At 68.3% G+C, this 45386-nt stretch carries 54 protein-coding genes; 26 read left to right on the top strand and 28 right to left on the bottom strand.

Translation table 11 applies throughout. The features are described from left to right. The first annotated feature begins 145 nt into the window (after positions 1-145). Positions 146-292, top strand: a complete 147-nt coding sequence (locus ACTMTI_RS52650; protein ID WP_441128523.1) for a hypothetical protein — start codon at positions 146-148, stop codon at positions 290-292. A gap of 253 nt (positions 293-545) precedes the next feature. Here ACTMTI_RS52650 and ACTMTI_RS52645 read toward each other — a convergent pair whose 3' ends face one another. Beyond that, positions 546-1412, bottom strand: coding sequence for a hypothetical protein (locus tag ACTMTI_RS52645; protein ID WP_441128522.1), 867 nt, complete (start codon positions 1410-1412; stop codon positions 546-548). A 369-nt stretch (positions 1413-1781) separates the two neighbouring features. Continuing rightward, entirely contained in the window at positions 1782-2624 is an 843-nt protein-coding gene (gene nadE, locus ACTMTI_RS52640) for an ammonia-dependent NAD(+) synthetase (RefSeq protein ID WP_441128520.1), read from the bottom strand. 618 nt (positions 2625-3242) lie between these two features. Between nadE and ACTMTI_RS52635 the strand changes: the two genes are divergently transcribed. Next, positions 3243-4040 (top strand): thymidylate synthase, encoded by a 798-nt coding sequence (locus tag ACTMTI_RS52635; protein WP_441128518.1) that lies wholly within the window; start codon positions 3243-3245, stop codon positions 4038-4040. Beyond that, the gene (locus ACTMTI_RS52630) at positions 4037-4540 is read left to right on the top strand and encodes a dihydrofolate reductase (protein WP_441128517.1); all 504 of its coding nucleotides are present in this window, start codon (positions 4037-4039) and stop codon (positions 4538-4540) included. Before ACTMTI_RS52635 ends, ACTMTI_RS52630 begins: the two co-directional genes overlap by 4 nt. Before the next feature lie 348 nt (positions 4541-4888). On the opposite strand, the gene ACTMTI_RS52625 is transcribed toward ACTMTI_RS52630, so the two are convergent. Genes ACTMTI_RS52625 through ACTMTI_RS52615 form a run of 3 tightly spaced genes read right to left on the bottom strand, consistent with a single transcriptional unit; the run spans position 4889 to position 6358 of the window. Continuing rightward, positions 4889-5776, bottom strand: a complete 888-nt coding sequence (locus ACTMTI_RS52625) for an NAD(P)-dependent oxidoreductase (RefSeq protein ID WP_441128515.1) — start codon at positions 5774-5776, stop codon at positions 4889-4891. 17 nt (positions 5777-5793) lie between these two features. Next, positions 5794-5982, bottom strand: a complete 189-nt coding sequence (locus tag ACTMTI_RS52620) for a hypothetical protein (protein ID WP_441128514.1) — start codon at positions 5980-5982, stop codon at positions 5794-5796. 43 nt (positions 5983-6025) lie between these two features. Next, on the bottom strand, positions 6026-6358 hold the full coding sequence (locus tag ACTMTI_RS52615) for a nuclear transport factor 2 family protein (protein ID WP_441128512.1): 333 nt from the start codon (positions 6356-6358) through the stop codon (positions 6026-6028). A 334-nt stretch (positions 6359-6692) separates the two neighbouring features. Between ACTMTI_RS52615 and ACTMTI_RS52610 the strand changes: the two genes are divergently transcribed. Both ACTMTI_RS52610 and ACTMTI_RS52605 read left to right on the top strand, forming a co-directional pair. After that, entirely contained in the window at positions 6693-7403 is a 711-nt protein-coding gene (locus ACTMTI_RS52610; RefSeq protein ID WP_441128511.1) for a TetR/AcrR family transcriptional regulator, read from the top strand. A 289-nt stretch (positions 7404-7692) separates the two neighbouring features. Further along, positions 7693-8712 (top strand): LacI family DNA-binding transcriptional regulator, encoded by a 1020-nt coding sequence (locus tag ACTMTI_RS52605; RefSeq protein ID WP_441128509.1) that lies wholly within the window; start codon positions 7693-7695, stop codon positions 8710-8712. Here the strand turns inward: ACTMTI_RS52605 and ACTMTI_RS52600 are convergent. Next, positions 8709-10301 (bottom strand): glycoside hydrolase family 43 protein, encoded by a 1593-nt coding sequence (locus ACTMTI_RS52600; protein ID WP_441128507.1) that lies wholly within the window; start codon positions 10299-10301, stop codon positions 8709-8711. The genes ACTMTI_RS52605 and ACTMTI_RS52600 overlap by 4 nt on opposite strands. Positions 10302-10439: 138 nt before the next feature. Between ACTMTI_RS52600 and ACTMTI_RS52595 the strand changes: the two genes are divergently transcribed. The 4 genes from ACTMTI_RS52595 to ACTMTI_RS52580 all read left to right on the top strand — a co-directional run bounded on the left by ACTMTI_RS52595 (position 10440) and on the right by ACTMTI_RS52580 (position 13901). Further along, complete coding sequence (locus tag ACTMTI_RS52595; RefSeq protein WP_441128505.1) at positions 10440-11795, top strand: ABC transporter substrate-binding protein; 1356 nt, start codon at positions 10440-10442, stop codon at positions 11793-11795. A 66-nt stretch (positions 11796-11861) separates the two neighbouring features. Beyond that, positions 11862-12797: a carbohydrate ABC transporter permease gene (locus tag ACTMTI_RS52590; protein ID WP_441128503.1), complete on the top strand. Its 936-nt coding sequence runs from the start codon at positions 11862-11864 to the stop codon at positions 12795-12797. Continuing rightward, positions 12794-13690: a carbohydrate ABC transporter permease gene (locus tag ACTMTI_RS52585; RefSeq protein WP_441128501.1), complete on the top strand. Its 897-nt coding sequence runs from the start codon at positions 12794-12796 to the stop codon at positions 13688-13690. Before ACTMTI_RS52590 ends, ACTMTI_RS52585 begins: the two co-directional genes overlap by 4 nt. An 88-nt stretch (positions 13691-13778) precedes the next feature. Then, positions 13779-13901 (top strand): hypothetical protein, encoded by a 123-nt coding sequence (locus ACTMTI_RS52580; RefSeq protein ID WP_441128499.1) that lies wholly within the window; start codon positions 13779-13781, stop codon positions 13899-13901. Positions 13902-14021: 120 nt separating this feature from the next. On the opposite strand, the gene ACTMTI_RS52575 is transcribed toward ACTMTI_RS52580, so the two are convergent. After that, entirely contained in the window at positions 14022-14753 is a 732-nt protein-coding gene (locus ACTMTI_RS52575) for a VOC family protein (RefSeq protein ID WP_441128497.1), read from the bottom strand. 83 nt (positions 14754-14836) lie between these two features. After that, positions 14837-15424: a PadR family transcriptional regulator gene (locus ACTMTI_RS52570; RefSeq protein ID WP_441128495.1), complete on the bottom strand. Its 588-nt coding sequence runs from the start codon at positions 15422-15424 to the stop codon at positions 14837-14839. 228 nt (positions 15425-15652) lie between these two features. Here ACTMTI_RS52570 and ACTMTI_RS52565 point away from each other — a divergent pair, with 228 nt between their 5' ends. Then, the gene (locus ACTMTI_RS52565) at positions 15653-16558 is read left to right on the top strand and encodes a helix-turn-helix transcriptional regulator (RefSeq protein WP_441128493.1); all 906 of its coding nucleotides are present in this window, start codon (positions 15653-15655) and stop codon (positions 16556-16558) included. Between the two features lie 343 nt (positions 16559-16901). On the opposite strand, the gene ACTMTI_RS52560 is transcribed toward ACTMTI_RS52565, so the two are convergent. Both ACTMTI_RS52560 and ACTMTI_RS52555 read right to left on the bottom strand, forming a co-directional pair. Further along, positions 16902-17192, bottom strand: coding sequence for a hypothetical protein (locus ACTMTI_RS52560; protein WP_441128492.1), 291 nt, complete (start codon positions 17190-17192; stop codon positions 16902-16904). Between the two features lie 34 nt (positions 17193-17226). After that, positions 17227-17679, bottom strand: coding sequence for a carboxymuconolactone decarboxylase family protein (locus ACTMTI_RS52555; RefSeq protein ID WP_441128491.1), 453 nt, complete (start codon positions 17677-17679; stop codon positions 17227-17229). A gap of 95 nt (positions 17680-17774) precedes the next feature. On the opposite strand from ACTMTI_RS52555, the gene ACTMTI_RS52550 reads away from it, so the two are divergent. Together ACTMTI_RS52550 and ACTMTI_RS52545 are read left to right on the top strand one after the other, a co-directional pair. Continuing rightward, positions 17775-20576, top strand: a complete 2802-nt coding sequence (locus ACTMTI_RS52550) for a BTAD domain-containing putative transcriptional regulator (RefSeq protein ID WP_441128490.1) — start codon at positions 17775-17777, stop codon at positions 20574-20576. A 79-nt stretch (positions 20577-20655) separates the two neighbouring features. Then, on the top strand, positions 20656-20823 hold the full coding sequence (locus ACTMTI_RS52545; protein WP_441128488.1) for a hypothetical protein: 168 nt from the start codon (positions 20656-20658) through the stop codon (positions 20821-20823). A 127-nt stretch (positions 20824-20950) separates the two neighbouring features. On the opposite strand, the gene ACTMTI_RS52540 is transcribed toward ACTMTI_RS52545, so the two are convergent. Continuing rightward, a complete protein-coding gene (locus ACTMTI_RS52540; protein WP_441128486.1) occupies positions 20951-21316 on the bottom strand; it encodes a DoxX family protein in 366 nt (121 codons plus the stop codon). Positions 21317-21447: 131 nt separating this feature from the next. On the opposite strand from ACTMTI_RS52540, the gene ACTMTI_RS52535 reads away from it, so the two are divergent. The 5 genes from ACTMTI_RS52535 to ACTMTI_RS52515 all read left to right on the top strand — a co-directional run bounded on the left by ACTMTI_RS52535 (position 21448) and on the right by ACTMTI_RS52515 (position 25740). Beyond that, positions 21448-21825, top strand: a complete 378-nt coding sequence (locus tag ACTMTI_RS52535) for a winged helix-turn-helix transcriptional regulator (RefSeq protein WP_441128485.1) — start codon at positions 21448-21450, stop codon at positions 21823-21825. Between the two features lie 305 nt (positions 21826-22130). Continuing rightward, positions 22131-22613: a MarR family winged helix-turn-helix transcriptional regulator gene (locus tag ACTMTI_RS52530; protein ID WP_441128483.1), complete on the top strand. Its 483-nt coding sequence runs from the start codon at positions 22131-22133 to the stop codon at positions 22611-22613. 86 nt (positions 22614-22699) lie between these two features. Beyond that, on the top strand, positions 22700-23791 hold the full coding sequence (locus tag ACTMTI_RS52525) for an NAD(P)/FAD-dependent oxidoreductase (RefSeq protein ID WP_441128482.1): 1092 nt from the start codon (positions 22700-22702) through the stop codon (positions 23789-23791). A 12-nt stretch (positions 23792-23803) separates the two neighbouring features. Beyond that, the gene (locus ACTMTI_RS52520; protein WP_441128481.1) at positions 23804-24796 is read left to right on the top strand and encodes an aldo/keto reductase; all 993 of its coding nucleotides are present in this window, start codon (positions 23804-23806) and stop codon (positions 24794-24796) included. A 29-nt stretch (positions 24797-24825) separates the two neighbouring features. Further along, positions 24826-25740, top strand: a complete 915-nt coding sequence (locus ACTMTI_RS52515) for an LLM class flavin-dependent oxidoreductase (protein ID WP_441128479.1) — start codon at positions 24826-24828, stop codon at positions 25738-25740. Positions 25741-25836: 96 nt separating this feature from the next. Here ACTMTI_RS52515 and ACTMTI_RS52510 read toward each other — a convergent pair whose 3' ends face one another. Together ACTMTI_RS52510 and ACTMTI_RS52505 are read right to left on the bottom strand one after the other, a co-directional pair. After that, the gene (locus tag ACTMTI_RS52510) at positions 25837-26493 is read right to left on the bottom strand and encodes a maleylpyruvate isomerase N-terminal domain-containing protein (RefSeq protein ID WP_441128477.1); all 657 of its coding nucleotides are present in this window, start codon (positions 26491-26493) and stop codon (positions 25837-25839) included. 227 nt (positions 26494-26720) lie between these two features. Next, a complete protein-coding gene (locus ACTMTI_RS52505; protein ID WP_441128528.1) occupies positions 26721-27038 on the bottom strand; it encodes a CGNR zinc finger domain-containing protein in 318 nt (105 codons plus the stop codon). 44 nt (positions 27039-27082) lie between these two features. Here ACTMTI_RS52505 and ACTMTI_RS52500 point away from each other — a divergent pair, with 44 nt between their 5' ends. Beyond that, on the top strand, positions 27083-27832 hold the full coding sequence (locus ACTMTI_RS52500) for a metallophosphoesterase (protein ID WP_441128475.1): 750 nt from the start codon (positions 27083-27085) through the stop codon (positions 27830-27832). 126 nt (positions 27833-27958) lie between these two features. Continuing rightward, entirely contained in the window at positions 27959-28390 is a 432-nt protein-coding gene (locus ACTMTI_RS52495) for a LysE family translocator (protein WP_441128526.1), read from the top strand. On the opposite strand, the gene ACTMTI_RS52490 is transcribed toward ACTMTI_RS52495, so the two are convergent. Together ACTMTI_RS52490 and ACTMTI_RS52485 are read right to left on the bottom strand one after the other, a co-directional pair. Continuing rightward, the gene (locus ACTMTI_RS52490) at positions 28368-29165 is read right to left on the bottom strand and encodes a class I SAM-dependent methyltransferase (protein ID WP_441128473.1); all 798 of its coding nucleotides are present in this window, start codon (positions 29163-29165) and stop codon (positions 28368-28370) included. The genes ACTMTI_RS52495 and ACTMTI_RS52490 overlap by 23 nt on opposite strands. A 202-nt stretch (positions 29166-29367) precedes the next feature. Then, positions 29368-29940 (bottom strand): TetR/AcrR family transcriptional regulator, encoded by a 573-nt coding sequence (locus ACTMTI_RS52485; RefSeq protein WP_441128471.1) that lies wholly within the window; start codon positions 29938-29940, stop codon positions 29368-29370. A gap of 49 nt (positions 29941-29989) precedes the next feature. Between ACTMTI_RS52485 and ACTMTI_RS52480 the strand changes: the two genes are divergently transcribed. After that, a complete protein-coding gene (locus tag ACTMTI_RS52480) occupies positions 29990-30886 on the top strand; it encodes an alpha/beta fold hydrolase (protein WP_441128469.1) in 897 nt (298 codons plus the stop codon). 32 nt (positions 30887-30918) lie between these two features. Here ACTMTI_RS52480 and ACTMTI_RS52475 read toward each other — a convergent pair whose 3' ends face one another. Next, positions 30919-31311 carry a hypothetical protein gene (locus tag ACTMTI_RS52475; RefSeq protein WP_441128468.1) on the bottom strand — a complete coding sequence of 131 codons (393 nt, stop codon included), beginning with the start codon at positions 31309-31311 and terminating at the stop codon, positions 30919-30921. Positions 31312-31600: 289 nt separating this feature from the next. Here ACTMTI_RS52475 and ACTMTI_RS52470 point away from each other — a divergent pair, with 289 nt between their 5' ends. Beyond that, entirely contained in the window at positions 31601-32203 is a 603-nt protein-coding gene (locus ACTMTI_RS52470; RefSeq protein ID WP_441128467.1) for a helix-turn-helix domain-containing protein, read from the top strand. A 41-nt stretch (positions 32204-32244) separates the two neighbouring features. On the opposite strand, the gene ACTMTI_RS52465 is transcribed toward ACTMTI_RS52470, so the two are convergent. Continuing rightward, positions 32245-32616: a DUF4345 family protein gene (locus ACTMTI_RS52465; protein ID WP_441128465.1), complete on the bottom strand. Its 372-nt coding sequence runs from the start codon at positions 32614-32616 to the stop codon at positions 32245-32247. A 265-nt stretch (positions 32617-32881) separates the two neighbouring features. Between ACTMTI_RS52465 and ACTMTI_RS52460 the strand changes: the two genes are divergently transcribed. Together ACTMTI_RS52460 and ACTMTI_RS52455 are read left to right on the top strand one after the other, a co-directional pair. Then, positions 32882-33184 carry an ArsR/SmtB family transcription factor gene (locus ACTMTI_RS52460; protein ID WP_441128463.1) on the top strand — a complete coding sequence of 101 codons (303 nt, stop codon included), beginning with the start codon at positions 32882-32884 and terminating at the stop codon, positions 33182-33184. After that, positions 33181-33699 (top strand): SRPBCC domain-containing protein, encoded by a 519-nt coding sequence (locus ACTMTI_RS52455; RefSeq protein ID WP_441128461.1) that lies wholly within the window; start codon positions 33181-33183, stop codon positions 33697-33699. Before ACTMTI_RS52460 ends, ACTMTI_RS52455 begins: the two co-directional genes overlap by 4 nt. Before the next feature lie 123 nt (positions 33700-33822). On the opposite strand, the gene ACTMTI_RS52450 is transcribed toward ACTMTI_RS52455, so the two are convergent. The 5 genes from ACTMTI_RS52450 to ACTMTI_RS52430 form a co-directional block, all read right to left on the bottom strand. After that, the gene (locus tag ACTMTI_RS52450) at positions 33823-34671 is read right to left on the bottom strand and encodes a phosphotransferase (protein ID WP_441128459.1); all 849 of its coding nucleotides are present in this window, start codon (positions 34669-34671) and stop codon (positions 33823-33825) included. Between the two features lie 489 nt (positions 34672-35160). Further along, entirely contained in the window at positions 35161-35673 is a 513-nt protein-coding gene (locus tag ACTMTI_RS52445) for a DinB family protein (RefSeq protein WP_441128457.1), read from the bottom strand. A gap of 277 nt (positions 35674-35950) precedes the next feature. Further along, positions 35951-37063 (bottom strand): serine hydrolase domain-containing protein, encoded by a 1113-nt coding sequence (locus tag ACTMTI_RS52440; protein WP_441128455.1) that lies wholly within the window; start codon positions 37061-37063, stop codon positions 35951-35953. Between the two features lie 349 nt (positions 37064-37412). Next, positions 37413-37571, bottom strand: a complete 159-nt coding sequence (locus tag ACTMTI_RS52435) for a hypothetical protein (RefSeq protein ID WP_441128453.1) — start codon at positions 37569-37571, stop codon at positions 37413-37415. A gap of 17 nt (positions 37572-37588) precedes the next feature. Next, positions 37589-38161, bottom strand: a complete 573-nt coding sequence (locus ACTMTI_RS52430) for a dihydrofolate reductase family protein (RefSeq protein ID WP_441128452.1) — start codon at positions 38159-38161, stop codon at positions 37589-37591. Positions 38162-38233: 72 nt separating this feature from the next. Between ACTMTI_RS52430 and ACTMTI_RS52425 the strand changes: the two genes are divergently transcribed. After that, positions 38234-38806 carry a TetR/AcrR family transcriptional regulator gene (locus ACTMTI_RS52425; protein WP_441128450.1) on the top strand — a complete coding sequence of 191 codons (573 nt, stop codon included), beginning with the start codon at positions 38234-38236 and terminating at the stop codon, positions 38804-38806. A 277-nt stretch (positions 38807-39083) separates the two neighbouring features. On the opposite strand, the gene ACTMTI_RS52420 is transcribed toward ACTMTI_RS52425, so the two are convergent. From ACTMTI_RS52420 to ACTMTI_RS52410, 3 genes are all read right to left on the bottom strand, one after another. Then, complete coding sequence (locus ACTMTI_RS52420) at positions 39084-40136, bottom strand: CU044_5270 family protein (protein WP_441128448.1); 1053 nt, start codon at positions 40134-40136, stop codon at positions 39084-39086. Then, positions 40133-40645, bottom strand: coding sequence for an RNA polymerase sigma factor (locus ACTMTI_RS52415; protein WP_441128446.1), 513 nt, complete (start codon positions 40643-40645; stop codon positions 40133-40135). The genes ACTMTI_RS52420 and ACTMTI_RS52415 overlap by 4 nt, the downstream gene beginning before the upstream one ends. A gap of 118 nt (positions 40646-40763) precedes the next feature. Further along, on the bottom strand, positions 40764-40904 hold the full coding sequence (locus tag ACTMTI_RS52410; protein WP_441128525.1) for a hypothetical protein: 141 nt from the start codon (positions 40902-40904) through the stop codon (positions 40764-40766). Positions 40905-40937: 33 nt separating this feature from the next. On the opposite strand from ACTMTI_RS52410, the gene ACTMTI_RS52405 reads away from it, so the two are divergent. Beyond that, positions 40938-41513, top strand: a complete 576-nt coding sequence (locus tag ACTMTI_RS52405; RefSeq protein WP_441128444.1) for a hypothetical protein — start codon at positions 40938-40940, stop codon at positions 41511-41513. Between the two features lie 132 nt (positions 41514-41645). Here the strand turns inward: ACTMTI_RS52405 and ACTMTI_RS52400 are convergent, their stop codons facing one another. The 3 genes from ACTMTI_RS52400 to ACTMTI_RS52390 all read right to left on the bottom strand — a co-directional run bounded on the left by ACTMTI_RS52400 (position 41646) and on the right by ACTMTI_RS52390 (position 43791). Next, the gene (locus ACTMTI_RS52400) at positions 41646-42380 is read right to left on the bottom strand and encodes an NADPH-dependent F420 reductase (protein ID WP_441128442.1); all 735 of its coding nucleotides are present in this window, start codon (positions 42378-42380) and stop codon (positions 41646-41648) included. A 222-nt stretch (positions 42381-42602) separates the two neighbouring features. Further along, entirely contained in the window at positions 42603-42956 is a 354-nt protein-coding gene (locus ACTMTI_RS52395; RefSeq protein ID WP_441128440.1) for a hypothetical protein, read from the bottom strand. 88 nt (positions 42957-43044) lie between these two features. After that, positions 43045-43791 carry an SDR family oxidoreductase gene (locus ACTMTI_RS52390; RefSeq protein WP_441128438.1) on the bottom strand — a complete coding sequence of 249 codons (747 nt, stop codon included), beginning with the start codon at positions 43789-43791 and terminating at the stop codon, positions 43045-43047. 146 nt (positions 43792-43937) lie between these two features. Here ACTMTI_RS52390 and ACTMTI_RS52385 point away from each other — a divergent pair, with 146 nt between their 5' ends. Next, positions 43938-44780: a helix-turn-helix transcriptional regulator gene (locus ACTMTI_RS52385; RefSeq protein WP_441128436.1), complete on the top strand. Its 843-nt coding sequence runs from the start codon at positions 43938-43940 to the stop codon at positions 44778-44780. Positions 44781-45386: the final 606 nt, after the last annotated feature.

Here is a 45386-nt window from a genome sequence, read left to right as displayed (position 1 = left end):
AACGAGTCCCTCTCAACCCAAACAGCCGCATAGGCTACGCCCATAAGACGGCTGTCCGGAATCTCCATGGCTCCTCAGCACGCTGGGCCAGACCCCGGCCGGACGGTGGGCCGAAGGTGTCGCGGCCGGCGGTCGTCCGGCCACGGTGACCAGCGAGACGGCGTTCCTGGTCGACTTCCTGCCGGTGATCCGGCGGACGATGAGGCGGACCGGCTTCACCGTCGATCACGTGCAGTACTACAGCGACGCGCTCAAGGTCATCGGGCAGGCGTGGGCCTCCACGCGGAGGTAGTCGTCGTCGCGCACCTCGGAAGTGTTTCATAGGAGCGTTTCACCCGGCTATCCGTTTGCACCGACCTATGAAACGGCGTTCGCCTTGGACGCATCCGGCCGCGAGCGGCGTTTCATAGGTGGTCGCCTATGAACATGCTTGGGGCTACGGCCTCCTGCACGAATTTCCCAAAGCCGTCTGCACGGGAGATTGCGACGAGGTGTGAAAGCGCCCCTTCTGGGAGCGGTATTGCCGGGTTGTGTTCCTGTCCAGGTCAACACCTGCTGTTCTTCGCATCGGGGACGGGGGTGGCAGTGGCCGCGGCGAGGCCGGGCTGGGCCCAGAGCAGGTAGGAGATGGCGCCGAAGTCTTCGGTGGGGCCGGCCCAGAAGACGCTGGTCACTTTCGGGACGGCGAGACCGTAGTGTCCGGCGTTGGTCTTGATACACCAGGCACGGTCCTTGTCACCTCCCTGCCAGTTCTGAAGTTTGCTCGTCCAGGCCGTGGAGGGAATGGACATGCATGCGCTGAGCGTCGGCTGACCGGTTCCGGTGAACTTCGCGGCCGTCGCCCCGTTGATCAGCTCCGGGCCTACGTTGATGCCGACTGTTTTGATCCGAATGTCCGCTGTGTGGGCCTCGGGCGGGTCGACCTGGAAGGTCTTGCCGGTGTCCAGGTCTTGGGAACCGTTCAGGTTGCCGGGGACGGTGCCGCGCACCGCGACGCTGTCGCCGCCTTTGGCGTCGGTGACGGCGACCTTCGCCGTGATGCCGGGCGGGATGATCACCTTGATCTGCCGCTCCTTGACGTAGAGGTCCACGTGCTTGAGCTGCGCGCCGTTCACGCTGACCTTGAGCTCGTGATCAGTGTTGAGCTCGAACACGCTCGTCTTTTGCTGCCCTTGGAGCGTCTGCTCGACCAGCAGCCATGTCTTGTCCTTCGGCACCGTGTGGTCGATGAGGTATTTCGCCAGAGCGTCCACCGCAAACAGACCGAGACTAACCGCTATACCCGGGATCGTCTTCGGTGCTGCCTCGGGCAGGACAGCCAAGACGATAGGCGAATAGGCCTCGTAGGCGCTGACGATCGGGTTCGGGGCGCAACTGGTGTGGTCGCAGCCCGAGACCAGGCCGCTGATCACAGCGCAGGTGAAAGCTACGGATGGCGCGTGTCGAAACAAGGTCTGTCCCCAGCTAGCCGCGTTGACCAGCTTCAGGATCGTCCTGCAGCCGCGCCCTGGCAAGAGAAGGGCCTACTCACCTGGACGCCGGTCAACGGTCTGATGTTCTCGGGGATTCTCCTAGCTCCACGCAGGCCGCCACCCCCTCCTGCGTTGGCACGCAGCCTCGGCTGCAGCCGGCACCGCCCTCAACGACGAGTCAGCCGACTCGCGGCGAGGCCAACACCTTCCCCATTCGAGAGAACCGCCCTTGGCCGCGCTCCCCTGAACGATTGGCCGGGGGGCGGCCAGGAACCGTCTGCTCGGATGGATCCGGCGATTACTGCTGGATCAACGCCGCCACCAGTCGTCGAATGGGGTGACCGGAACGGCCCGCTTGTGCCGGGTCGCGAGGTAGACCGACTCCACCTTTGCCGCCAGGTCCGGCGTGACGTCGGTACCTTCCAGATAGTCGTCGATCTGGCTGTACTTCAGGCCGAGTGCCACCTCGTCGGGCAGTGCGGGCCGGTCGTCCTCGAGGTCGGCGGTCGGCACCTTCTCCCAGATACTCGGTGGTGCGCCCAACTCCTGCAGCAGGGCGGCGCCTTGGCGCTTGGTCAGTCCGGTCAGCGGGGTGATGTCGGCACCGCCGTCGCCGTACTTGGTGAAGAAGCCGGTCACCGCCTCGGCCGCGTGGTCGGTGCCCACGACGAGCAGGCTCAGCTGCCCGGCGATCGAGTATTGGATCACCATGCGTTCGCGGGCCTTGATGTTGCCGCGCACGAAGTCCCGCAGCTTGGGCTCATCGCCCAGCAGCTCCCGCAAGCCGAGTACCGCCTCCGCGGCGACGGCGTCCGCGCTCGGCTTGACGTTCACCGCGATCGACCGGTCGGGCTGGATGAACCTCAGCGCGATCTGCGCGTCGTGCTCGTCGGCTTGCACGCCGTAGGGCAGCCGCACCGCGACGAAGGTGGCCTCATGCCCCTCGGCACGCAGCTCCTCGCTGGCGAGCTGGCACAACCTGCCGGTCAGCGCGCTGTCCTGGCCGCCACTGATCCCGAGCACGTAGCCCTTGGCCGGGGTCGACCGCAGGTAGTCCTTGAGGAAGTCGACTCGTTGCCGGATTTCGACTTTGGGCACAATGGTCGCCTTGACGCCAAGTTCGGTGAGAATCTGTTCCCGTAGGTTCGCCATCCAGGTACTGTACTGGCCGAAATCGAACTCCAGTGTTCCCCGGACCTTGATTCGGGATATGCCTGTTGAGCTGCGGCGATGTGTTGGAGACATGCCCCGGCGGCGGCTGCAGCCTGGGCCGCCGCCGGACGGATTCGCCGATACGGGGTGCCGCTGCTCACCCGGGCAGGTTCAGCAACTGCCACCGCGAGTCATCCCGGCGCGCAGCGGGTGGCCGCATGGCTCGGCCGTACACGTGGCAGAACAGTCGCTCGGCCGAACAGGCGGCGTCCGAGCGCAGCCACGGCGACACATCCACCGGCAGCACGATCCGCCCGTCCGGCCAGCACGTCGTGCAGCTGTTCCAGGTCGATCCGGCCGTGGTTGAGCCCGCCGTACAAGGGCCGGTCGGTCACGAAGTACACGGGAGGTCGTTAGCGCTGGTCAGCGCCGTTCTGAGGAGCCCGCGGACTGGCCACCAGTGGTGCGTCGCTCTGCGCGAGAAGACCTGCTGGAAGATGCTCCACGAATCGGCTGCACGGGCCGATGAAGCGCTGCGCCTGAACGTTGAGGACCTGCGCCCGGGGAGACATGACCGTCGAGTGTGTGCCTTGTAGGTGGCCAGTAGACTCGACGGCTGTGGCGGACACCCAGTACGAAGACCTGTTGCGGCTGGTGCTCACTTCCGGGACGGCCAAAGCCGACCGGACGGGCACCGGCACCCGAAGTGTCTTCGGGCACCAACTACGCTACGACCTCTCGCAGGGATTCCCGCTGGTCACCACCAAAAAAGTGCATCTCAGGTCCATCGTGTACGAACTGCTGTGGTTCCTGCGCGGCGACTCAAACGTCGGCTGGCTGCATGAGCACGGCGTCACCATCTGGGACGAATGGGCCGACGAGAACGGCGAGCTCGGCCCGGTTTACGGCGCACAGTGGCGCTCCTGGCCCGCCCCGGACGGCAGGCACATCGACCAGATCAGCGACGTTCTCGACGCTCTGCGCCGCGACCCGGATTCCCGCCGGATGATCGTCTCAGCCTGGAACGTCGCCGAGCTGACCAAGATGGCACTCGCGCCGTGTCATGCCTTCTTCCAGTTCTACGTCGCCGACGGCAAGCTCTCCTGCCAGCTGTACCAGCGCAGCGCGGACCTGTTCCTCGGCGTCCCGTTCAACATCGCCAGCTACGCCCTGCTCACGCACATGGTGACGCAGCAGGTCGGCCTTGAGCCGGGCGACTTCATCTGGACCGGCGGCGACTGCCACATCTACGACAACCACGTCGAGCAGGTGACCGAGCAGCTCTCACGCACCCCGTTCGAGTTCCCCGGGCTGCGTCTGCGCCGAGCCGACTCGCTTTTCGACTACACCTACTCCGACGTGGAGATGCTCGACTACCAGCATCACCCGGCCATCAAAGCCCCGGTGGCGGTGTGAACGTCGGGCTGATCTGGGCGCAGACCCTCGATGGCGTGATAGGCGCGGACAACGCGATTCCGTGGCGACTGCCTGAGGACATGGCGCATTTCAAGGCAACCACCCTCGGTAATCCAGTGGTGATGGGGCGCAAAACATGGGATTCGCTGCCTCCGCGATTCCGCCCACTGCCCGGCAGGCGCAACATCGTGGTGACTCGCGATCCACAATGGGCGGCCGAAGGCGCGGAACGTGCCGGGTCCATCGCAAAGGCTCTGGAACTCGCAGCCGAGCCGGTGGAGTCGGCCTCCCCCGCTGCGGCATGGGTGATCGGCGGCGGGGAAGTTTACCGTGCCGCCTTGGGATACGCCACGACGCTCTCGGTGACCGAAGTCGACTCGACGGTGGACGGCGACACCTACGCCCCGACATTGGACTCGACGTGGAAAGTCGCCGAGGACAAAGGCTGGCAGTCCTCGACATCCGGGCTGCGCTACCGCATACGCAGATACACCCGGTGACAGTCAACCCACCGCTTGGATCTGCGGATGAGGCCAACAACCCAAGATAGCTCTGCCATGTCGACTTCGTCCGGTTCTACGAGTAGCGGCATTTTCGCCCGGAACACCCGGTCCCGACGAAGGACGTCCAGCGCTTTGCGTTCGGCGGTGGTGACGAGCCAGGCGCCGGGCTTGCGGGGCACGCCGTCGCGGGCTCAGGCTTCCAGTGCGGCGAGGTAGGCGTCTTGGACGCACCCCTCGGCCAGATCGAGGTCGCCGGCGACGCGCGCCGTCGCAGCGAGCACGAAGGCCCACTCGCGACGGTGCGCGTCCGCCACGGCGCGTTTGTTCCGGCGCGCCGGTACCGGTTCATGGCTTGCGGAACTGTTTGATCATCGCTGCGTAACTGTCGTCGGCGTGGCCGTCGGCTGCCGCGCGTTTGGCCAGTTCCAGGAAGAAATTCGGCAACTCGGTGTTGACGCCGAGCGCCTTGGTCTCCTGGACCAGGTGCTCCATCCCGCCCATGTGGATGGCAACGGTGGCGTCGGTGGCCGGATACTCGCCCTCGTCGATCTGCTGCGCGTATGCGGAAACGTAGTCGGTCGTCACGTTGATCGCGGTGGTGGCCAGGGTCGCGAAAGTCGTCGCCTTGACGTTCGCGGTGCCCAGCAGTGCGGCACCCTGCAGGAAGCCGTTCAGGACACCCCACATGATGCTCAGGATGGACATGTCGTACAGGGCAGACAGGCCGTGGTCCTCATCGAGGTAAACGGTTCCGGTCTCGCTGAGTGCCTGCAGGGTGGTCTGGTGCTCCTCGAAGGCGGCCTTCGAGCCGGAGTACAACAGCGTGGCATCGGCGGTGCCGATGGCCTGGGGAAGGGCAAGGATCGCCCCGTCGAGGTAAGCGCTGCCGATCTTGGCCGCCCACCCGGCGGTTTCGCGTGCCTGGGTGGAACTGGCCGTGGCCAGGTTGACGAGGGTACGGCCGGCCAGCGAGGCGCCCACCGGGTCCAGCAACTCGTGCACGGCGTCGTAGTCCGAGACGCAGACAACGACGAGCGGACTTGCCTCGACCGCGCTCTCGATCGAGTCGGCCAGGGTGGCGCCGCTGGCGACGAGATCGTCGGCCTTGGCCGCCGAGCGGTTCCAGACGGTGGTCGGGTGACCGTTCATCAGGAAGGCCGCGGCCAGCGCATGGCCCATCAGTCCCAGGCCGACAACGGTGACCGGCGATTGCGCGGCGGAAAGGGTGGACATGTGTGCTCCTGCGTATCTCATGCGGCGTCCGCCGCGACGGGTGTGGTTGCCGTGGCAAGGGCTTGGGCGTGGTAGGTCGCCGGTCCGCGCGGCTCGGCCCGATATGTCGTGATGGTCACCGAGTCCAGCGCGCCGGCGGGGAACGGCACGCTGTCGGTGGCCAGTTCGGCGCCGGGCGGCACGGTGAAGGCCGGTTTCCCGGCCACGGTCAGTTCGGGCGGGTGGCGGTCCAGCCGTGCCGCGGGCGCCTCAGGTGAAGAACCCGACGACGCTGCGGATGCGGTCCCCGGCGAACTCGACGACGTCGTAGCCGGTGGCGACCGTGCCGAGTTTCCAGCTGAACAGCGCGCGGTCGTGGTGGGCGCCGACCACGGTGTCGAGGGTGAACCTCAGGTCGCCGAGCGTCTCCCGGGTGCGGCCGATCGCCTCGGACAGTTCGGCGTGCCCCCGCAGGCCCGCGTTGTCGGGGTCGCAGTAGAGCGAGTCCTCGGTGAGGACGGACTTCATCAGTGTCACCCGGGCGGCGGCGTCTCGCTCGTTCCAGATGTCGAGGTAGGCGAGGATCACATCGGTGGTGCTCACTTGCCGGCTCCTTCCAAAGTGGACGTTTGCTGTGGTTGCAGAGTGGGCCTGAGGGCGACGGCGGCGGACGTCCAACCTCGAGATGCAGGCCATTGGGTAGGTAGGTCGAGCTGCTGGTGAGGATGAGGCCGAGCGCGCCGCGCGTTCCCGATGTCGGGAAGCGCCACGTACCCGATGTTGTAGTCGAGCGCCACGATGAGCTGCGTCAACGCCGGCAGCCCGAGACGGGGTCCTTCTCTGGTCACAAGCTCCTGTTTCTACATGCCGTCTTATCACTACACGGCGTTTAGAAAGAACACGACGTAGATTAGTCCAACCCTGTAGACTGTCAAGTGTGAGCGACCACACGCTGAGCCGCCGCGACCGGCTGCGCGCCCAGACCAGCGCCGAGATCAAGGCGATCGCCATGAAGCTCATGGCGGACGGCGGCCCGGACGCCATCTCGCTACGCGCGATCGCCCGTGAGATGGGCATGACGGCCGGCGCGATCTACAGCTACTTCGCCACCCGCGATGACCTGATCACGACGCTCATCGGCGACGTCTACACCTCGGCGGTCGACGCCGCCGAGGCCGCCCGCGACGCGGTGCCGGAAACTGATCCAGGCGGCCGGATCCTGGCCTGGGCCCAAGCCATGCGCGAGTGGGCGTTGGCCAACCCCGAAGGCTTCCGGCTGATCTACGGCGACCCCGTGCCCGGCTACCGTCCGCCCGACGACGGCCCCGGCAAACAAGCCGAGGAGCGCGCCTGCAGCGGACTGATCGGCCTCGTCGCCGCAGCCTGGCCGACAGTCCAGGCGCGCCAATCCGAGGGCCGTGCCTACGACTGGGCCGATTTCGACCCGGACCTGGTAGCCCATGTCCGGAAGGACTTTCCGGACCTGCCACCGGCAGGCATCGCGATGACGCTAAGGGTGTGGGGCCGCATGCACGGGCTCATTGCCCTGGAGATCTACGGCCACCTACGCGCCCTCATGCACGACCCGGCCGCTGTCTACCGCGACGAGATGCACGACCTCATCGCCTCCCTCGGCCTCATATCGTGACCGCAGCCCGCAATCAGCGGAGATCCGGTGAACATGTCGACCATGAGGGGCACATGGCTGACGCCGCTGACCTCACCCTCTTGCAGCACGGCGCGGCCCGGGGGCAATGCCGCCATCGACCGCGTCGCGGCCTGGATGGCTGGACTCGGCCTGGCCGGGAGCTGTACGCGGCCACGGTCGAGGACCTGTTCTCTCGCCGTCTGCTCGAGTGATCTTCCATTCATGGTGGACGTGAGCACTTGGCAGGTGTGGCACCATCGAACCAACACCGGCAGGCGGAGCGAAGGACATGAACCGGGCACCAGGCATGGTGGATGTGGCACGCGAAGCGGGCGTGTCGCACGTCACCGTCTCCCGCGTCCTCAACAACCACCCCTCCGTGCGGCCGGAGACCCGGGCTCGCGTCGAGGCCGCCATCGAGAAGCTCGGCTATCGCCGCAACAGCGTCGCTCGCGCGCTCAAGAGCCGCCGCTCCTCGACGATCGGCGTGGTGCTCTCGGGCACCCAACTGTACGAGCTGCCCCGCATCCTGCGCGGCGTGCAGACCGCCGCGCAGCGGGCTGGATACTGGGTCAATCTGGCCAGCTGGCAGGGCGGAACCACCATGGACCTGGCCGAGACGCTGCAGCGCCTCACCGACCAGGCGGTCGAGGCCATCGCCGTCATCGCCGACCGGCCCATGGTGGCGGACGCCCTGGCCGGCATCGCCACCGGCGTGCCGATGACGGTGGTGATGTCGGGCAACGTGCCCAACCCGGACCTCGGCTTCGTCGAGCTCGATCAGGAGCTCGGTGCGTGCCTGGCCGTGCGGCACCTGCTGGAGCTGGGGCATCGCCACATCGTTCATCTGACCGGTGCGTTGCGCACCTTCGACGCGCGAGCCCGTGTCAAGGGCTGGCGGGCCGCGCTGAAAGATGTGCCGGAGGCCCGCGGAGAGGAGCTCGAGGGCGACTTCAGCGGCAACAGCGGTTACCGGCTGGCCCACTACCTGGTCACGCGCAAGGGACACGAGCCGCCGACGGCGATCTTCGCCGGCAACGACCAGATGGCCATGGGGGTGCTGGCGGCCTTCGCCGAGCTCGGTGTCAAGGTGCCCGACGACGTCTCGCTCGTCGGGTTCGACGACATCGCCGGGTCGGCCTATCTGGTGCCGTCGCTCACCACGGTCCGTCAGGACTTCGTCGGGCTCGGGGAGCGTTCGATCGAGCAGTTGTTGCGGATGATGCGGGGCGAGCCGGCCTCGTGTGAGCGGATCGCTCCCGAGCTGGTGGTCCGGCGTAGCACCGCGCCGCCCACTCCGCGGAGTTAACCGGCCGCGTCCACGATGCCGGTCCGTTCGGGATGCGGCTGGTAGTCGAACCAGTGGACCCGTGCGCGCCCGTTGCCGGCACCACCGTTGCTGGTGGCGTAAAGGCCAAGGTGAACCCCGACGAATCCGCCCGCGCGTTCGGTGCTGAAGAAGGACCGCTCGATGGTGGCCAGGCTGGTCCACCGGCCGGTGGCGGAGTCGTTGACGCCGAAGGCGTATTCGGTCTCATCTGCCTCGACTGCGAGCACGGCCTCGCCCGCCGTCACGGGTACGCCGGCAAGACGGGTGCTCGTGCCGGCCTCCCTGACCGTCAGCACCGCCTGCGCCCTTCCGTCGCCATCCATGGTGAGGGCGAGCGTGACGTGATGGTCCTGGTGCTGGAAAACGGCCAAGCCGGCCTCCTCGGCCGGGTTGGCGGCGGCGAAGCCGATCCGCGCCTGCACGCGAAAACGGACGTGCTGCTGGCGCCGGGCGATGAAGGCAGGCACCCCAAGGGAGCTGAGCGGCTCGGGCGCCAGATCGATCTCCAGCCCTCCCCCGTCCGCCGAGGGCCTGATGAGATCGGTGACCGGGCCGCGGAGGCTGTTCCACTCCAGGCCGAGCACCGGCTCGTCGAAGCGCACCGGGCCCGTCGCGGCCGCGTCGCCGATCGGCTGTCCGGACGCGAGCGCCGGCCGCCGCTCCGTCAGCCGCACTCCGCCTGTCTCCGGGGCGAAGACGGGCCCGCTGGGGCTCCAGGCGACAGGCACCAGGAACACCTCTCGGCCCAGCGTGTGGGTGCCGCCGATCTGCCGTACGCCCAGCGCCACCGCCCACGTCTCGCCGTCGGGGGTGTCCACCAGGTCGACGTGGCCGACGTTGTGGATGGGCTCGTCCGGACTGCGATGCCGGTGCGTCAGCAGCGGGCTGCGCGGATCGGTGACATACGGACCGGTGACGGCGTCGGAGCGGGCGGCGGTGACGCTGTGGTTGCTCTCGGTGCCGCCCTCGGCGGCGATCAGGTAGTACCTGCCATCGCGCTTGTACAGGTGCGGCGCCTCCACCCACGCCCCCCGTACGGCGCCGTGCCAGAGCACATGGGTGGGCCCGACGAGCTTGAGGCGGTCCAGGTCGAGCTCACGCATCCACAACTCGCCGGGTCCGCCGCCGTTCGGATGGGCCGCGTCGCGGCAGGCGGTGAGCCAGCACCGGCCGTCGTCATCGAAGAACAGCGACGGATCGATGCCTTCAGCCTCCAGCGGGACGGGGTCCGACCACGGCCCGGCGGGGTCGTCGGCGGTGACGACGAAGGTGAGGCTGCCCTGCCGATTTCTGGCCAGGGTGGAAACCACGTAGAACGTGCCGTCGTGGTGGCGGATGGTCGGCGCCCAGATTCCGTCGGAGACGTCCAAGCCCTCCAGGGAGAGCGGGCCCGGCCGGTTCAGCACGTGAGTGAGCTGACGCCAACCGACCAGGTCCCGGCTGTGGAACACGGGGATGCCCGGATAGTAGGCGAACGACGAGGTGACCAAGTAGAAGTCCTCGCCAACCCGGCAGATCGACGGGTCCGGATGGCAGCCGGGCAGGACCGGGTTGCGGAAGGTGGGCACGGGGGTGGGCTCCGAAGCGTGTGTCGGCTCGGTTACGAGCAGGGGGCTTGACAGGATGACAACGTTAACATCAGGTTAGTTCCCAACGCACGACCCGGCATCCCCGCCGCGATGCACCACCTTGCCGAGGAGATCGTCATGACCCCACCGACCCTCCCCCCGCTCCGACACCGTCGCCGCCGGACGAGGGTGAGCACCGCCGTGCTGGCGTTCACCCTGGCGGCGTCCCTGGCCGCCTGCTCGTCCGCCGACACCTCCTCCTCGGATACCGCGACCGCCAGTGGGCCGGTCACGCTCGAGTTCTGGACCTGGAGCCTCAAAGGCACCGACCCGGCGGCCAAGGCGATCGTCGACAAGTACCACCAGGCACACCCGAACGTCACCATCAAGCTGTCGGAGGTCGGCGGCACCGCCGACACCGCCTCCAAGCTGCTGGCAGCCGACCAGGCCGGCGACACCCCCGACGTGGTGCAACTGGAGTACCGCGGTGTGCCCGCCCTGGTGGTGGCCGGAGCCGTCAAGGACATCACCGCCGACGTGGCCGGCGTCAAGTCCTCCATCGACCCCAACATCTGGGCCCTGACCACCTTCAACAACCAGGTCTACGGCGTACCCCAGGACATCGGCCCGATGATGCTCACCTACCGCAAGGACCTGTTCGACAAGTACGGCGTCAAGGTCCCCACCACCTGGGCCGAGTACGCCGAGGCCGCCGAGCAGATCCACAAGAAGGACCCCGACGCCTACATCGCCAGCTTCTCGGCCACCCAGTTCGAGTTCTTCGCCGCCCACGCCGCCCAGGCCGGCGCCACCTGGTGGAGCAACGACGGCAACGCCTGGAAAGTCGGCATCGACAGCGAGCAGTCGCTGAAGACGGCCGACTTCTGGCAGGACCTCGTGGAGCGGGACCTGGTCAAGGTGGAACCGCTGCTCACGCCCGAATGGAACGCGCAAGTCAACAGCGGCAAGATCCTCAGCTGGGCCGCCGCCTCCTGGGCGCCGAGCGTGATCCAGTCAGTGGCCCCGGACACCGCGGGCAAGTGGGAATCCGCGCCGCTGCCGCAGTGGACGCCCGGCAACGCCGCCGTCCCGTTCCTGGGCGGTTCCGCGTACCTGGTGCCCGCCAAGTCGAAGCACGCCAAGGAGGCCGCCGCCTTCGCCGCCTGGCTCGGCGCCTCCGACGAGGGCTCCAAACTGCTGCTCGGCCTCGACATCTATCCCGGCGGCAACGCCGGCCGGCAGGCGACCCTGAGCGCCGAGCCGCCGAAGCTGATGCCCCAGCAGAAGGACTTCTACCAGGTCGCCGACCAGGTGATCAAGAACACCACCATCCCGGTGACCTGGGGACCCAACGTGAACGTGGCACAGACCGCCTTCGGCGACGCGCTGAACACCGCCGCGCTCAACAAGACCTCCTTCCGTGCGGTCTACCAGGCCACCCAGCAGGCCGTCGTCGCGGACCTGCAGAAGGCCGGCTACACCGTGACCAAGTAGGCGCTGAGGGCCCGGCGAGCGGCCGGGCCCGGAGCATCGCCTCTCGATCTCAACTCTGGACGTCCCATGCCCGCTAACCCCGCCGCGTCCGCTGGGCGGCGGATGCGTATCCGCGCCGTCACCACTCCTTGGCTGTTCGCCACGCCCGCGATCGTCTTCTTCACGCTGTTCCTGATCATCCCGATCGGTTACGCGCTCTACCTGAGTTTCCGCGGCTTCCGCGTCGAAGGCGGCGGCGCGTTCGGCCGGCGCGTGCAGGCCTTCGTCGGCTTTGACAACTACCTGGCCGCACTCACCGACCCCGAATACGTGGCCGGGCTCGGGCGGGTGCTGCTCTACGGCATCATCGCCGTCCCGAGCGTGCTGGGCCTGGCCCTGCTGTTCGCGCTGCTGCTCGACACCCCCAGGGTGCGGGCGCGCGGCTTCACCCGCACCGCGATCTTCCTGCCGTACGCGGTGCCTGGCGTGATCGCCAGCCTGCTGTGGGGCTTTCTGTATCTGCCCAGCACCAGCCCGATCAATGACATCGCCGAGCGACTGCACGCCGGGCCGCTGAATTTCTTCGGTTTTCCCGCCCTGTACTTCTCGCTGGCCAACATCGCGCTGTGGTCCGGCGTCGGCTTCAACATGATCATCATCTTCACGTCGCTGCGTGCCATTCCCACCTCCGTCTACGAGGCCGCCCGCATCGACGGGGCCGGCGAGCTGCAGATCGCCTGGCGCATCAAGATCCCGCTGGTCGCCCCCGCCCTCGTGCTCACCGGGCTGTTCTCCGTCATCGGCACCCTGCAGCTGTACAGCGAACCGGCCACACTGCGCCCGATGTCGACCACGATCTCCGCCAGCTGGGTGCCGCTGATGAAGATCTACCAGGAGGCGTTCATGAACGACAACCTGGGCGGGGCCGCCGCCGCCTCCGTCGTGCTGGCCCTGGGCATTCTCGTCATCTCGCTGCTGCTGCTGCGTTTCTTCCAGCGCCGGACCTTCGGAGACAACGCATGAGCGCCACCCTCCACGCCTCGCCCCGCACCGGCGACCGCCAGTTCGGCCACCGCCGCCGGTCCCACCGGCGGCGGCCGCGGCTGGCGCTGACCGTGCTGCTGCTCGGCGCGCTCTACTGTCTGACCCCCGTGGCCTGGGTCGTCATGGCCGCCTCCAAAACCCCGCGCGAGCTGTTCACCACCTTTTCCTTCGCGCCCGGCAGCGGATTCTTCGACAACCTCGCCAACCTCAGTGGCTACGGCGACGGCCAGTTCTGGCAGTGGGGGCTCAACTCGCTGCTGTACGCCGGCCTCGGCGCGGTCTTGTCGACGCTCGTGTCGGCCATGGCCGGCTACGCCCTGGCCAAGTTCCGCTTCCGCGGACGCGAAGCGCTGTTCTCCGTGATCCTCGCCGGCGTGCTCGTGCCCGGCATCGTGCTGGCCGTCCCGCAGTATCTGCTGCTGGCCGCCGTCGGCCTGGCCGGAACCCACTGGTCGGTGCTCCTGCCGGTCATCATCAACCCGTTCGGCATCTTCCTGTGCCGGGTCTTCGCCGCCGCCGCGGTCCCGCAGGACACCCTGGAGGCGGCACGCCTGGACGGGGCCGGCGAGATCCGCATCTTCGGCAACATCGTGCTGCCCATGATGGTGCAGGGGCTCGTCACGGTGTTCCTGCTGCAGTTCGTCGGCATCTGGAACAACTTCCTGCTGCCCTTCATCATGCTCTCCGACCAGGACAAATATCCGATCACCCTCGGCCTGTACACGTTCCTGGGCAAGGGCGCGGGCGACGGCGACCTGTACTCGCTGGTCATCATGGGCTCGGCCGTGTCCGTCATCCCGCTGATCATCCTCGTCCTGGTCCTGCAGCGCTTCTGGCGCGCCGACCTGCTGGCCGGCGGGCTGAAGGGGTGACGGCCGGGACGCGCTTGCGGCATCGCTCCCCCGGCGCATCCCCGTCGGGCGACATGGTCACCGTTGTGTCTGAAAGGATCACCCACGGATGAAGTTCACCGACGGGCTCCGGCAGATGCGCCCCGGCGTCAGCGCGTTGTACTGGCGCTCCCGACCCGGCGTCTTCGAGCGCTGGGTCGTCTTCGGGCTGATTGCCTCTCTATGTGCGTGAAGGCGCCGTGCTGCGATCGGAGCCAGGGACGATCGGCCGGGCTACGACTACCTCGACGGCCTTACCGTGCGCGTGTGTGCCCTGGGGTGTGTCCGCGGGCGGTCCGGGGCCGGGTGTGGGTCAGGGCCGCTGTGCGGGCCGGAGAATGGCCTCCATGTCGTCGAGTGCGGCCAGGGTCTCGGCCAGCCTGTCGCGCTCGGCTTCGGAGAGGGTGAGCGCGCGGGCCCGGGCGAGGGCGTCGCCGGCTGCGGCGGGGTCATCGGCGCGGAGCGCGAGCTCGGCGCGGTAGGCCAGCGCCTGGAGGTGCTCGGCCGCCGTCGCGGTGTCCTTGTCGCGTTCCAGGGCCGCGTCCAGGATCTGAGCCGCCCGTAGGTGCTTGCCGTGGGAGTCGCCCATCACGACCGCCGTGTGCAGGGTCGTGGTGAGCTTGCCGGAGGCCGCCTCCTTCTCCTCGGGCGCGGGTTTGGCGGCCATGATCCTGATCCAGTTCCCGCCGGGGTCGATGACGGTGAATCCGGAATGGTTCTCGGCGTTCTTGCGCTTGCGGGGCCGGGTCATCCGGGGGATCCCGGAGACCAGGAGTTTGCCGTGGGCCTCACGCATGCCCGCGGCGAACGCCTCGAAGAGCTCCCCGGTGTCGGGCACGATGACCAGGCAGGTCCCGTAGGAATCCTCAGGGTTGAAGTCCGGCATGCCGAAGAAGTCCAGCTGGAGGTCTTGGCGCTTGAGTGAGACGTACGGGTTCGGGCGGACCTGGTAGTAGGTCCGGGTGAAGCCCAGCATGGTGTAGAACTCGACGATCTCGTCGATGGACCGGCAGGGAAGCAGTGGCACGGTGATCTCGTTGGCCATGGATTTCTCCCTTTCGATGGAGGTGGGTTGCTGTGGTCGGCGAGCTGTGGCGCTGCCCGGCCCGGACGTGGTGGAGCGGGCCATTACTCGACCTGCTGCGTGGGCGCGGAGTCCTCGCCGGCCATGGTGAACGCGCCCTCTTCCAGGCGGCGGATCAGCCGGTGGGTCCATTGGGCGCCGGTGTCGGCGGTGGTCAGCCACAGGGACAGGACCTCGCCTATCGGCCCCCAGGTGTCCAGATCGGTGTCCGCGGGCAGGCGCGAGGTGATGCTCGTGCGCCACTCGTGCATCGCGCGAGCTCGCGCGCGCAGCATCTCCAGGGCACGCTCCCGGGGAAGGTCCTCAATCAGGCCGACAGCGGCGCCCAGCACGTCCAGGCTCGGCTCGCGGTCGGTGAGGGCCCGGCTCAGGAGGGTGAAGTACTCCTGTTCGCCTTTGTCGGTCAGCTCGTACTCGATCCGCGGCGGGCCCCCGGCTTGCGAGGGGACCGTCTCGTGCGTCACCAGCAGGCCCTGGCCGGCCATGCTCTTGAGCGCGTGGTACACCGACCCCGACGTGGCGGTGGACCACTCGTGCGCGCCCCACGACTCCAGATCCGCGCGCACCTGGTAGCCGTGTGCGCGTCCGCGCCTGCGCAGCGCTCCCAGGACCAGTAGCCGTACTGACTTCATCGAGCTCCCCAGACCTCGGCTAGCCAAATTTGGCGAGCTTCCTTCGCGAGAGTACCGCCGACCTACTCACTAGCCAAATTTGGCTAGTGAGGCGACCTGGAGAACGACATCGACGCCGGCTCGCTGTGCCGGCGCACGCAGGCCTGGGCGGCCGGGACCCAGGGCCCTCAAACCCTTTCCACGCAGGTCAGGGCTCCTCCGCCACATCCGGCCTGCCACACTGGACAGATGGCACGTGAGCGGCAGATCGGCAGCGGCAACACGGAACTCGGGCTCTTCCTGAAAGCCCGCCGCAACCGGGTCACCCCCAAGGAGGTCGGCCTCTCCGCCGGCTCCGGCCTACGTCGCACGCCCGGGCTTCGCCGCGAGGAGCTGGCCACCCTTGCCGGGGTGAGCATCGACTACTACACGCGGCTGGAGCGCGGCAAGGAGACCAACCCCAGCCCGTCCGTCGTGGACGCGCTCGCCCGCGCCCTGATGCTGACCGCGGCCGAGCACGGGCACCTGCGCGACCTCGTCGCGTGCGCCGCCCGCAGCACCGCGCCCGAATCACCGTCCCCGGCCGCACAGACCGTACGGCCGGGGATCGAGCTGCTGCTGGAGAGCCTGCGCCCCTTCCCGGCGTACGTGGTCAACCGCACCATGGACATCCTCGTTTGCAACAGAAGCGGGCTGCGGCTGTTCGCCGGGATGGAGAAGTGGCCGGCGGAGAAACGCAACGTGGTGCGCTACGTCTTCCTCCACCCCGATGCCCCGAGCCTCTTCGACAACTGGGAGGAGCAGATCCGCGCCTGCGTCGGCCGCCTGCGCGCCCTGGTCGGCATCGAGCCGGATGCCCCCGACCTGACCGCGCTCGTCGGAGAACTCCTCTCGAAGAGCGCCGAGTTCACCGACCTGTGGGAGCGCTACGACGTACGGTGGCACACCCACGGCAGCAAGACGTTCCACCACCCCGAGGTCGGCGACCTCACCGCGGGCTACCAGTCCATGCAGCTCGAAGGCACCCCGGGGCACCGGCTCGTCGCCTACTACGCCGAACCCGGCACCCCCGACCACAACAAGCTGGTCCTGCTCGACATGACCGCACCCGAGCCGTCACCCGCCTCCCCATCAGATCCCGAGCGCCTTCTCTGACGGGCCGGATGTGCCGGCGCAGAACGACCTGGGCCGCCGTCTTGAGGTAGACGCCGCCGTTGTTCAGCTTGAGCAGCGATGTGGATCCGGTCATGGGGACGTACTACCTGCGTGGATCGGTCAGGGCCCGATGAGGACCTTCAGCGCGGTCCGGGCCGCCATGGCGCGGTAGCCGTCGGGGACCTGGTCCAGGCCGAGTGCGGTCGAAGACCCGGCCCGGCTCGATCCTGGCTTCCAGGACGTCGAGCGCGGTCGCGGACCCCCAGGGCTGATCGATGGGCTCCTGCGGTACCTCGGCGCCGGATGCCCGTACCCGCAAGGAGGTTGCGTCGAGGACCGGGTCTCACTGCTCGTCGACGACCTGACCGTTCAGGGCGGTGGCGTCCTTGGTGAGGGCCATGGTCAGCGGCGCCTCCGGGAAGGTGGGGAGGGCGGCGAACGCGGCGCCCATCTGCCCGGCGGTCTCCCAGTGCCAGGTGTCGGTGTAGGTGCCGTCCTCGAGCTGGATCAGCACGACGTGGGTGAGCCCGGGGTGCCCCTTCCGGACGGTCGCGATCAGCGAGCTCCGGCGGGCCAGGAACTCCTCCAGATCGGCGTCGGCGACGGAGTAGCGGTGCGAGCGGACGACGGACATGTCGGTGTCTCCTTCTGTGCGTGGGGGGCGGGGCTTACCAGCTGCCGGCGATCTGCCGGATCGGGGCGTTCAGACGGTTGAAGAGGTTGGTGACGGCGGTCATCAGCAGGATCGAGGCCAGCTGCTGCTCGTCGAAGTGGTCGGCGGCGTTGTTCCAGACCTCGTCGGGGACGGCGTCGGCGCGGTCGGCCAGCCGGGTCGAGGCCTCCGCCAGCTCCAGCGCGGCCCGCTCGGCGTCGGTGTAGTACGGGGCCTCGCGCCAGGCGGTGACCAGGCCGATGCGCTCGTCGCTCTCGCCGAGCTTGCGCAGGTTCTTCAGGCCGGTGTCGACGCAGAAGCTGCAGCCGTTGATCTGGCTGACCCGCAGGTGGATCATCTCCATGAGCTCCTGGGGAAGCCCCTGCGACTGAGCGGCCTTCATCAGCTCCATGATCGGCTTCATCGCGGCGGGGATGATCGTGGCGGGGTTCTTCATCCGGGCTTCCATCGTGTTTCCTTCGTCTCGGTTGGTGTGAGATCAGAGTGGCTGCCCGGATTGATACATTCGCTATGCGCGCACGATGCGATGGTGATGGGGGGACGATGCTGCGCTTCACCCTTCTCGGCCCTGTCGAGATGGTCGTCGACGGGGCGCCCCTGACCGGCATCGCCCCACGTCACCGGGCCGTGCTGGCCTACCTTCTGCTCAACGCAGGCCGGGTGATCAGCATCGAGCGGCTGATCGACGCGATGTGGGGCTACGACCAGCCCGACACCGCCCGATCGCAGATCCATGCCTCGATCACCGCGATCCGCAAGGTGCTGCGTGGTGCGGGAGCCGTACGGCTCCTCGAGACGCGGGCCGGCGGCTACGTCGCGCAGCCGGAGCCCGGGCAGCTCGACGCGCAGGAGTTCACCGAGCTGGTAGCCGCCGGTGAGCTGCGCAAGGCCCTTGATCTGTGGAGCGGCGAGGCGCTGGAGGACGTGCACGCGCATTACGTCAGCGGGGTCCGGGAGCTCTGGAACGACCGGCGGCTGTCGGCATACGAGCGTCTGGTGGAGGGCGAGCTCGCCGCCGGGCGGCACGGCGATCTGCTCGACGAGCTCGCCGCCCAGGTGACCGCCAACCCGCTCCGCGAGAAGCTCAACGGCCACCTCGTCCTGGCCCTGCACCGGGCGGGGCGGCAGGCCGACGCCCTGGCCGCGGCGCGTTCTTACCGTACGGCTCTCGCGGACGAGCAGGGGCTGGATCCCGGGCGCGCCTTCACCGAGCTGGAGCGGGCGGTCCTGGCGGATGATCCGGCGTTGCGCCTGGCTGACGCGGCGCCGGTCGTTTCCGGCGCGCCGCGTCGCTCCACCTTCCTGCCCTACGACATTCCCGATTTCTCCGGACGGACCGCGGAGCTGGAGCGGCTCGTGGGCGAATACCACGGGTCGGCGGTCGTCACGATCGACGGCATGGCCGGGATCGGCAAGACCACGCTCGCCGTCCACGTGGCCCACCGGCTGGCCGCCCGCTATCCGGACGGCCGGCTCTTCATCGACTTGCAGGCCCACGCCGCAGGCCGGGAGCCGGTCGACGCCGCTGCCGCGCTGGAGGCCCTCCTCCGCCAGTTCGGGGTGCCCGCCGATCGCATCCCGGTCACACTGGTCGAGCGGAGCGCCCTGTGGCGCGCCGAGCTGGCCGATCGCCGCGTGCTCGCCGTACTCGACAACGCCTTCGACGCCGAGCAGGTGCGCCCCCTGCTGCCGGGGCACTCCGACACCCTCGTCCTGATCACCAGCAGGCGGCGGCTCGTCGACCTGGACGGCGCCCACGCGCTGTCGGTCGACGTGCTGGGCGAGGAAGACGCCGCCGAGCTGTTCGAGCGGATCGTGGGCGAACGCGCTCACCACGAGCCGGACGCCGTACGCGAGGTGCTGCAGCTGTGCGGGCACCTCCCGCTCGCCATCCGGATCTCGGCCGCCCGCCTCCAGCACCGCCCGCGCTGGAGCGTGTCCTACCTGGCGAGCCGGCTGCGGGACCATCGCCGGCTCCTGGACGGGGTGTCGGCGGCCTTCGCCCTCTCCTACGAGCAACTCCACGAGGCTGAGCAGCGCATGTTCCGCCTGCTCGGGCTGGTGCCCGGGCGCGACATCGACCCGTACGGCGCGGCCGCGCTGGCGGGGATCTCGGAGGAGGAGGCGGAGGAGCTCCTCGAAGGCCTCCTCGACGCCCACATGCTCCTGCAGCTCGAACCGGGCCGATACACCTTCCACGATCTGCTTCGCGAGCACGCGCGCTCGATCGCCGAGGACGACGGCGCCGCCCTGCGGCTGCTCACCTACTACCTGCACCGCTCCCGCGCGGCGATAGACCGGCTCTTCCCGGACAGCGTCAGCCAGCGGGAGGGCATCCCCCAGCCGGCCGCCCCGATCGCGCCCATCCGCGACGCCGCGGAGGCGATCGCCTGGCTCGACGCCGAGCGCTCCAACATCATCGCGACCGCCGTCCACGGACCTGAGATCTGCCTGGGCATGCTGGCCCTGGCGATGCGCCCCTACCTCGACCGGCAGGCGCACCACGACGACGCGCTCACGCTCCACACCCTGACGCTCCAGCGCAGCCGCAAACTCGGCGACCGCGCGGTCCAGGCGCGAGCGCTCACGGACCTGGCGTGGACCTACTGGCGGCTCGGCGAGTACGAGCGCGCAGAGGAGCACGCTCACCAGGCCCTCGACGCGTGCGAGGAGGCCTGCGAACGGGCTCGGGCATTGCTCACGCTGGGCAACGTGGCCCTGCGCCGTCGGCAGGACACGCAGGCGGAGCAGTACCTCCAGCAGGCACTCGACCTCACCCGGATCGGCGCCGACACCTGGGGCGAGGCCCACGTGCTGGGCATCCTCGCCCTCGTCCTCGACCGGGCCGACCGTCCGGAGGAGGCCCGGCGCCATCTCGACCTGGCGCTGGCGCTCCACCGCAAGTTCGGCAACCCGGCCGGAGAGGCGGTGATCCTCAACCACCTCGGTGTCGTCCTCCGGCACCAAGGCGAGCTCGCGCAGGCACGCACCCGCCATGAGCAGGCCGCGGCTCTCTACCGCAAGCTCGGCAACACCGCCGACGAGGCGGCCGCACTCAACGGGCTGGCCGAGGCGGCGGGCGACCCGGCTCGGGCGGCCGAGGAGCACACGGCCGCGCTCGCGCTCGCCAACCTGACGCGCAACCGGCCGGAGCAGGCGCGTGCGCACGACGGGCTGGCGCGCGCCCACCTCGCACTCGGGGACTCAGAGCAGGCTTGTGAGCATGGGCGGCTGGCTCTCGGCCTTTACGGGGAGCTCGGTGTTCCGGAGGCCGAGGAGGTCCGCATTCTCTTGGAGCATGCCGGTGAGTTTGCTTCGCAAGGCAGGACCATCCTCACCCCGTGAGGTCATGACTGGTTCTGTCGCAGGACGGCTCTGGCCATCTCGGCAGGAGTTCTGGGGCTCGTGTCTCATAGGCGAAGCCGTGATCGTGCGCCGGGCGTACGCCCGCTTGCGCTTGCGGCTCGCCGCCGCGAGCCCGCCGATCTCCGGCACGTACGCGCGGGCCGGGGCAGCGGTCAGCCCGCCGATCTCGCCGTCGGGGTGGGCGGCGAAGGCGATCCGATCGCCGTGGCAGGGGCGCATGGTGTGACCACTCCCCCGCGTCGTCCAGGTCGGTGAGGAGTCACCGATGTGCCGCGGTGGTCCCCTGGGGCACCCGACCCACCCGTCGCCCGGTCTGGCGGTTGACGGCCGGGCCGGGACGTTGGGCAGACGGTTCAGAGCCAGATGGTGCCGAGCCAGGCGGTTGCTGCGGCGGCCGCCAGGAGGGCGATGTTGAGTCCGATCTGCCGGGCCTCGCCGCGGCTCAGGTGGACCGCGATGCCGCCGATCTGGATCAGGACGAGCCCGATCGCCGCGGCGATGGCCAGCCAGGGCGCGATCCCGGTCAGCGGCGGCAGGATCAGGCCGGCCGCGCCGAGGACTTCCAGGACTCCGATCGAGCGGACGAGCGGCATGGGAACGGTGTCGACCCAGCCCATCATCGGCTGGAGCTGCTCCTGGCTCTGGGTGACCTTCTTGCCCCCGGCGTAGAGGTAGAAGACGGCCAGGAGTGCCGCGACGATCCAGTAGGAAATCTCCATGAAGGACACCTCGGAGGCTAGTGACGTGGCGCGGGCCACGATGGTTACCAGTCGTAAGTAGCCCCATGATGCGTCACTATTGAAAGCCTTACAAAAGGCACATGCATGTGCCTTACACACAGGGGGCTGTCATGTCGGAGTACGAGCACACCTGCATGATCCGAGGAGATGGCGGGCGGACGATCCGCGCCATCCTCGACCGCATCTGCAACAAGTGGACGTTGCTGATCGTGGCGACCCTCGATCAGGGAACCCTGCGCTTCACCGACCTGCACCAGCAGGTCCCAGGGATCTCCCAGCGCATGCTGACCCTGACGCTCCGGAACCTCGAACGCGACGGCCTGGTCTCCCGGACGGTGCACGCCGAGGTCCCGCCACGGGTCGAATACGCACTGACCTCCACCGGAAAGAGCCTCATTCCACCCGCACTGGCCCTCGCCGGCTGGGCCATCGAGCACGTCCCGCACATCGAGGCCAGCCGAGAGGCCTACCAGACCCGAAACCAATGACCCGATGCCCCGCCTCCAGCTACTTCGCCCCTGGGTCAAACCTGGCATGCCGCAGCTGTGCGATCCCGATGAGCCGGATCGGGGCGAAGACGGTCTGTAAGCAGATCAGCCGCCGGGCCGGTACCCGGCAAAGGCTACGGTTTGGGCGTCGTCCTCGCGCAGCAGGGCTCAGGCTCCGCCGGCGCAGATGGAGGGCTGTCCACCCCGCCGAAGCGCCGGCTGCAGGCGGCCAAGCGCGGTGACCTGCCGGGCAGGGGTAGTTCGTCCTGCGAATTGTAAGGGTGTTTGGATGTTACCATGAACGCGTGGGAAAGCATGATGAGGGCCAGATCGGGGTGGTGGCCGCACTGGTGCGGTCCACGTTCCTGGTGAACGCCGTATACGCCGAGTCCGCCAGAGAATATGGTCTCACCTCGCAACAGGGGCAGTTGCTGTGCGTGCTGATGGCGCAGCCGTACGGCATGAGCGAGCTGGGCGCGATGCTGGGGCTGGCCAAGTCCAGCCTCACCGGCCTGGTGGACCGCACCGAGCGCAACGGCCTGGTCCAGCGCAAGCCGGATGCGCAGGACTCGCGTGCGGTGCGGATCGCGCTCACCAGGAAGGGCTCCAGGGTCGCGGAGGAGTTCTATGTCGAGGCCTGCAAGCGGATCGAGAGCCTGACGACGGGATTCGCCGACGCCGACCGCAACACGCTCGCCGGCCTGCTCGGCCGCGTCGTGCAGGACAACAAGGTCCCCGTGGTCTTCCTGGAGCCCGGCGAAGGAGCCCTCCCGGAACGCGAGAATTAAAACGCCCCCGGGTTGCAGTTCGCTGTACGAACTAATATGGTTCGTATCACGAACTCAACCTTCTTTGTTGATCGGGGCGTGCAATCATGAGTCGTACAGTGGTGGTCATCGGCGGCGGTTACGGGGGTTCGGCACTCGCCAAGGCACTGGCTGCCGAGGCCGAGGTCATCCTCATCGATCCCCGTGACGCGTTCGTCAACACGGCGGGGTCGCTGCGGACGCTGACCCAGCCCGACTGGGGAAGCAACATGTTCTTCCCCTATGCCGAGTTCCTGAGCCGGGCCACGGTGATCCGCGACCGTGCGGCTTCCGTGGATCCCGGCGGCGTCACCCTGGCCTCAGGTCAACGGGTCGAGGCCGACTATCTGGTCCTGGCCACGGGCTCCAGCTACGCCTACCCGGCCAAGCCCACCGCCGACTCCACCGAGCAGGTCCTGGACGATCTCCGCAGGACCCACAAGGAGCTGGCCGGTGCGGACCGGGTGCTGATCCTGGGCGCCGGGCCGGTCGGTCTGGAGCTGGCCGGGGAGATCAAGGAGGTCTGGTCGCACAAGCACGTGACCGTCGTCGACCCGGCCGAGCAGCTGCTGCCCGGGTTCCAGCCGGAGCTGCACCCAGACCTGCACCGCCAGCTCGACGAGCTCGACATCCACCTGCGGCTGGGCACCGATCTGACCGCGCCGCCGGCGACCGAGCCCGGCCAGGCCGAGACGTTCACCGTCACCACCACCGGCGGCGAAGAGATCACCGCCGACATCTGGTTCCGCGCCCACGGCGTGCGCGTCAACAGCGACTACCTCGCCGACGGCCGACTCACCGCCCGCACCCCACAGGGGCAGGTCCCCGTCACCGAAACCCTCAACCTCCGCGGGTACGACCACGTCTACGCGATCGGCGACATCACCGACGTCCCCGAGGCCAAGATGGCCGGGTACGCGATGCAGCACGCCGAGGTGGTGGCGCGCAACATCATCGCCCAACTGCACGGCGAGCGGCCCGAGGCCACCTACCAGCCCTTGCCGCACCCCACGATCCTGCTCCCGCTCGGACCGCGTGGCGGCGTCGGACAGCTGCCCACCCCCGACGGCCCGGCCGTCGTCCCGGCCGAGACGGTGTCGGCGTACAAGGGCGCCGACCTGTTCACCGGCCGCTTCACCGAACAGTTCGGCTCCGCCTGAGAGGGGGCACACGTGCAGTACACCCACCTTGGCCGCAGCGGCCTTTCCGTGTCCCGGCTCGTCCTGGGCACTATGAACTTCGGGCCGGAAACGTCCGAAGCCGACAGTCACACGATCATGGACCGCGCGCACGAGCACGGCATCAACTTCTTCGACACGGCCGACGTGTACGGCGCCAAGCCGGGCGATGGCGTCACCGAACAGATCATCGGCGGGTGGTTCGCCGACGGCGGAGGCCGGCGCGAGAAGACCGTGCTGGCCACCAAGCTCTACCTTCCGACCGGCGATGGGCCCAACGACAGGTTCCTGTCCGCGCTGCACATCCGGCGCGCCTGCGAGGCGTCACTCAGGCGGCTGCGGACTGACTACATCGACCTCTATCAAATGCACCACATCGACAGGAACACGCCATGGGAGGAGATCTGGGAGGCGTTCACCGTCCTGCGCCAGCAGGGAAAGGTGCTCTACTTCGGCTCGTCCAACTTCGCCGGCTGGCACATCGCGCTGGCCCAGGAGGCCGCACGGTCGCGGCACTTCCTCGGGCTGGTCAGCGAACAATCGATCTACAACCTGATGAACCGCTGGGTCGAGCTGGAGGTGCTGCCCGCGGCTCGGCACTACGGGCTGGGCCTGATCCCGTGGTCGCCGCTGCACGGCGGAGTGCTCGGCGGCGTCTTGCGCAAACAGAAGCAGGGCGGCGCCTCCCGCGGCGGCTCGGGACGCTCGGCCGCCACACTCGCCGCACACCAGGACACCATTGAGGCGTACGAGAAGGTGTGCGCCGACATCGGCGAGGACCCGGCGCACGTCGGTCTCGCCTGGCTGCTCGCCCAGGACGGCGTCACCGGGCCGATCATCGGGCCGCGGACGGTCGAGCAGCTCGACGGCTCGCTCCGCGCGCTGGCGATCACGCTCGACGACAGCACGCTGGCCAGGCTGGACGCGTTGTTCCCGCCACCCGCGCCGAACGGGGCCAAACCCGCGCCCGAGGCGTACGCCTGGTGATCAGAAAATTCGAAAGGAAAGGCAGAACCTTGTCTGGACACGACGTCGTCTTCGGCTTCGGCGCGCACAGCGGCATCGACGAGGTGCCGGAGCTGATGCGTATGGCTCAGCAGGCCGACCGTGACGGGCTCGACCTCTTCTCGTTGTCGGACCATCCCTACTTCGGCGTGCGGTTGGACGCCTACGCCGCACTCGGCTTCATTCTCGGACGTACGCAGCACATCGCCGGCCTCGTCAACGTCACCAACCTGCCGACCCGGCCCGCTCCCATGCTGGCCAGGACCGTGACGTCGCTGTCGGCGCTGTCGGACGGCCGCGTCGTGCTGGGCATGGGCGCGGGCGGGCTGTGGGACCGGATCGCCGACATGGGCGTGCCGCGGCTGTCACCGGGCGCTGCCGTGGACGCCTTCGAGGAGGCGATCGTCCTGGTCAAGAAGCTGTCGGGCGGTGGCCCGCCGGTCACCTACCAGGGCCGTCACTACCAGGTGCACCAGATCGAGCCGGCTCCCGTGGCCGCGCCCCCGGTGTGGACGGGATCGAACGGTGCGAAGTCCCTGGCCGCCACCGGCCGGGTGGCCGACGGCTGGATCCCCGGCCACGCGGCGGACTGGCGCAGCGAGCGCTACCGGACCTCGCGGCCGATCATCGACGAAGCGGCGGCGGCTGCGGGCCGGGATCCGCGCGAGATCCGCACGATCTACAACTTCCCCGGCCGCATCACCGACCGGCCACTGCCCACCACCCGTGACCACGACGGCCGCTGGATCGGCGGCTCCGTCAGCCAGTGGGTCGAGGAACTGACCGAGGCCGTGCTGGAGCACGACGCGTCGGGCTTCATCCTCTTCTCGGCCGATCATGGCACTTCTGACCTCGTCACCCTGGGCCGCTGGGCCAGGGAGATCGTCCCAGCCGTACGCGAAGCGATCGCGGAGAAAAACGGCTGAGGCCAGTCGCTCGGCACCCGCTCGATGGACGCGGTCGTACCGATCTCGGTCTCCCGGTCGTCTTGCGCGCGCCGAAGGTCCCGTTCAGCCAGACGATCATCCGAGGACGAGCGGGAGTCTCGCGGCCAGCTCGCCCAGTTCGGCCTGCTCCGCGTCGGTCGTGGCACGCCGTCCGGTGCCGACCAGCAGCGCGTCCTTGTCGGAGAACGACGCGGGGAACGCGGTCCCGGCGATCTTCTCCAGCATCTCCCGGGATCGGGCGAGCCCTTCCGCGGGCGGTTCCGCCGCGTCCGGGAGGTGCGCGACCAGGTCGAGATGGTGCAGCGTCCACTCCAGGACGTACGCGGAGAGGTAGTCGCCCGCGGTGAGGACCTCGTCGCGGGTGCCGACCCGGAGGTGCGGGTCGGCGAGTTCGGCGGCCCGGCCGGCGGCGGAGCCGACGTCGTCGAAGTGGAACCTGAGCAGCCGAGGCTCCTCGTACGCGGCGGCCAGCCGGACGATCAGCGCGTCCAGCGGGTCGTCGCCGGTCGGCGGCGTTTCGGCGACCTCCCAGTAGGTCACCGCGTCGCGGGTCGGTTCCGTTTCGGCGGGGGTCACGAGGGTGATCAGGACGTCCTGAGCGTCGATGACCAGATGGCACACCAGGTCCCGCACGAGCCAGCCGGTACAGCCGGACGGCTGCGCGAAGTCCTCGTCCCGGAGTTCGGCCACCGCCGTGCGCAACGCCGTCCAAGAGCGTGAAAAGAGATCCACATCGGCAAGGTAATGCGGTGCCGCAATGGCGGACAAGCGCATTTGGACGGTCGGCCCGCGTACCCAGACGATCGGCTCGTGTCAGAGGCGGCGGATCTTCCCTCCGGCCGGGGGCCTCGACGTCAATGGCCGTCATGGGTGCGCTTCCGGCCGGCACCAGCGCGGCGGCCCGCCGCGTGCCCCGCCGGCCGCATCCGCCCGCGGCGCAGATCCGCGACCTGGCGGTCCTAGCCCGTCACGGCGTTGTGGCGCTGGTAGTGGCGCGCAGCCCGGGCCCTGTTACCACATGACGGCTTGCACCACTCTTGTCGCCCATGGCTCTTGACGAAGTAGCGCACGCAGCGCGGCGCGTTGCAGGCCCGCAATTGCTCACGCTGCGGACCGCTCAGGAAGTCGATGGCGGCACGAGCCAGAGCCGCGACCAGCCGGACGCCCGCGTCACGCTCCGCCGACAACATCTCCGTCCGCGGAGCCCCGCTCGAGGGCCAGTTCAGCTGCGGGACGACCGCTTCACGGGCGGCTGCCGCGTTGAGGTGGGCATAGATGGCCCATGGGTCGTCGTGGGCTTGTATCGATGGAGAACCGTGCGATGACGTTGCTGCTGGCTCAGATCAGCGACCTTCACCTCGACGGCACCGACAGGGCGACCCGGCGCGCCACCCACGTCATGGACTACCTGCGGGCTCTGCCCCGCCCGGTCGACGCCCTGCTGGTCACCGGCGACATCGCCGACCACGGCGAGGAGGCCGAGTACGAGCAGGCCGCCCACATTCTGGCCGCCCCCTTCCCGGTGCTCACCTGCCCTGGCAACCACGACGCCCGCCCGGCCTACCGGAAGGCGCTGCTGCGGCAGCCGTCCGAGCTCGGCCCCGTCAACCAGGCGCACCACATCGCCGGCACGGCCATCCTGATGTGCGACTCCACCATCCCCGGCCGCGACGAGGGCCGCCTGGACGCCGAAACCCTCGCCTGGATGCACGCCACCCTCGACGGGCTCGGCCCGGACATGCCCGCGCTCATCGCCTTCCACCAACCGCCCGTCGAACTCCACCACCCGCTGCCCGACTCCGGCCGGCTGGAACAGCCCGACAAACTGGCTGTGCTGCTCGACGCCCACCCCCAGGTAGTCGCCGTCCTCACCGGCCACGCCCACACCGCGGCCGCCTCCACCTTCGCCGGCCGCCCGCTGATCGTCGGCCCAGCAGTCACCTGGACCCTGCGTATGCCTTGGGAAGGCGACCAGCCCGCCGACCGCGAGCAACCGCCCGGCCTCGCCTTCCACGTCCTGGACGATGAGCGCCGCCTGACCACCCACTACCGCGTCGTACCCGAGGCATGATCCAGCCGTACGCCGTCGCGGCGTTCCTCCTGGCGATCCTGCCCATCATCGCCACTCCGGGCGCCAGCCTGACCCTGCTGGTCCAGCACGTCACGGCCAGCGGCCGCAGGCAGGCCCTTTTCCGTCATCCTCGGTACGGTCAGCGGCCTGTACGCGCACGCCGCCCTGGCCATCGCCGGCCTGTCGGCCCTGGTCATGCACTCCAGCCAGGCCTTCACCGTCGTCAAGCTGCTCGGCGCGGCCTACCTCGTCGGCCTGGGCCTGTGGACCTGGCACTCCACGACCCTGCCCCAGTCTTCCGCCCCGGCGGACCCACCCAGACGCACTCGCTCCGTCTACACCCAGGCCCTGCTCGCCAACGTGCTCAATCCGAAGGCGGCTTCCATCTACTTGACGCTGGTTCCGCAGTTCGTCGTCTCCGGCCGGTCCTTCGGCGGGCAGATCGTCACCCTGGCCACCACCCACGCCCTGCTGATGGTGGTGTGGTTCTGCTTTTCGGTGCGCTCTCCCCCTCTTTGGCCTCCTTACCTCCACGTCACAGGCGTCGGCCGATGGTGAGGACGACCGACCAGTGGCGGGTAAGTCGTCCGTCCGGGCGCGCGGCGAGGAGGCGGCGTATCTCTTGGTAGAGGTGTTGGCGCTTGGCCGGCTCCATGGCGATGTGGCCGGAGAATGTGTCGAGCAGGGCGATGTATTCGTCTGCCGTATAGCGCAAGGCCCACACGTAGAGCCTCGTCCCGACCACCGTGAAATGTCCGGAGGCATCGAACTCGGCGGCAATGGGGTCGGGCTGGTCCTCGGGCGGTGGTGGAGGCCACGGGCCGCCATGGCCTTCGCCGATCTCCTCGTAGACCTTCTGGATCTCGGTGAAGAACGGGTCGAAGCCTGCCGGCATTGCGTGGTCGGCGTTCCACACGGCCAAGTGGCCGCCCTGGGCGAGCAGCTTGGCTGCTTTCGCGTATTTGACCTCCGGGTCCACCCACTTCCACGCCGTGGCCGCGTAGGCGAGGTCGAAGCGGGCCCCTGTCGGCGGCTCCCAGCCTTCGAATGACGACGTGATCACGGAAACGTCGGAGAATTCGGCGAGTCGGTGCCGCGCCTCCGCCGCCAGGGCATCGCCGAGTTCGACGGCCGTGATCCGGAAGCCCATCCGCGCCAAGGGCAGCGTGGCTTTCCCCGGACCGCATCCGACTTCGAGCAGGTGCGCGGGTGGCGTGACCCCCGTGATCGCCAGCAGGTCGGAATACAGCTCGGCCGGGTAGTCGGGGCGCGCGTCTTGATAGAAGGCAGCCACTCTGTCGAAGGTGGCTCGCAGCCGAAGATCGCCGGACATGCTCCAAGCCTGACAGTGCGGCAACACTGCTGTCACCGGAGTTTCCGGCTGCCCTACCAGGCCACCTGAAAAGGCATGTCGCGGGAGGAACTCCGGCTGGACGGAGATCACGCTATTCAAGATCTGGTGACGACGAGCCTGTGATCAGGTCCGGGCCGCCGGACGACCACCTCCTCGATCTCTGGGCGCACCGGTTGCCGTACTAGCGGAACACCTCATCGAGATGGCCGGTAAGCAGTGTCACCGCCTCCCCACCCGTGTACTGACCGGCGAGCACGCTCAACTGCAGGCCGGACACCAGTGCGAGGGCCACGGCCGCCCTGGCGTGCGGGTCGCCGCTCACCTTGGCCTGGCTGAACTGCTCTGTCACGACGTCACGCAGGGCGTTGGCGTAGGACAGGCCGGCCGCCGCCTGGTCCGGCTCTGTGAGGGTGAGCGCGAAGTGGGCGGTGTAGGCCAGGACGATGCGGCGGCTCTCCTCGTCGGTGGGCAGCAGTGCGGTCAGCGCGCCGTACAGGAAGGTGCGGGGGGTGGCGGGCTCGCCGAGCGCGGCCACTTCCCGCGCCACCCGCCTGCCGAGCTGCTCACCCAGATAGGCGAGCACCGCTGCGAGCAGCTCCTGCTTGGTGTGGAAGTAGTACTGCACCAGCCGCAGCGAAACGCCCGCCTCGGCGGCGACTTCGCGCATGCTGGCCGCTTGCAGGCCGCGCGAGGCGGCGATGCGCACGACGGCCTCGGTGATCTGGAGACGGCGTTCTTCGTGGTCCACTCTCATCGGCACACGTCATGATACAGCCGTATCACTACAATGATACAGTTGTATCATGAACGAACGTCCCGCCATCGGCCGTTTTCGCAATGACCGGGCTGCCCAGCGCTACTTCGCGGGTTACGACGCCGTGATTCGCGACTGGCCCGTTCCCTTGGAGCCGCTCGACGTCCCCACCGGCTATGGCACCACCCGTCTGTACCGCACCGGCGCGCCCGAAGGACTGCCGGTGATGTTCCTGCCCGGCATGGGCGGCAACTCGCTGGGCTGGATCCACGCCAGCGGCCCCGTCGGCGCTCACCACCCGGTCTACCTGGCCGACCCCCTCGGCACGGCAGGCCGCAGCGATCAGACGGCGCCACTGCGCGACACCAAGGATCTGGCCGACTGGATCCGCCAGGTGCTCGACGGCATCGACGTGCCCCGCGTCTACCTGGTCGGTTTCTCCTACGGCGGCTACATGTCGCTGGTGCAGGCGGCACGCACGCCGGAGCGGGTGGCGGGGATGACGCTGCTCGACCCGGCCGCCTTCCGCGTGGCCGGCTTGACCCACTACGCGTGGGGATTCGGCTGCGGGATCGGGATGCAACTACCGCCCCTCCTGCGCCGCCCGCTGGCCAAGCTGTTGTACAGCGACTCGATCAACCGGCCGGAAGACGTCAGGGTCGCCATCTCCGGCACTTATCTGTACAAGGGCGCGCAGCCCGCGATGGTCCCGCTGACCGACGACGAACTGGCGGTGGTGACCGCACCGACACGCATCTTGTTCGGCAAGCACAGCACGATGCAGGACTCGGCCGCCGTCGCCCGCCGTCTGGCCCGGGTGCTGCCCGCCGCCGAGGTCGAGCTCGTGCCCGGAACCGGGCACGCGATCGCGCTGGACGTACCAGACCTGGTCAACGCCCGCATCCTGGAACACGCGGCGAAAGTCTCCCGCCCGGCCGGCCCTTGATCCGTTGAGCAGGTGCTCATGCGTACCAAGCTTCATGGTCGCGCCGTCCATGCGCGGGTGAGGATGGTGGCCGCCGCGAGCGCGACGAGCGCGATCACGTCGGCAAGTGCGACTGGGGTCAGCTTCGCGTGAGCGTCTGGGGACGTGGACACCAGGGCGATGAACGACAGCTTGCCGACCGCGGCTGCGATCAGCACCGGTATCCGCAGGGCCGGCAGGAAGGCCGCCACCAGAAGTGCGCCCCCGAGCAGGGCCAGCATCACCGCGCGGTGGCGGAGGAGCAGGGTGCTGGTGGGGTCGTCGGTCATGACTCCGTAGGTGGTGGCCAGTTTCGACGGCATCAGCGCGATGAGTCCCGGCAGGACGTTGAGCAATCCCACAGCGCCGAACAACAGCATCCCGATCACGTGGGCAGACAGGCGCATCGTATCCTCCATTGAACGTTTCCGATCCGGCAAGCGTGCGGGGGCGCCGATGTCAGTGCTTCCATGGACCCGTCGCGCTGCGGCCACGACGAAGGTTCCGCCCGCGCCGGTGATCGGAGCGGCGGTGTGGCTGTGGCCTGGTGGTGCTCTGTACGCGGGGCCGTCGCTACGGCTCGGGCCGCACTCCGGCGCGGTGTCGTGCCTTGCCGTAGGGGTGGACGCGCCCTTCGTCGTACAACGTGCACCCGCTGGCGCATTGCCGGCGCGGACCGCTCTCATCGCGCCACGGGTGCGACACCACATCACCGCGGGTGGCGACCGTATGGTGTTCCTCTATCTCGACCCGGGTTCGGCCTCGGACGCGGCGTGCCGCGCCAGGTTCACCGCAGGCGACCGGGATGTCCTGGTCCGGCATGAGGCCGAGGCCGCCATCCTCGCTCAAGCGGCACGACTTTCCGCGCACAGTCCCACCGAGCAGATCACCACGTGGATCGCCGAAGCCACCGGCTACGACGCGACGTCGTTCACCGACCCGCGGATCGGCGTCGCCATCCGGCGCCTGCTCGGTGCCGACCAGCCGTTGCCGGCCGTCCTTGTGGCCGAAGAGCTGGGGCTGTCGGAGTCCCGTTTCCTGCGGCTGTTCAGGGACAATGCCGGCACCTCCTACCGGCGGTTCCGCTTGTGGGCGCAGATGCACCGAGCCGCCCGGGCACTGGCCGCAGGGCACAACCTCACCCGGGCCGCGGCAGACGGCTACTTCGCCAGTCCGTCCCATTTCAGCACCGCATTCCACGCCATGTTCGGTCTTACCCCGAGCGCCTTGCTCTCCGGTGGCCTGACGATCCGGTGTCTGGATCCCGGACCGACAGGCGTACCAAGGAAGAGCGGCTGACCGGCACCGACGTGTCCCGATCAATCGCCGCCGGGCACCGTCTACCAGCCGCCGCCCGCCAGCAGCGCGCCGCCGCCAACGATCTCCACCCAGAAGTACAGCCAAGACGGATAGAACGCTGAAGGCCGCTCGACCGCCCGCGCCACCAGCCGTCCGAAGGCCATTCCCCAGAGGGACACGGCGACGGCGGTGACGACGCCCCGCCGGATCCCGCCCGCATCGGCCGCCGCCACCATAAGCAACCCGGCGACGGCCACACCGTAACCTCCATACACGGCGCGGATCTCCGTCCGGGCCTCGACCGAGTCGGCGATGATCCGGAAAGGCCTGATCAGTGCGGCGGGTGCGACGAGACCGTACACGCTCATTCCGAGGAAGAAGACCGCCACCACAGCGATCACGGCAGCCGCCATAAGGGTCCTCCCTGAGTGCGCCAACAGTGTGTCCAGAACGAGGATGACGCGGGATGTCGCACGCGGCTTTCACGAACCTGCCATGACGGCCCTCCACTCCGTTCGTTTCCGGCCATGCCCAGCTGGGGTCGGGCCGCTGACGAGCGGGATCGGCCATCAGAGGCGCACCGATCGGCTGACCCAGAGCGGATGGTGGCGGGCCATCGGGGAGGCTGGCTCGGTCCCGGGGTTGCAAGTTCATATTTCCATCTGGCAATATGTGCACGTGAGCGCCTACGCAGCCCTGGCTGAGCCGCACCGCAGGCAGATTCTCGACCTGCTGCGTGATGGTGAGCGGCCCGTTGGAGAGCTGGTGAAACGCCTTGATCTCAGTCAGCCCGGCGTGTCCAAGCACCTCAAGGTATTGCGCGAGGCCGGACTCGTCGTGGTGCGCACGGAGGGCAAGCAGCGTGTGTACGCGCTGCGCCCAGAACCCCTTGCCGAGGTCGACCAGTGGCTGGAGCCCTATCGCATGTTCTGGTCGAGGCGCCTCGACGCCCTGGAACAACATCTTGAGGAGAACCCGTGATTCACGGAACCCTGGAAACGATCGACGGTCGCCCAGCGCTGCGCTTCGAACGCACGCTCCCCTACCCGGTCGAGCGCGTGTGGCGAGCTGTCAGCGTGCCGGCAGAGCTCGAGCGCTGGTTTCCCGCGGCCGTCGACTGGACACCGGCGGTGGGTGAGACCTTTGAGGCCGGCGGCGCGACCGTCGAGGTGACCGAGGTCGATCCACCCCATCGCCTGGCTTGGGTCTACGCCGGCCAGCCGTACAGCTTCGATCTGGCCGCTGACGGAGACGGCTGTCGCTTGATCTTTACCCACGTCATCGACGACCGCGACCTCTCAGCGCAGACCGCTACCGGCTGGGAGGCCTACCTCTCGCGGCTCGAGCCTCATCTCGCCGGCAAGGACCTCTCCGAAGAGGAAGCACACGAGCAGTGGGGGGAAATTCACGAACGCTACGCCGAGCGCTTCGGGGTCGACCCGACGCCGGGCCGGCGCTTCGCGGCGACTCTGCGTGGAGACAACGGCGACGCCTGAGTTACCGCACTACTGCATCGGGACGGCGGAGGAACAGGTCGCCGTTCATCAGGATCTCCGTGGTTCCGGGTGGTTTCCTCGAGACTGTGATGATCGCCCGCTGCTCGTCACGGGTCAAGATCGTCAAGCCCAGTCCAGTCCGTAGCGATCGAGGGCAGCTCGAACCTGGTTGAGCCCCTCCACTCTCCAGTAGTGCCCGTTGGGCAGCTGGTCGTCTCGGCGCCAGCGCCAGGTCGTGAACAACGCCCACATCAGGATGCGGCACTGGTGAATCAGGTCGTGGTCAGCCCCCGGATAGTGCTCTCCAACTTCTTCGGGGGCATGGGCGAGGTCAAACTCGATCGGCCCACGGCAGCACGTCGCGAGGTCTACGAAGAGCGGCCCTCTCCTCGTCTTGAGCAGGTTGCCCGGATGCGGCTCGCCGTGCAACAGCTGCTCGCCGGCTTCCCTGCTGCTGATCGTGGTGCTCAGGCTACTGAGTGTCTTGGTGAGGAGTTCCCGGTCGGGACCGAGCAGCGCTGGAGTCTGCTCTCGGTCGCCCACCTCTCTAAGTGCACCGGCGACTCGATCGGTGAAGTGCGGTGCACCCAGATCGACCTGGCGCAGGGCGGCATGGTGCCGCACAAGCGCGCCTGCATAGTGGGCCGGCGCGATCTCTGATCCCACAGGTTCGTAGTAGGTCCAGAGCGAGATAGCGAAGCCATCACGCAAATAGACTCGGGGTTCGACCCGAGGCTCAAGCTCAGCCACCGGACCGTCGACTTCGGAGAGACGGCGAGCAACCTCTACTTCGAACTGGGAGTCAGCTCGATGCGCTGAGGGTGCGACCCGAGCAAGAACCTCGCAAGGGACCAGGCGCAACGCGATGCGGTCCGAGTTGTTGATGACGACCACATCGTCGACCTGAAGGCCCAGCGCAGAAGCAGTTGCCCTCCCGGCCTCAACTGCGCGACGAAGTTCCGATGCGTCCATACCGTCCTCTCTCAATCTTGAGTACACGTCTGGGAACAACAACGACGTCCCCAATGTCTACGCGAAGATCACTCGGCACACCCGCCAACCCACCAAAAGCCAGCCAAGCCGGACCCGGACGCCCTACCGACAGCACCACCGGACCACGCACACGCCACCCTCGATCAAGAATGCCGCCCAACCCCAACCCGGCGGCAAAATCGCAAGCCAAGGACCTGCACCGGCCGTGCTATCCCTGCAGACCCTGCTGCGCCTCCCGGTCCCGTCGAGCGCCGGTCCAATCGGCCGACTTGCTTTCTCCTCTTCCGCGGACAGACAGCCTTCAGCCGACCGGAGGAATAATCGAGATGGAGCGCGCGCAAGCGAAGCCGAGGACGAACGATCTTCAGCTGCGACGAGGCGTGGCCATCATCGGGCCCGCCGAGGACGTCCCGCCCGAGCTAGAAGTCGTCCCGTCATCGGCGACTGCTGCTCCGGCGGGGGTGGACGTCATTCCTCTGTGGTGCCGTCGGTGAGTTCGCGGAGGATGTCGGCGTGGCCGCAGTGCCGGGCGTACTCCTCGATCATGCCGATCATGACCCTGCGGACGTCGATGGTGGTGCCGCGCTTGGTGGTGAAGGTCCGGTCCAGGTCGGCTGTGGCCATGATGTCCCGGGCTCGGGCGCAGATGGCCAGGTAGCGCTCGACGTCGGGCTGCAGCCCTTCGCTGCGGGTCAGATCCCAGTCCCAGTCGACCTCTTCGCCGTCGTAGTACGCGTACGGCTCCTTCGAACCGGCCACGCACTCGACGAACCACCATTGCTCGATCGTGGTCATGTGCCGGATCAGCCCGTGCAGGGTGGTATCCGAGCCGACCAGGCGGCGACCGGCCTGCTCCTGGGTGAGGCCTTCCAGCTTGGCCAGCAGGGTGGCCCGGTGATAGTCCAGACAGGTTTCCAACGCGGGTTTTTCGGCGGCGACATTGGGCGGGTCGATTCGTTGCAGGGGCGAGGTGAAAATCATGTCGGCATTGTCATGGACGCGCTGCGGCAAGGCCACTGAATTTCAGGCGCACCGGATCCCGGCCAGAATGCCGGGTGCCCACGGCCCACAGGTCTCCAGGGCTGGTGCCACTGAGCGACTCCACTCTCGTGCTTCGGCGAGCGTGTGGTCGTGAGCAGCCCAAGCGATGAGTTCCCGGCGCAGCAACTCCTCGGCGGTCAGCGTTGTGTCGGGCTGCAGCCACCCGCGATCGTGGGCGAACTCCGCGTAGATCGAGGCGACACGTCGGGCGCCGCGGTCAATCGGCGTCCCCGTCACTGCCGAACTCGATGTCGAGGATGGCCAGGAACGCCGCATAGGCTTGTGGGGACCAGTCGGTGTTCACGTGGCCGGCGACCAGGTGCGTGCCGTCGCGGCTGCCCATGACGAGGGTGAACGTGCCGTAGTCCGCGCCGCCGTTGCCCCACACGTGCACGCCGCTCTCGAGCTTCTGCTCGACCCACACACCGAGCCCGTAGCGGGTGTTGGGCAGCCACCCAGAGCCGTCGGTCGACACGGTCGTGAACATCTCCTCCATCTGCGCCGGCTTGAGGATCCGACCTGAGAGCAGCGCCGAGAAGAACGTGAGCAGGTCTCCGGTCGAGGAGATCATCCCGCCCGCGCTCCAGGCGGTTGTCTCATTCGACTCGGTCGCGTCGTGCAGCGGTGCTGCTGGATCGGGCAATTCCAGCCTGGAGTAGTGCACCGGATGCGGTCCGGGGATAACCGTCTGCGTGGTGGGCAGCGAAGTTCCGGTCAGGTCGAGCGGCCGCAGAACGAGCCGATCAAGCACATCGCCGTACGATTCGCCGGTGGCCTTCTCCACCATCATCGCGGCCAGGTAATACTGCGTGTTGGAGTACCGGAATCCCTCGCCGGGCGCGTTGTAGGGCGGATGCCGTAGGGCGATCCTCACCAGTTCTTCGGGCGTGAAGACCTTGAACCGGCGTTCGTACCATGCCTCGCCTTGGCCACTGGCGTAGAACTCCGGGTCCATGGAGAAGTTGAAGATGCCGCTGGTCTGGTTCAGCAACCGCCGCAACGTGATCTTGTCGCCGTCATAGTGACTGTCATCGAGCAAGCCGGGCAGCCACTTCTCCACCGTATCGTCGAGGCTGAGCACGCCTTCACCGACCAATTTCAGCACGGTGGTGGCGGTGAATGCCTTGGCGGCACTGCCGATACGGAACAACTCCTCCGGAGTGCGCTCGCGGCCGGTGCTGATATCGGCTTTGCCCGCAGACGCGAACCAGTGGGAGTCGCCCTTCCAGATCTCGGTCACGATGCCCGGCGTCGCGCCCGAAGACACTGCGTCCTCAAGTACGCGCTGCACCGCCTCGCGGTTGGTTCCGGTGTTGCGTGTCGTTGCCATGGCGTCTCCTTCAGTCGCCTTTGATCATTTCCTTATAACGAAACGCACGGGATTTTGGTCGTTGTGGTGGGTGGAGTGCCGGCTCGGCGGGCGTGTGCGGGTGTGTAGGGCGGGCCCGGCGCCTGCCGGCTGGGGTGCTCCCAGGCTCGGCACTCCTCGGCGCGGGCCTAATCCGTCTGCTGGATCATGTCGCAGGAGGCGCTGCTGACGATGCCGCAGCGGCCGCTCCGTCAGACCGGCCATGTCCGGGATCACCGGCGGCGTGGTCCTCGGGTCGGGACGGGCGTCCTCAACCTGCATCTCGGCCGGCCGGCGCGCCTCTCCGGGGCGTGCTGGCGCGCCGGCCCGCTCAGTACCCGCTGCGGCGGGGGGCGGCGGTCGGGCGGCGGGAGAGGTTGGTCCGGCCCGTGGGCTTGAGGTCGCGCGCCGGGTGCTCGTTCCGGTGCGACGACGGGGCCTGGTGGTCTGTCTTGGCCGGGGTGATCGAGGCGGGGAGTTTGATATGCATGCTTCCTCCTTGCGGTTTTAAGCCCTGGTGAGCCAGGTGACCTGGGCGCCGTTGTCGAAGGACTCGCGCCGGGCGGGGGTGAACAGGGTGGGGCGGAACTGTCCGGAGAACATGGGGACGCCCGTGCCCGCCACCACGGGGTAGCTCTTGAGGATGATCTCGTCGATCTCCGGGAGCAGGGAGGCGGCGAGCTTGCCGCCGCCGCAGAGGTAGATGTCCATGCCGGTGTCCTCGGCCTTCAGCCGCCGGATGAGCTCGATCGGGTCGCCTGTCTCCACCTGCACCGTGGGGTCGTCGATCGTCAGAGTGCTGGAGACGACGTACTGGCGCAGGTGGGAGTAGGGGCTGGTGGTGGGGACGTCCAGGGCCGGCTCGTAGGTGCCACGGCCCATCACCAGCGTGTCGAAGACCTTGTTGGGCACGCCGTCGAGGCCGACGAGCTTGCGGACGTGGGTGGGGAGCGTCTCGGGGTAGCGGGTGTTGATCCAGGCGGCCATCTCGTCCGACAGCGGATAGAAGTCGAACTCGGCGTTGGGGCCCGCGATGTAGCCGTCGAGCGAGACGCCGACGTAGTACACAAGCTTTCTCATACCGATCAACTCCCGATGTAGTACTCTGCTTAGAGTGGTTTCAACGTAGTACTACATGTGGAGTGGTGTCAAGTGCGGAGCAATCCCGAGCGGCGGCAGGCGCTGATCGACGCGGCCATCGAGGTGCTGGCCAGGGAGGGAGCGCGGGGGCTGACCTTCCGGGCCGTCGATGCGGAGGCGGCTGTGCCCCCGGGCACGGCCTCCAACTACTTCGCCAACCGCGACGACCTGTTCACCCAGGTCGGCGGGCGCATCTATGAGCGGTTGCTGCCCGACGAGGCCACGATCAGCCGCAGCCGGGAGGGCGTGCAGGACGAAACCCGCTATGCCGAGCTCATGCACGAACTGGTGGATCGGGTCTCCGCCTTCAACTCCGGCTACCTGGCCCTGCTCGAGCTCCGACTGGAGTCCACCCGGCGCCCCGAACTGCGCGCCGTGCTCACCAAGCGCATCCGCGAGGACATCGACGCCAACATCGGCCACCACGCCGCCTCGGGCCTGCCCGGCGACTCGACCTCCGTGGTGCTCCTCTACCTCACGCTGAACTGGCTCATCGTGGAGCGGCTGACACTGCCCGACATCTTCACCGAGCAGGAGATCCACGAGCTGGTGGACGCCGCCGTGCGAAGATCGCTGAATGCCTGACACGGAAGGCCACCCGACGGTTCTCGAAAACGATCACCCCTCACGCGGGAAGCGATCTTCGTACTCTCCTGTCCCGCCAGGTCATCCGCTCTTGTGGACACCCCACCCAGGTCAAAGGCCGCTGCCGGCGGCCGCAAGTCGAAGCTGTCGGTGGAGCAGAAACGCAACATCCTCGCCGTCCTGATCGCCGGGGCCACCAACCTGGGCCTGACCCGCATGTCGGAGGCGTGCGGGCTGGCCGGCGGGCTCGCGCCGTGGCCGGCCAGCCCGGCGGCCTTCACTCGGCGGAGGGCGGGGATGGCCGGGTGTCGGTCCAGCCGGACTCCAGCACCATGTTGACCCGGTCTTTCACCTGCGGCATGCCGCCGGTGACTTCGAAGGTCAGCACCTTGGAGGTGTCGGGGTCGATGATCAGTCTGCCCTGGGTGGGTTGGCCCTGCTGGATCGGGAAGGTCACGGAGACGCCCGGCCGCCCCTGCGGATCGGTGGTCCGGCCTTCGACCCGCACTGCGGGCAGCGTCGCCAGCGCCTGGTAGGCGGCGCTGCGCACCTGTGGGGAGGCGGGCAGCTCGTACAGGAGTGATGCCAAGGTGGGCGGCAAGCCGTCCTCCACCGAACCGGCGAAATCCTGATCGCTGCGGATCGCCTCAGCGGCCCGCTTCTTCAGTGCTTCGGGGTCGGCGGGCAGCGCCTCGATCTCCTTCAGGGTCAGGGGCATGGCACTCCAGTAGAGCTTCTGCTCCCCCTTGAGCCGAGTGAGCGTGCCCTCACCGGGCGAGGTGGAGTAGACGCCGCCGTCCTTCCCCATCTCCCATTCGGTCGGCGAGCCGTCCCGGCGCCATGCCTCCACATCCAGGGGGCGTGCGGCCATCTGCCTGCGGCCGATCCAGCCTCGGCCATCCTTGGCCACCCACGTCTCCGAGAGGTATGAGGTTTCCAGACGGTAGGTGTTGCCGTTCTGGCCGTACGGTCCCGCCGAGCCCACGTACAGCTGCTTGAGATGCCAGTAGGCGCCTTCTGGGGCGGCTTGGGCCTTGGCAGCGGCGGCCAGCAAGATCGACGTGCCCGAAAGGACGGTGCCGCCGGGTGTGACCGTGGGAGAGGGCGATGCGGTGGGGGTGACCTGGCCGAGGAAGACCGCCGCCGCGGCCGCGGCCGCGGCCGCTGCGAGCCCGATGGCACCGGCCCGCCACGGCAGACGCCGGGCCGTCCGGTGCGGGCGCGCCTGGGTCGCCATGATCGCCGCACGCAGTTCGCGCGCGCCGGGCCCCTGATCCGGCGCGTGTGGTGCCGGGTCGATGGCCCTTACCAGGTTGTCGATGTCGCTCATGCTTCCCCCATCGCGATTGTCAAGGACGCCTGCCGCTCCAGCGCCGCCGCCATCCGTTTGCGCGCCCGATGCAGCCGGGTCCGGGCGGCAATAGCCGTACATCCCAAAACTTTGGCGATCTGCTGGCTGGTCAGGCCCTCCCAGCAGGCCAGCGCCAAGACCTCGCGGTCACGTTCGGGCAACCCGTCGAAGGCGGCGCGAACATGGTCCAGATCGACCGGTCTGACCGGCCGGTCGGCTGCCAACTCCGCACGCAGCCGTTCGGCGAGCACGGCCCTGCGGGATTCGCCGCGCTGCTGGTTGGCCAGCACGCGGCGGGCCACCCCGTACAGCCACAGCAGCGCCTCCTCACCCTCGGGCACATCGCCGATGCGCCGCCAGGCAGTGAGGAACGTCTCGGAGATGACATCGGCCGCGTCGTCGGGCGAACCGGTACGGCGGGCGGCGTACTGATGTATCGCCGGGTAGTACGCGTCATAGACCGCTTCGAAGCGATCTCGGTATGTCACAAAGTCTCCTTGCCGAAAGGTGCCGGACACCTGGTAAATGTCCGGCACTTCTCGGAATGTGGCAGCCCGCTATGAGCAGGCCCCCGAGTAGGAAAAGTACGGCGAACCGGGGTTACTGTCACATCTGTTGACATCCGTGGTCTGACCAGGCCAGTCTTGCCGGATGGGGCCGCATCCCGACGTTCATGGCCTGGGCCACCAAGACAGCGGCGATCGATTTGATCATGTCCTCGCGTCGGGACGGCGCGTCGTCGGACACGTGGGTGAAGGCATCCAGGCAGCCGGTCCAGGAGTGGACCTCGAGGAGTGCCTCGGGCAGGTCCACGGCGGGGATGCGGGCGTCGACGGCGGCCCGGAGCTTGGTGAGGCTTTCGGGTTCGTCGAGTTTGTCCAGGCCGGTCAGGACGAGGCGGTCTTTGCCGTTGTCGGATTTCTCGATGCGCAGCCACTCGTTGCGGGTGCCGTCGCCGTCGGAGTGGCGTCAAGGTGGAAGAACCCGCCGAGCTGGGTGATGTCGGGAACGGTGTTGTACCGGCCCCACAGGCTCGGCTGTTCCTCGGTGAGAAAGTTCGCCATCGTGGAGGTCTCCCGTGCCCAGACAAGCGACAGCGCCCCCATCAAGCGGTTCGAGGTGAAGGCGCAGCCGATATGGGTTCAGCGGACGGCAGACAGGAAGCCGTCCGGCAATGGGCGGAATTGTTGCAGGCCAGCACCGACCGAAGATCCATATCGAGTGTTCCGGCTACAACGATCACCAATCGTGATCTATCGGCTGCTGGGGCTGGTTCATCGTTCGCGGTCAATGGCGGTGGCACGGCTTTCCTTGGGCGGCTCAGTCGCGTGGTCCTGTGCAGGAGTGTGTCGATGACGAGTGTGGCCAGGGCGTCGGGGTTCTGTGCGGCCGGGTCGTGCTCGGTGCCGGGTCTGTTGAGGGCTTCGCTGAGTAGGGCGTAGTACAGCCGGGGCGCGAGTTCCACACGCGAGCGCGGTGGCGCTGGTGTCAGCGGTGGGCGGCGCGGTTCATCTCGACGACGTCGTCCAGCGTGGGCGCGTCCCCCAGGGCGGCGAAGCGCTCCATCATGCTGTCGCGGACGCGCATGTCCTTGTCCCGGTCGGCCGCGGCCAGCGCCGGGCCCATCTCCTCCAGGGTCAGCTCGGTGCAGTAGGCCGGGCCCATGGGCTGCTGGCGCCAGGAGTCGGCGAGCGTACCGGCGTCGAAGGGGTCGAAGCCGGTGTCGTCCACGAGTTGCATGGCCACTCGCCGCGACTCCTGCGAGTCGGCTGCGACGGGGATGGCGATGCGGCCCGGGGTTCCCGCCGGGACGCCCTTGGCCCGCTGGGTCTCGGCCAGGGCGGCGTTCCACGCCTTGACCAGCGGCCTGCCCAGCAGCTCGGCGTTCCGCACGCTCTCCACCTGCCCGTTGTCCACGGCCTCGATATGGCCGCTGAGGTGCGGGTAGTAGTTAGAGGTGTCGATGACCACCGTCTGCTCAGGTACGGAGGACAGCAGTCCGGCCAGTTCCGGGACCCGATCGAACGGGATCGACAGGATGATCACATCCCTGTCCCGCACGGCGGCCTCGGGGGCCACGGCACGGGCGCCGGAGGCCAGCACGTCGGCCGGGACGGCCGCGGGGCCCCGTGCGTCGGCGACCTGCACCTCGTGACCGGCCTCGCTGAGCTTGCGGGCCAGGTTCCCCCCGATCGCCCCCGCACCAATAACCGTGACCTTCATGATTTGTCCTTTTCTGGGTCGTGCCGCTCCAGGGCGGCACGGTGAATAGCGGTGCGGACGGCTCCGCCCGCCGTCGTCGGCAAAGGGCACTCGCGCTCGCCGACCAGCCCGTCCCTGTGCCTGCGTCTGGTCGCGCGACGGGGTTATCCATGGGCTGTTCACGAGAGGCTCCGGCCTACGGATACCGGAGGCGCTGGTGATCGCTTCCCAGAGTGATCTTTGTCAGGGATGACCGAAGCCCCAGACTCCCGCCCAGGCAGGCGCCGAGCATCCGGCCACACCGATAACGGCCACATACCACTGGGTAATGCCTCTGACCGGCTGTTGTTCTGCGGCGGGGCCGCGCTGGGCGATCCGGATCGGCCCTGTCGGGTGGCCCAGCGCGGCGACCGTGCGCCGGTACTGCAGCGCATCGACTTCGACGCGGCGATCGGCGGCTGGCTCACCGATCGTGCCGCCGTCTCCCGCACTGCCGACCAGGACAGACACCCGCCGGTCCGCCCGGTGCGGGCAGCGGGTGCGGTGGGCGGCAAGTCCCTGCGCGACGCGGGTCGCGCCGACGGCCGCTGCGTTCACCTGATCTCCGCGCCGCGCGACGACGGCATCGTGCCGGCCGGAGCGAGACCGACGCCAAGAACAACGAGATCACCGCATTCCGGCCCGCTCAGCGGAAATTGCTGAGCATGGCCAGGACGTCGTCGTAGGTACCTTTCGCCGTCGCGTCGCGAAAGAACCTGGCACGCTCGACGACGATCTCCCTGGCGTCGGGCCTTTCCCGCAAAAGGTCCACGGTCTCGGTGAGGTAGTCCTCCAGCGGCATGGACCTCTCGTCGTCCTGCTGGCCGAGGAGGGTGGTGCGCACAGCCGGCGGGATCACCTCGATCACCTGGACGCCGCTGTCGGCGAGCTGCACGCGCAGACTCTCGCAGAAGGAGTGCAGCGCGGCCTTGGTCGCGCTGTAGGTCGGGGTGACCGCCAGCGGCACGAAGCCCATCGCCGAAGTGACGTTCATGACGACCGCGTCGTCCTTGCCCGCGAGCAGGGGCAGGAAGGCGTACGTCATCCGGATCGTGCCGAGCAGATTGATCGCGACGTGGTCCTCGGCGACCGGGAGGGAGGCGGGGTCGAGGAGGTTCTCCCGCAGCATGATGCCGGCGTTGTTGACCAGGACGTTCAGGTCGGGATGCGCGGCCGCCACCGTCTCGGCGGCGCGGGCGATCGACGCGGGGTCGGCGACGTCGAGGACGAGCGCCGCGATGCCGGGGTGGGCGGTCGTGATCTCGTCCAGGAGTTCCTTGCGGCGGCCGGCGACGATCACTTTGTTGCCGGCCTCGTGCAGACGCAGCGCCAGGCCGAGCCCGATGCCCGAGGTGCCACCGGTGATCAGGATCGTGTTGCCGGTCATCTTCATGGGAGTTCTCTCCTTCGCTGGCTGCGGGCCGGTGAGCGCCCGCAGCCCCGACCGTAGGGGCGCCCGCGCGGAGGCGGGAGGGGAAGGTTTATCCATGGATCGGCGGTCCCTGGCTGGGCCGACGCAAAACGACGACAATGGGAGGCATGGACAGGAAAGAACTGGCGGAGTTCCTGCGCCGGCGGCGCGAGCTGCTGCGCCCCGCCGACGTCGGACTGGTCAAGGGTCCACGTCGGCGCACCCAGGGGCTGCGCCGCGAGGAGGTCGCCCAGCTCGCCGGCATGTCCACCGACTACTACGCCCGCCTGGAGCAGCAGCGCGCTCCGCAGCCGTCCGTCCAGATCACCACCGCCCTCGCCAGGGCCCTGCGCCTGACACCGGACGAACGCGACCACCTCTTCGCCCTCATCGGCCACAACGCCCCGGCCTGCTTCCATCCCTCCGAGCACGTCAGCCCGACCCTCCTGCGGGTCCTGGAACGCCTGAACGCCGACACCCCGGCCCTGGTGCTGACCGACATGGCCGAAACCCTCGCGATGAACCCGATCGCCACCGCCCTGCTCGGCGACCGGACCCGCCATACGGGCCTGGCCCGCAGCTGCTTCTACCGCTGGTTCACCGACCCGGCCGAGCGCCTGTACTACGCCGAAGAAGACCGCCCGCGCCACACCCGCACCCAGGCAGCACGCCTGCGGGCCGCGCTGACAGCCGGCAGCGACGTCGACCGAGCCGCCCGTATGGTCGCCGAACTCCACGAAATCAGCCCCGAGTTCGTCCGCGTGTGGGAACTCGGGGAGGTCGCCCGGCGCTATGAGGAGTCCAAGACCATCCTCCACCCCGACCTCGGCCGTATCGACGTCGACGCCCAGTTCCTGTGCACCCAAGACCGCACGCAGACCCTGGTGGTGCTGGCCGCCCGCCCCGGCACCGACAGCCAGGGAAAGCTCGAACTGCTCTCCGTCATAGGTCACCAGCAGTTCGCCCCCTAACCGGCACCGCCTTGGGGGCGAACCAGGGGGCAGCCGAGATACGCCGGAGAGCGGCCATAGCGATCTTGAAGGTGGTGAGGGAGAGGTGCATCTACCGGCACCTCACCCGCGAGAACGCCTGACCACCACGCATACGCCCGGACACGGCAGGCTACTTGTCCGTCCGCCGTAGCTATACGAGCGCAGGGCCGTCCTGCACGCGCTCCCCGCCGGAATTTCACACTTCGGACAGGGGTGACGTTCGACCGCTTTCGCGGCCCGATCGGGCGTGAACTCCATCCCCCAGGTCTCGCAGAACACCTTCGCGAAAGCCCTGACTTCTGCGAGGACTTCTGCGAACGAAAACCAGGACAAAACAGTCACGAATCGAGGGCATCGAAGAACTCGCAGAGATGTTCATTTATGAGAATCGCGATACGTCACCATTGGTGACGGAAAGTATCGGCCTGGGTTGAGGCGTACCGCCAGCCACTCCCAGCCTCCCGCAGCCACCATCGCCTCGCGCGGCCGCCGCGACGCGTTCACCGGGCAGGGCCGAAGCGTTCTCATGTTGTAAGACCGAGGAGCTGGAGTCCGTCGGCGGGATGACTGCGGTAATGGTCGGTG

This window comes from Nonomuraea sp. H19 (genome assembly GCF_052068215.1).
GTDB lineage: Bacteria > Actinomycetota > Actinomycetes > Streptosporangiales > Streptosporangiaceae > Nonomuraea.
The sequence above is the reverse complement of the archived record's forward strand: the minus strand, read 5'-3'. Positions and strand labels throughout refer to the sequence as shown.

Excerpts from the sequence above, each read along its gene's own strand:
- nadE (WP_441128520.1), bottom strand. The coding sequence starts at position 2,624 with ATGGCGAACCTACGGGAACAGATTCTCACCGAACTTGGCGTCAAGGCG.
- ACTMTI_RS52625 (WP_441128515.1), bottom strand. The coding sequence starts at position 5,776 with ATGTCCACCCTTTCCGCCGCGCAATCGCCGGTCACCGTTGTCGGCCTG.
- ACTMTI_RS52605 (WP_441128509.1), top strand. The coding sequence starts at position 7,693 with ATGAACCGGGCACCAGGCATGGTGGATGTGGCACGCGAAGCGGGCGTG.
- ACTMTI_RS52595 (WP_441128505.1), top strand. The coding sequence starts at position 10,440 with ATGACCCCACCGACCCTCCCCCCGCTCCGACACCGTCGCCGCCGGACG.
- ACTMTI_RS52590 (WP_441128503.1), top strand. The coding sequence starts at position 11,862 with ATGCCCGCTAACCCCGCCGCGTCCGCTGGGCGGCGGATGCGTATCCGC.
- ACTMTI_RS52585 (WP_441128501.1), top strand. The coding sequence starts at position 12,794 with ATGAGCGCCACCCTCCACGCCTCGCCCCGCACCGGCGACCGCCAGTTC.
- ACTMTI_RS52580 (WP_441128499.1), top strand. The coding sequence starts at position 13,779 with ATGAAGTTCACCGACGGGCTCCGGCAGATGCGCCCCGGCGTCAGCGCG.
- ACTMTI_RS52575 (WP_441128497.1), bottom strand. The coding sequence starts at position 14,753 with ATGGCCAACGAGATCACCGTGCCACTGCTTCCCTGCCGGTCCATCGAC.
- ACTMTI_RS52570 (WP_441128495.1), bottom strand. The coding sequence starts at position 15,424 with ATGAAGTCAGTACGGCTACTGGTCCTGGGAGCGCTGCGCAGGCGCGGA.
- ACTMTI_RS52565 (WP_441128493.1), top strand. The coding sequence starts at position 15,653 with ATGGCACGTGAGCGGCAGATCGGCAGCGGCAACACGGAACTCGGGCTC.
- ACTMTI_RS52560 (WP_441128492.1), bottom strand. The coding sequence starts at position 17,192 with ATGTCCGTCGTCCGCTCGCACCGCTACTCCGTCGCCGACGCCGATCTG.
- ACTMTI_RS52555 (WP_441128491.1), bottom strand. The coding sequence starts at position 17,679 with ATGGAAGCCCGGATGAAGAACCCCGCCACGATCATCCCCGCCGCGATG.
- ACTMTI_RS52550 (WP_441128490.1), top strand. The coding sequence starts at position 17,775 with ATGCTGCGCTTCACCCTTCTCGGCCCTGTCGAGATGGTCGTCGACGGG.
- ACTMTI_RS52540 (WP_441128486.1), bottom strand. The coding sequence starts at position 21,316 with ATGGAGATTTCCTACTGGATCGTCGCGGCACTCCTGGCCGTCTTCTAC.
- ACTMTI_RS52535 (WP_441128485.1), top strand. The coding sequence starts at position 21,448 with ATGTCGGAGTACGAGCACACCTGCATGATCCGAGGAGATGGCGGGCGG.
- ACTMTI_RS52525 (WP_441128482.1), top strand. The coding sequence starts at position 22,700 with ATGAGTCGTACAGTGGTGGTCATCGGCGGCGGTTACGGGGGTTCGGCA.
- ACTMTI_RS52500 (WP_441128475.1), top strand. The coding sequence starts at position 27,083 with ATGACGTTGCTGCTGGCTCAGATCAGCGACCTTCACCTCGACGGCACC.
- ACTMTI_RS52490 (WP_441128473.1), bottom strand. The coding sequence starts at position 29,165 with ATGTCCGGCGATCTTCGGCTGCGAGCCACCTTCGACAGAGTGGCTGCC.
- ACTMTI_RS52485 (WP_441128471.1), bottom strand. The coding sequence starts at position 29,940 with ATGAGAGTGGACCACGAAGAACGCCGTCTCCAGATCACCGAGGCCGTC.
- ACTMTI_RS52480 (WP_441128469.1), top strand. The coding sequence starts at position 29,990 with ATGAACGAACGTCCCGCCATCGGCCGTTTTCGCAATGACCGGGCTGCC.
- ACTMTI_RS52475 (WP_441128468.1), bottom strand. The coding sequence starts at position 31,311 with ATGCGCCTGTCTGCCCACGTGATCGGGATGCTGTTGTTCGGCGCTGTG.
- ACTMTI_RS52465 (WP_441128465.1), bottom strand. The coding sequence starts at position 32,616 with ATGGCGGCTGCCGTGATCGCTGTGGTGGCGGTCTTCTTCCTCGGAATG.
- ACTMTI_RS52450 (WP_441128459.1), bottom strand. The coding sequence starts at position 34,671 with ATGGACGCATCGGAACTTCGTCGCGCAGTTGAGGCCGGGAGGGCAACT.
- ACTMTI_RS52445 (WP_441128457.1), bottom strand. The coding sequence starts at position 35,673 with ATGATTTTCACCTCGCCCCTGCAACGAATCGACCCGCCCAATGTCGCC.
- ACTMTI_RS52440 (WP_441128455.1), bottom strand. The coding sequence starts at position 37,063 with ATGGCAACGACACGCAACACCGGAACCAACCGCGAGGCGGTGCAGCGC.
- ACTMTI_RS52435 (WP_441128453.1), bottom strand. The coding sequence starts at position 37,571 with ATGCATATCAAACTCCCCGCCTCGATCACCCCGGCCAAGACAGACCAC.
- ACTMTI_RS52430 (WP_441128452.1), bottom strand. The coding sequence starts at position 38,161 with ATGAGAAAGCTTGTGTACTACGTCGGCGTCTCGCTCGACGGCTACATC.
- ACTMTI_RS52420 (WP_441128448.1), bottom strand. The coding sequence starts at position 40,136 with ATGAGCGACATCGACAACCTGGTAAGGGCCATCGACCCGGCACCACAC.
- ACTMTI_RS52400 (WP_441128442.1), bottom strand. The coding sequence starts at position 42,380 with ATGAAGGTCACGGTTATTGGTGCGGGGGCGATCGGGGGGAACCTGGCC.
- ACTMTI_RS52390 (WP_441128438.1), bottom strand. The coding sequence starts at position 43,791 with ATGAAGATGACCGGCAACACGATCCTGATCACCGGTGGCACCTCGGGC.
- ACTMTI_RS52385 (WP_441128436.1), top strand. The coding sequence starts at position 43,938 with ATGGACAGGAAAGAACTGGCGGAGTTCCTGCGCCGGCGGCGCGAGCTG.